Origin of the sequence: Niveispirillum sp. (assembly GCF_017996735.1) — a bacterium.
Lineage (GTDB): Bacteria > Pseudomonadota > Alphaproteobacteria > Azospirillales > Azospirillaceae > Niveispirillum.
Window position 1 is genome coordinate 1 of the sequence record NZ_JAGOGJ010000054.1, and the last position, 41713, is coordinate 41713.

General features: G+C 65.3%; 39 protein-coding genes. 22 read left to right on the forward strand and 17 right to left on the reverse strand.

The genetic code is table 11. The features are described from left to right. A partial coding sequence (locus KBA48_RS17175; RefSeq protein WP_292908553.1) for an SPOR domain-containing protein occupies nucleotides 1–421 on the forward strand: 421 nt, incomplete at its 5' end. On the opposite strand, the gene KBA48_RS17180 is transcribed toward KBA48_RS17175, so the two are convergent. Continuing rightward, on the reverse strand, nucleotides 405–1613 hold the full coding sequence (locus KBA48_RS17180; RefSeq protein ID WP_292908555.1) for an O-antigen ligase: 1209 nt from the start codon (nucleotides 1611–1613) through the stop codon (nucleotides 405–407). The genes KBA48_RS17175 and KBA48_RS17180 overlap by 17 nt on opposite strands. A 66-nt stretch (nucleotides 1614–1679) precedes the next feature. Between KBA48_RS17180 and KBA48_RS17185 the strand changes: the two genes are divergently transcribed. The 7 genes from KBA48_RS17185 (at nucleotide 1680) to KBA48_RS17215 (ending at nucleotide 8968) form a co-directional block, all read left to right on the forward strand. Then, a complete protein-coding gene (locus tag KBA48_RS17185) occupies nucleotides 1680–2636 on the forward strand; it encodes a folate-binding protein YgfZ (RefSeq protein ID WP_367273840.1) in 957 nt (318 codons plus the stop codon). A 68-nt stretch (nucleotides 2637–2704) separates the two neighbouring features. Further along, entirely contained in the window at nucleotides 2705–5389 is a 2685-nt protein-coding gene (locus KBA48_RS17190) for a HAMP domain-containing protein (RefSeq protein WP_292908557.1), read from the forward strand. Nucleotides 5390–5505: 116 nt separating this feature from the next. Next, a complete protein-coding gene (locus tag KBA48_RS17195; protein ID WP_292908559.1) occupies nucleotides 5506–6021 on the forward strand; it encodes a PRC-barrel domain-containing protein in 516 nt (171 codons plus the stop codon). Nucleotides 6022–6236: 215 nt separating this feature from the next. Then, a complete protein-coding gene (locus KBA48_RS17200; protein WP_292908561.1) occupies nucleotides 6237–6980 on the forward strand; it encodes a DUF4198 domain-containing protein in 744 nt (247 codons plus the stop codon). 235 nt (nucleotides 6981–7215) lie between these two features. Beyond that, nucleotides 7216–7596: a hypothetical protein gene (locus KBA48_RS17205; RefSeq protein ID WP_292908562.1), complete on the forward strand. Its 381-nt coding sequence runs from the start codon at nucleotides 7216–7218 to the stop codon at nucleotides 7594–7596. Nucleotides 7597–7721: 125 nt separating this feature from the next. Continuing rightward, nucleotides 7722–8351: a HupE/UreJ family protein gene (locus tag KBA48_RS17210; RefSeq protein WP_367273841.1), complete on the forward strand. Its 630-nt coding sequence runs from the start codon at nucleotides 7722–7724 to the stop codon at nucleotides 8349–8351. Nucleotides 8352–8362: 11 nt separating this feature from the next. Then, nucleotides 8363–8968 (forward strand): hypothetical protein, encoded by a 606-nt coding sequence (locus KBA48_RS17215; protein WP_292908565.1) that lies wholly within the window; start codon nucleotides 8363–8365, stop codon nucleotides 8966–8968. A 170-nt stretch (nucleotides 8969–9138) separates the two neighbouring features. Here the strand turns inward: KBA48_RS17215 and metF are convergent, their stop codons facing one another. Both metF and KBA48_RS17225 read right to left on the reverse strand, forming a co-directional pair. Then, nucleotides 9139–10056: a methylenetetrahydrofolate reductase gene (gene metF, locus KBA48_RS17220; protein ID WP_292908626.1), complete on the reverse strand. Its 918-nt coding sequence runs from the start codon at nucleotides 10054–10056 to the stop codon at nucleotides 9139–9141. Between the two features lie 31 nt (nucleotides 10057–10087). After that, entirely contained in the window at nucleotides 10088–11053 is a 966-nt protein-coding gene (locus KBA48_RS17225; RefSeq protein ID WP_292908567.1) for a metalloregulator ArsR/SmtB family transcription factor, read from the reverse strand. Between the two features lie 296 nt (nucleotides 11054–11349). Here KBA48_RS17225 and KBA48_RS17230 point away from each other — a divergent pair, with 296 nt between their 5' ends. Next, a complete protein-coding gene (locus KBA48_RS17230; protein ID WP_292908569.1) occupies nucleotides 11350–12018 on the forward strand; it encodes a phospholipid-binding protein MlaC in 669 nt (222 codons plus the stop codon). An 82-nt stretch (nucleotides 12019–12100) separates the two neighbouring features. Beyond that, a complete protein-coding gene (locus KBA48_RS17235) occupies nucleotides 12101–12889 on the forward strand; it encodes a hypothetical protein (protein ID WP_292908571.1) in 789 nt (262 codons plus the stop codon). 49 nt (nucleotides 12890–12938) lie between these two features. Here the strand turns inward: KBA48_RS17235 and KBA48_RS17240 are convergent, their stop codons facing one another. The 7 genes from KBA48_RS17240 to KBA48_RS17270 form a co-directional block, all read right to left on the reverse strand. Further along, on the reverse strand, nucleotides 12939–13688 hold the full coding sequence (locus KBA48_RS17240) for an ABC transporter substrate-binding protein (RefSeq protein ID WP_292908573.1): 750 nt from the start codon (nucleotides 13686–13688) through the stop codon (nucleotides 12939–12941). Nucleotides 13689–13831: 143 nt separating this feature from the next. Next, the gene (locus KBA48_RS17245; RefSeq protein WP_292908575.1) at nucleotides 13832–14644 is read right to left on the reverse strand and encodes a protein-glutamate O-methyltransferase CheR; all 813 of its coding nucleotides are present in this window, start codon (nucleotides 14642–14644) and stop codon (nucleotides 13832–13834) included. Continuing rightward, nucleotides 14641–15852: a chemotaxis response regulator protein-glutamate methylesterase gene (locus KBA48_RS17250; protein ID WP_292908577.1), complete on the reverse strand. Its 1212-nt coding sequence runs from the start codon at nucleotides 15850–15852 to the stop codon at nucleotides 14641–14643. The genes KBA48_RS17245 and KBA48_RS17250 overlap by 4 nt, the downstream gene beginning before the upstream one ends. Nucleotides 15853–15873: 21 nt before the next feature. Next, a complete protein-coding gene (locus tag KBA48_RS17255; protein ID WP_292908579.1) occupies nucleotides 15874–16239 on the reverse strand; it encodes a PleD family two-component system response regulator in 366 nt (121 codons plus the stop codon). A 27-nt stretch (nucleotides 16240–16266) separates the two neighbouring features. Then, nucleotides 16267–16764, reverse strand: coding sequence for a chemotaxis protein CheW (locus KBA48_RS17260; protein ID WP_292908581.1), 498 nt, complete (start codon nucleotides 16762–16764; stop codon nucleotides 16267–16269). Beyond that, a complete protein-coding gene (locus KBA48_RS17265; RefSeq protein WP_292908583.1) occupies nucleotides 16761–19472 on the reverse strand; it encodes a chemotaxis protein CheW in 2712 nt (903 codons plus the stop codon). Before KBA48_RS17265 ends, KBA48_RS17260 begins: the two co-directional genes overlap by 4 nt. A gap of 308 nt (nucleotides 19473–19780) precedes the next feature. Further along, on the reverse strand, nucleotides 19781–20395 hold the full coding sequence (locus KBA48_RS17270) for a histidine phosphotransferase family protein (RefSeq protein WP_292908585.1): 615 nt from the start codon (nucleotides 20393–20395) through the stop codon (nucleotides 19781–19783). 99 nt (nucleotides 20396–20494) lie between these two features. Between KBA48_RS17270 and KBA48_RS17275 the strand changes: the two genes are divergently transcribed. Further along, nucleotides 20495–20677, forward strand: coding sequence for a DUF3553 domain-containing protein (locus KBA48_RS17275; RefSeq protein WP_292908587.1), 183 nt, complete (start codon nucleotides 20495–20497; stop codon nucleotides 20675–20677). 101 nt (nucleotides 20678–20778) lie between these two features. On the opposite strand, the gene KBA48_RS17280 is transcribed toward KBA48_RS17275, so the two are convergent. Together KBA48_RS17280 and KBA48_RS17285 are read right to left on the reverse strand one after the other, a co-directional pair. Continuing rightward, nucleotides 20779–21285, reverse strand: a complete 507-nt coding sequence (locus KBA48_RS17280; protein ID WP_292908589.1) for a cupin domain-containing protein — start codon at nucleotides 21283–21285, stop codon at nucleotides 20779–20781. A gap of 110 nt (nucleotides 21286–21395) precedes the next feature. Continuing rightward, nucleotides 21396–21755 (reverse strand): hypothetical protein, encoded by a 360-nt coding sequence (locus KBA48_RS17285; RefSeq protein WP_292908591.1) that lies wholly within the window; start codon nucleotides 21753–21755, stop codon nucleotides 21396–21398. Nucleotides 21756–22109: 354 nt separating this feature from the next. Here KBA48_RS17285 and KBA48_RS17290 point away from each other — a divergent pair, with 354 nt between their 5' ends. Continuing rightward, entirely contained in the window at nucleotides 22110–23162 is a 1053-nt protein-coding gene (locus KBA48_RS17290; RefSeq protein ID WP_292908593.1) for an aspartate-semialdehyde dehydrogenase, read from the forward strand. A 100-nt stretch (nucleotides 23163–23262) separates the two neighbouring features. Here the strand turns inward: KBA48_RS17290 and KBA48_RS17295 are convergent, their stop codons facing one another. Then, on the reverse strand, nucleotides 23263–25179 hold the full coding sequence (locus KBA48_RS17295) for an AsmA family protein (protein WP_292908595.1): 1917 nt from the start codon (nucleotides 25177–25179) through the stop codon (nucleotides 23263–23265). A gap of 147 nt (nucleotides 25180–25326) precedes the next feature. On the opposite strand from KBA48_RS17295, the gene moaA reads away from it, so the two are divergent. After that, a complete protein-coding gene (gene moaA, locus KBA48_RS17300) occupies nucleotides 25327–26358 on the forward strand; it encodes a GTP 3',8-cyclase MoaA (protein WP_292908597.1) in 1032 nt (343 codons plus the stop codon). 57 nt (nucleotides 26359–26415) lie between these two features. Further along, complete coding sequence (locus tag KBA48_RS17305; protein WP_292908599.1) at nucleotides 26416–27189, forward strand: NAD kinase; 774 nt, start codon at nucleotides 26416–26418, stop codon at nucleotides 27187–27189. Nucleotides 27190–27195: 6 nt separating this feature from the next. Here the strand turns inward: KBA48_RS17305 and KBA48_RS17310 are convergent, their stop codons facing one another. After that, nucleotides 27196–27636: an NfeD family protein gene (locus tag KBA48_RS17310; RefSeq protein ID WP_292908601.1), complete on the reverse strand. Its 441-nt coding sequence runs from the start codon at nucleotides 27634–27636 to the stop codon at nucleotides 27196–27198. A 15-nt stretch (nucleotides 27637–27651) separates the two neighbouring features. Next, on the reverse strand, nucleotides 27652–28722 hold the full coding sequence (locus KBA48_RS17315; protein ID WP_292908603.1) for an SPFH domain-containing protein: 1071 nt from the start codon (nucleotides 28720–28722) through the stop codon (nucleotides 27652–27654). Nucleotides 28723–28908: 186 nt separating this feature from the next. Between KBA48_RS17315 and KBA48_RS17320 the strand changes: the two genes are divergently transcribed. Together KBA48_RS17320 and KBA48_RS17325 are read left to right on the forward strand one after the other, a co-directional pair. Continuing rightward, a complete protein-coding gene (locus KBA48_RS17320; protein WP_292908605.1) occupies nucleotides 28909–29394 on the forward strand; it encodes a CreA family protein in 486 nt (161 codons plus the stop codon). Between the two features lie 154 nt (nucleotides 29395–29548). Further along, nucleotides 29549–31291 (forward strand): hypothetical protein, encoded by a 1743-nt coding sequence (locus tag KBA48_RS17325; RefSeq protein ID WP_292908607.1) that lies wholly within the window; start codon nucleotides 29549–29551, stop codon nucleotides 31289–31291. Nucleotides 31292–31414: 123 nt separating this feature from the next. On the opposite strand, the gene KBA48_RS17330 is transcribed toward KBA48_RS17325, so the two are convergent. Together KBA48_RS17330 and KBA48_RS17335 are read right to left on the reverse strand one after the other, a co-directional pair. Beyond that, nucleotides 31415–32542 (reverse strand): AbrB family transcriptional regulator, encoded by a 1128-nt coding sequence (locus KBA48_RS17330; RefSeq protein WP_292908609.1) that lies wholly within the window; start codon nucleotides 32540–32542, stop codon nucleotides 31415–31417. Then, on the reverse strand, nucleotides 32539–33501 hold the full coding sequence (locus tag KBA48_RS17335; protein ID WP_292908611.1) for a succinylglutamate desuccinylase/aspartoacylase family protein: 963 nt from the start codon (nucleotides 33499–33501) through the stop codon (nucleotides 32539–32541). The genes KBA48_RS17330 and KBA48_RS17335 overlap by 4 nt, the downstream gene beginning before the upstream one ends. 186 nt (nucleotides 33502–33687) lie before the next feature. On the opposite strand from KBA48_RS17335, the gene KBA48_RS17340 reads away from it, so the two are divergent. From KBA48_RS17340 to KBA48_RS17365, 6 genes are all read left to right on the forward strand, one after another. Further along, the gene (locus KBA48_RS17340; protein ID WP_292908612.1) at nucleotides 33688–34548 is read left to right on the forward strand and encodes an N-formylglutamate amidohydrolase; all 861 of its coding nucleotides are present in this window, start codon (nucleotides 33688–33690) and stop codon (nucleotides 34546–34548) included. A gap of 315 nt (nucleotides 34549–34863) precedes the next feature. Continuing rightward, nucleotides 34864–36201 (forward strand): bifunctional diguanylate cyclase/phosphodiesterase, encoded by a 1338-nt coding sequence (locus tag KBA48_RS17345; protein WP_292908614.1) that lies wholly within the window; start codon nucleotides 34864–34866, stop codon nucleotides 36199–36201. Nucleotides 36202–36354: 153 nt separating this feature from the next. After that, nucleotides 36355–37689, forward strand: coding sequence for a bifunctional diguanylate cyclase/phosphodiesterase (locus KBA48_RS17350; RefSeq protein ID WP_292908616.1), 1335 nt, complete (start codon nucleotides 36355–36357; stop codon nucleotides 37687–37689). Nucleotides 37690–37969: 280 nt separating this feature from the next. Next, the gene (locus KBA48_RS17355) at nucleotides 37970–39964 is read left to right on the forward strand and encodes a serine/threonine protein kinase (RefSeq protein ID WP_292908618.1); all 1995 of its coding nucleotides are present in this window, start codon (nucleotides 37970–37972) and stop codon (nucleotides 39962–39964) included. Next, nucleotides 39961–40476 carry a hypothetical protein gene (locus tag KBA48_RS17360; protein WP_292908620.1) on the forward strand — a complete coding sequence of 172 codons (516 nt, stop codon included), beginning with the start codon at nucleotides 39961–39963 and terminating at the stop codon, nucleotides 40474–40476. Before KBA48_RS17355 ends, KBA48_RS17360 begins: the two co-directional genes overlap by 4 nt. 78 nt (nucleotides 40477–40554) lie before the next feature. After that, nucleotides 40555–41713 (forward strand): ABC transporter substrate-binding protein (locus KBA48_RS17365; RefSeq protein WP_292908622.1); only part of this gene is annotated, 1159 nt, incomplete at its 3' end.

Below are 41713 nucleotides of genomic sequence, written 5' to 3' on the forward strand. Positions count from 1 at the left end.
GGCCAAGCCCGCCCCGGCACCAAAGCCCGAACCGAAGCCCGAGCCGCCCGTGGCCCAGACGGCGCCCAACACCATCGCCATCGCCCGCCCCGCGACGCAGCCACCCGCCCCCGCCCCTGCACCGGCGGCGGCCCCCGCGCCATCTCCCGCGGCCACCGCCACGCCGGCCGGTGGCTGGGTCGTACAGGTGGGGTCCCTGCCCTCGCGGGAGGAGGCGGAGAAGCACTGGAAGGCCATGGCCGCCAAACAAGCCGCCTTGCTGGGCGGGCATCAGCCGACCCTGGTCCAGGCCGATCTGGGGGCCAAGGGCATCTATACCCGCGTCCTGCTGACCGGATTCGCCGATCAGGCGGGGGCCGCCGCCCTTTGCGCCAGGCTGAAGGCGGCAGGATCGGACTGTCTGGTCAAGAAGGGGCCTTGACCCGCCCGGCCAGGGCCACCAGAGCCCCGCCGAACAGCATCCCGCAGATCAGCCAGCCCTGCCAGGCGCCATAGGCGAAGCACTGCGTGAAGATGCAGGCCCCCAGCAGGGCGATGGCCATGGGCCGAATACCGGGATCAAGCCGCGTCAGCCGGCGCAGGATGGCAAGCAGCAGCAGCGCTGCCAGCACCGCCCCCACCCAGCCCAGTTCCAGCCGCACCTGCAGGAACAGGTTATGCGGGTGGACCGGCAGCACGGGCCAACCCAGGGGACCGGTATCGGGGAACACGCCCTGCCCGCCGGGGATGGCGCGCGACGATTCCAGACCCCAGCCGATCCAGGGATGATCACCCAGATGGTCGGCCACAAAATCCCAGGTCATGATCCGGTGGCGGAAACTGTCGGGCATCCATGCGGCCCGTGACAGGCCCGCCGCCATCATCCAGTGTGCAACGGGACCGCACAGAACTGTGCCGGCCACAACGCCCGCCGCCACCAGACCGGCCGCGACGCGCCAGGACAGGACGGCGACCGCCAGCAGGATGATCAGGCCCACCAGGGCCGCCACCGACGACTGGCTGGTACTGTCCACCGCCATCAGCAGCGGCAGGAACAGGGCCAGTCCCGCCACCACGCGCCGGCCCAGACGCCAGAGCAGCAGGGCGACCGGACCAGCCAGCAGCGCCTGCAGCAGCGCCGCGCGGTTCAGGTCGCGTTCGTAATCCAGCACTTCCTTGTCCGGCCCGGCGGCCCAATGCTGGATCGGCTGATCCGCCAGCAGTTCGACCGCGAACAAGGCAGCCCCCAGCGCTGCCGCCAGCAACAGCCAGCGCGCCACGCGGCGGGCCGTGTCCGCCGGCACCAGTGCCATCAGCGACAAGAAGACCAGGGCCGGCAGCCAGAGGTAAAGGAAGCTGAAAAAGCCCGTGCTTGCCTTGCCCCCGCCCACGCTCCAGAACAGGCTCAGCCCCGTCCAGGCCAGGAACAGGCCCAGCGCCAGCAGCAGCCCCCGATCGGGCAGCGGCAGGAAACGCCGATGCCACAGGAAGGCGGCGGCGCACAGCACCGACAGCACGGCCATGCCGGGCGCCAGGCCCAGCGGCACCAGCGGCACCAGCACCGCCAGGATGATGCAGCCGAAGATACCCAAGAAGGATGTAAAGATCCGGCCTGTGCCGTCCGACACCGACATTTGCGCCGTCCCTGCCCAAAGATATCAGCGCCCCTCACCCCCTGCATAAACCGGCGCCGCGTAATCATGAAGCGTAATCCGCACTACGAATTGCCGCAGTCCTGTCTATATGATGGGCACTGGACCCAACCGTTCCCGGAACAAACCACCATCATGGCCGACCTGCCGCTGATCCACCTTCCCGACCGCACCATCATTGCCGTGTCCGGCGACGACCGCGTGACGTTCCTGCAGGGGTTGGTGACCAACGACGTCACGCAGTTGGACGACCGGGCCGTGTGGTCGGCGCTGCTGACGGCGCAGGGCAAATATCTGCATGATTTTATCATCCTGGCTGATGGCGGCCGGCTGCTGCTGGATGTGGAGGCCGGGCGGAGGGACGATCTGTTGCGGCGGCTGCGCATGTTCCGGCTGCGGGCCAAGGTGGAACTGACCGACCTGACGGGACAGTTGGGTGTCTTCGCCCAATTGAACACGCAAGACACGGAACGGGGTGCTGTGATGGCGATTGACGGCGGCTGGTCCATCGTGGACCCGCGCCATGCCGGCCTGGGCCGAAGGCTGATCCTGCCCGCCGACACGCCGGCCGCCGGTGAAATCGCCGACTGGGACAGGCAGCGCATCAGCCTGGGCATTCCCGATGGCAGCCGCGATCTGCTGCCGGAAAAATCCATCCTGCTGGACAATGGATTCGACGAGTTGGGCGGCGTGGCCTGGAACAAGGGCTGTTATGTGGGACAGGAACTGACGGCACGCACCAAATATCGCGGGCTGGTGAAAAAGCGGCTGGTCCCGGTGCGGGTTGCCGGCCCCCTGCCCGACGCCGGCACCATCATCACCCGTGGCGGGGTCGATGCCGGTGAAATCCGGTCCGGCCGGGGCGATCTGGCCCTGGCCCTGATCCGCCTTGACGCCCTTTCGGCGGGCGCCAGCCTCGCCTGCGGGGACGCCGTCTTGACGCCGACCGTGCCCTCCTGGATCAATCTGCCCCGTTCGGAAGGGGATACGCCAACGAATGGGTGAAGTTGGCACAAGAATTGGTTAGTCTCTGCGCCGATTGACCCAATATGCAGGCAAGGGCGGGAGGCAACATGGAGCGGGGCACGGGGTCGCGGCTGTCATCGCTGCGCAATCTCAGCACCGCCGTCGCCTTGGGCGCCACCCTTGTCGTGGGCGGCCTGGCTGCCGGCGCCACCTTCCAGATGGCACAGTTCCAGGTGCAGTCCGGCAGCATGGAAGTACCGGGCGACCAGTTGGCCAAGACCCGGTTGCTGATCGATTTCCAGGACCGTATGGGACATGGCGGTTTCCTGTCGGCCCTGGCGCAGTTTGCCGAAACCGGCAATGGCGAGGCGCGGGCCGAAATGCGCACCAGCCTGGAAGCCGCCGATCAGGCCCTGCGCGGGCTGCAGGGCAAGCGCCTGACACCGCAGGAACTGGAACTGGCAACCGACCTGAAACGCTTGCTGGACGGGGCGCGGCGCGCCCTGGAATCGGCCAATAGCGGGCCGGCCGCCCTGGGCCAGACGACGCCGCTGATGCTGCTGACCCGTTATGCCGCCCTGTCGGACCGCATCGACGCACGGTCGCGCGGGCTGCATGCCGTGGAACTGGCCCGGCTGGAGGAGGTGGCGACGCGCGGTCTGTGGCTGGGCGGGGCGGCAGTGCTGGCACTGGTCGCCACCTTGTTCGCCTTCCTGGCGCTGATCGGTACACGTGTGCTGCGGCCGCTGCGCGAACTGACGGGCGCCGTCAACGGGGTCGCGCAGGGCGACTGGCGGGCGCCGGTGCGGGGGGCGGAGCGGGAGGACGAGTTCGGCGATCTGGCCCGCGCCATTGACGGCTTCCGCCGCCAGGCCGCCGAAATCCCCGACCTTTCGATCGCCACCGAGGATGGGCGCCTGCGCCTGAAATTCGAGGGTGAATATGCCGACCTGTTCGAGGCCCTGACCGCCCGGCTGCGGGGTGCCGGCGGGTCTTTGGCCATGCTGGGCAATGATGTCAGCCGCATCGTGGGCGACACCAAGCAGCAGTTGAACGAGACGCTGGGCCAGGTGAACCAGCTCTGTTCCGCCGCCGTGCGCACCGTGACCGAAAGCAACCGCGAAATCCGTCAGGCGACGGAGATGCTGGGCCATGCGGTGGCCCAGGTCCGCGCCTTTGATGGGGGCGAGGGCCATATCGGCCTGGATGACATCATCGCCGCGCTGCGCGCCAATGCCGACAATCTGGCCGATACCGCCGCCAAGACGGAGACCAGGGTCATCGAGACCTTGGGCAGCCTGTCGGAAAGCGACAGCGACATGCGTCTGGCCACCGTGGAGGCACGAGACGCCGCCAAGGCGCTGTCCAACACCATGACGGAAGCGCAGCAGGGCCTGCTGTCAGCCGTGAAGCTGTTGCGTGCGTCGGGCGACATGCTGGCCAACACCGTGGACCAGACGGGATCGCGCATCACGCGTGCCGCCGACGCCCTGGAAGAAGGTGAGAAGGCGCTGTTCGCCACGCTGGGCGGCGTCAGCAGCCGGTTCGACGAGGCGACGGAAAAGGCCACCGCCCGGCTGGAGGATGCGGGCCTGCAGGTGTCGCGCGCCGCCGACATCCTGGACGACCGCTCGTCGGAAATCACCTACAAGCTGGAAACCGCGCTGGACAGCATGAACCACGCCCGCGCCACCATGCAGCAATCGGCGGAAATCGCCGAGGACATGACGCGCAGCAAGCTGGAGCCGCTGGCCGAGCAGTTCCACGATATTCAGTCCCGCTTCTCCACCCTGATGGCCGATGTCTCCGACCGGGCCGACACCATGGCCGATGCCGTCGATGCGCTGCGGGCCACCAGCGATGGCCTGCGCCAGGAGTTCGAGCGGCGGCGGGTGGAGCCCGGCCAGCATGAGGCCATCGCCGACCTGCTCACCCGTATGCGCGGCAGCGCCACACAGATCGGCGACCGGGTGAAGGAGATCGGGGAAACGGCGGGACGTCTGGCACAGAGCCTGACCGGCGGCGTGGACGATGCCACGGCGCGGCTGCGTGACCTGACCTCCGACCTGCGTCAGGAGACCAAGTCCCTGTCGTCGGAGGCGCATATCGCCACCACCACCTTGTCACGCACCGTGGCACAGCAGGAACGGCTGCTGGCCGATATGAAGGATGTGGCGGCCGACCTGGATGCCCAGCGCGACCGCGACAACACCCCGCAGGCCCTGATCGACCTGACGGGTGGTCTGCGCGCCGCCATCGATGCCGTCCATGCCCTGGTGGCCAGCGCCGACAACCGGGAAAAGGTGGCCATCGATCAGGCCCTGGGGCTGGTCGACAAGATGCAGCAGCGTATCCAGAATATCGAGGGCATGGCCGGCGGGCTGGCCGCCGCGACCGATGCCCTGCACGCCCTGGCCGCTTCCGACAATGCCGGACGCGAGCGCGAGAATGCCGACCTTCTGGCCATCGCCAACGCGCTGAAGGCGCGCCTGGACGGTATCGACCGGCTGGGCGACCGGCTGGACGGCACGACCGACAGCGTGCGCGCCGTGCTGGAGGAAACGCGCAACCGCGAACGCACCGACCTGTCCATCGTCTCGGAGCTGACGCAGAATCTGCGCGAACGCGTACTGCGGCTGGACGGGCTGTCGGTGGATCTGTCGCGGGCCATCGACATGCTGCGCTCCTCCTCCCGCCAGAACGAGACCGCCAGTGCCAATGCCGCCCGCGACCTGGGATCGCGTCTGGCGCAGATCGCCGACCAGTTGCGCGGTGCCGCCGGCGGGATGTGACGCCTGCCGCCGGGCAAAGGTCACAGAACCTTTTGCCGTTCTCCCGCGTTGATCGGGTACGGGCTTGGGGATGATCCCCACCCCCCTGTCATCAACAGAAGGGAAGGAACAGCACCATGCGCACGCAATTGATGAGCGCCGCCGCGCTGACGGCCCTGCTGCTGGGTACCGGCGCCATTGCCCAGACCGTACCACCCGGCACCACCGAACCGGTTCCGCCCGTTCCGGGCACGGTACAGCCGGGACAGGCGGGTGAACCCCCCGCCGCCGTCATGCCCGAACGCGAAACCGCGCCGGAGATTCTGGCCGCCCCGCGCCCCGGCATCGACCGCACCTCGGCTGAAAAGCTTCTGGGCCGCACCGCCGTGGGCGCCGACGGCAAGAAGCTGGGCGAAGTCGAGGACGTGATCCTGAACGCCAGCAGCGGTGACGCCGAACAACTGGTGATCTCGTCGGGTGGCTTCCTGGGCCTGGGCGAGAAGAACATCGCCGTGAATATCGACGACGCCGACCTGCTGGCCGGCAATGACAGCGTGAAGGTCCGCAACCTGACCACTGCCCAGTTGGATCAGATGGCGGAGTTCGAATATGGCAAGGACACGCGGTCCCTGATCCGCACGGACCGGCCGTGACGCCAAGGCGTCGCACGCCGTAACGCCGACGTCCCTGCCACTGCCCCCGGCCCACCCCCTCCTGGGCCGGGGGCTTCTTTATGTGCGGTCCATTATGCCGTAGGGCACCGGAATACGGGGGATGCTTCTGTGAAGGGGCCCCCCAACAATGACGGAATCTTCATCCCTACTGTCAGGCTGTTTCCATAACCCCCAAAGAACAGGGATACGGGAACATGAAACGGATGAAGCATCTTCTGGCCGCCACCCTGGCCGTCGCGGCGCTGGGCGCCGGCATGGCGGCTCAGGCCCATGGCATCTGGTTCGCGCAACGTGCCAAGCAGACGGCCCTGATCTATGGCGTCGGTGCCGACGATCTGGACGTGGTCAAGCGCCTGGGCCTGGTCACCGGCACCTATGGCTATGATGCCGACTGGGCGCCCGTGGGCGCCACGCTGCGTGTCGCCGGCCCCATCGTGGTGGTGGATAGCGAAGCGCCGACCGTCGCCGTGGCCGCCATCATGGATAATGGTCTCTGGTCCCGCACGCCGGACGGCAAGTGGGTCAAGGGCGGGCGCGATACGGTGCCGGACGCTGTGCTTGCCGAACGCACCATGAAATTTGCGGTCCATCTGACCGGCACCCCCAACGCCCCCATCCCCACCCTGCCGGAGCAGGTGCTCCAGATCGTGCCCGTCGACAAGACGCTGCCGCTGGAAATGGGCAAGCCGCTGAAGATCCGCGTCCTCTACAAGGGCAAGCCGGTCAAGGACGCGGCCGTGAAGCACGACTTCGTCAACGATCCCGACCAGGAACCGGTGAAGACCGACAAGGACGGTGTCGCCACCATCAAGGTGCGCAACCAGGGCCTGAACGTGCTGGCCGCCATCTATGTCGGCCCGTCCGATAATCCCAAGCAGATCGACCATATCGAATATCTGGCCACCCTCTCCTTCGTTCTGCCGCACGCGCCCGAATAACACCATCGGTCAAAATCTTCACCGATGGTACGGCGGCGACTGCCGCCGCGCGGCCCATGCCGCGCAACCAAGGGCGCGGATGCGCCCGCCGGCGATTGAGGCGCACGAAAGTTTGACCATCGGTCATGATTTCGTGCCGCTGATATAAGCCCGACGGCATGACTGCATTCATACCGTGGAAGGCCGGTGACGGCCGGCCCGACATTTGATGGCGCATAGAATGAAGGAGACGATCATGAAGTATTCGATGATCCGGCTGGCGCTGGCCGCCACACTGACCGTGTCGCCGCTGTCCGCATGGGCGCATGGCGACACATCGCCCAAGCACGGCGGCATCGTCCAGATGACGGGCGAAACGCTGATCGAACTGGTGGCTGGCCCCGATGCCGCCAGCATCTATGTCAGCGAGGAGGATGAACCGGTTCCCAGCGCCGACCTGACCGCCACCATGACCATCATGGATGCGGCCGGAAAGCGTCAGGTGGACCTGACGCCTGCCGCCGGCAACCGCTTCGACGCGCCCGGCGTGAAGCTGACCAGCGGGGCCAAGGTGGCCGTGATGGTGGTGAACAAGGCCAGCCAGGCCCGCTCCATCCTCTCCTTCACCGTCAAGTGACGGGGTGGACGATGCGGCTGCCTCCCTTGTCTTTGACCAAAGGGGGCGGCCGCGCCGTCCCCTTGGCTATCGCCGCCCTGCCCTGGCTGGCCATCCTGGCCCTGCTGATCTGGGCACCCCATGCCATGGCGCATGGCGTGTCGGACGACGACCGCTCCTTTATCGAGGATGCGCAGGGCATTCATGTCATCCCCTATATCTATCTGGGCGCCAAGCACATGGTCACGGGATACGACCATCTGCTGTTCCTGGTGGGGGTGATCTTTTTCCTCTACCGGCTGCGTGACGTCGCTTCCTACGTCACCCTGTTCGCGGTGGGCCATTCCACAACCCTGCTGCTGGGCGTGCTGGCCGATATAAGGGCCGATGCCTATATCATCGACGCCATCATCGGCCTGTCGGTGGTCTACAAGGCGCTCGACAATCTGGGGGCCTTCAAGACCTGGCTGGGGTTTCAGCCCAACACGAAGGCCGCCGTCCTGATCTTCGGCTTTTTCCACGGGTTCGGTCTGGCCACCAAGCTGCAGGAACTGTCGCTCTCGCCCGACGGGCTCCTGGCCAATCTGGTCAGCTTCAATGTCGGCGTGGAGATCGGGCAGTTCATGGCCCTGTGCCTGATCCTGATCGCCATGAACCTCTGGCGCACGACCCGCAGCTTCAACCGGTCGGTGCTGCTGGCCAACGGTGCGCTGATGGCCGCCGGCCTGACGCTGGTGGGGTACCAGTTGGCCGGCTATGTCACCCAACCCGCGTGAGGGGACCCAAGATGACCGACATGAGCATGACACCCTATCAGGCCTCTCCCCGCGCCCTGGTGCGGGCCGGATTGGGCGCCGTGGCCGCCTCTGCGCTGGTGCTGACCCTGTTCGTGCTGCCGGCCGAATATGGCATCGACCCGACGGGGGCCGGTGCCGCGCTGGGCCTGACCAAACTGGCGGGCGGCGGTGGCGAGGCAGCGGAGCCGGCAGCCACAGCCCCTATGGCGGCCCCCGCCGCGCCGGGTACACCCACCCCGGCAGAGATCGCCAAGTCCACCCCGATGCGCAGCGATCGCCAGGAACTGATCCTGGCCCCGCATTCCGGCGCGGAGGTGAAGGCCCATATGGCACAGGGCGATCATTTCATTTTTCATTGGCAGGCCACGGGCGGTCAGGTGCGGTTCGACATGCATGGCGAACCGCCCAATGCCAAGGAAGGCGAATTCTCCAGCTACTGGAAAGCCAAGGACCTGGACAGCGCCCAGGGCGCCTTCACGGCCCCGTTCACGGGCACCCATGGCTGGTACTTCCGCAATCGCGGTGACACGCCGGTGACGGTCGTGGTGGAAACCACGGGTTTCTATCAGGACCTGTACCTGCCGCCGGCCGAGTGAAACCCAGGGGCCGGGACTTGCCCCTGCCCCTCACCCTCCCATTGACCGACGTCACAACGGGCCCCTCCCTCTCCCACTATCGTGGGAGAGCGGCGATAGAAGCGTGTATTCCTGCCCCTCGCCCGCGTGGCGGGAGAGGTGGGGTGAGGGCAGAAGGCAGCGCAGATCGCTCACCCCTTCGCGGCCCGTACACCCAGCATATGGCAGATGGCAACCGTCAGGTCGGCGCGGTTCATGGTGTAGAAGTGGAATTGCTTCACACCATGCTTTTCCAAATACCGGCACTGCTGGATGGCGACCGTTGCCGCCACCAGATGGCGGGTCTCCGGCGCCTCATCCAGCCCGTCGAACAGGTCACGCATCCAGGCGGGGACGGCGGTATTGCACTTCTCCCCCATCTCCGCCGCCTTGGTGAAGTTCAGGATCGGCAGGATGCCCGGCACCATGGGCACATCGATGCCGGCGGCGGCGGCCTTGTCGCGGAAGCGCAGGAAGGCGTCCACGTCGAAGAAGAACTGGCTGATGGCGCGGTTGGCCCCGGCATCGACCTTGCGCTTCAGATTGTCCAGATCAATCTGGGCACTGGGCGCCTCCGGATGCACTTCCGGAAAACAGGCGACAGAAATGTCGAAATCCCCGATACGCTTCAGGCCGGCGACCAGATCGGCGGCATAGGCATAGCCGCCGGGATGCGGGTCATAGCCGCGCCCTCCCAGGCCGCCGGTGCCATCGGCGCGCGGCGGCGGATCACCGCGCAGGGCCACGATATGGCGGATGCCGGCATCCCAGTAACTGCGCGCGATCTCGTCGATCTCTTCCCGGGTGGCGGCCACGCAGGTCAGGTGGGCGGCAGCCGGAATACCGGTTTCTGCCTGGATCGCCGTCACGGTGGCGTGGGTGCGCTCCCGCGTGGACCCGCCGGCCCCATAGGTGACCGACATGAAGGACGGATTCAGCGGCGCCAGCCGGCGGATGGCCGTCCACAGATTCTCATGCATCTTCTCCGTCTTGGGCGGGAAGAATTCGAAACTGACGGTCAGATCGCCGGGGGCCGTGATCAGGGTGGCCGGGTCAGCAGCGGCGTCCATCAGGTCGCTCAGGCTCATCGAAACTGTTCCTTCAGGCGGCAGCCAGCGGACGGGTCCGCGTGGCGGGGGCATCGGTGCGGGTGGCCCGCCAGATGCAAACGGTCAAGGGATCACCCGGCAAGGTGATGGCGGGTTCCGGGCGCATCCCGGCACGGCGCAGCCAGCCGGTCACCTCGTCATCGGTGAAGCCCAGGCGACGATGCGCATGCTGTTCGCGCAGATATTCAAGATCATGGCGGGCGAAATCGGCCACCAGCATGGTGCCACCGGGGCGGAGCACGCGCGCTGCCTCGGCGATCACATCGGCCGGTTCCTCTGCATAATGCAGAACCTGATGCACGATCACGGCATCCTGGCTCTGACCGGCCAAGGCCAACTGGTACATGTCGCCCAGCCGCACCTGACAATGGCGCAGCCCCGCCTGTTCCAGCTTCACCCGCGCGACGGCCAGCATCTCCCGCGAGGCATCGATACCCAGGCCATGGGCAATACGATCACCGAAAAGCTCCAGGATGCGCCCCGTGCCCGTGCCGACATCCAGCAGGTCATTGACCCCCTTTTCCGGCAACAGTGACAGAAGCGCCGTCTCCACATCGCGCTCCGGCACATGCAGGCCACGGATTTCGTGCCAGCGGTCGGCATTCTCGCTGAAATATTTGGCCGCCGCCTGCCGCCGCCCCTGCTTGATCAGATCAAGCCGTTCCAGATCCAGCGCCAGACCGTCATCATCGCCGGGAATGGCATCCACCAGCGTACGGGCCAGTTCCGCCACCGGTCCGCGTTCGGCAAGCCGGTAATAGGCCCAGATCCCCTCCCGGAACCGTTCCAGCAGGCCCGCCTCACAAAGCAGCTTCAGATGTCGCGATACGCGCGGCTGGCTTTGACCCAGGATCTGGGTCAACTCCGTCACCGTCAGTTCCCCATGCGCGCAAAGCGACAGAAGCCGCAACCGCGTCGGCTCCGCTGCCGCTTTCAGCGCATTCAACAGGAATTCCATGCGACCCAACCCATCGATCCATTCGGATCAATATATAAAGATATCTTTATGTCTTAGCAAGTGCCGTATGCGCTTCTGTTGGGAACAGGTGCAATAGCGCGGCGGCCCCGCGCCGAACGCGGTTCACAATGATAATGCCATCGCGATATGGCTTTCCCGCCGCAGATAGGACGCATTTGCCCCCTAAATAAGAAGCTGGCAAATGGTTAATCCCAATCCGACCGAACGTGATGTGCATCACTGTCGGCGGCCCGGCCGCCGGGAATGATGATGCCAATGAACAGAGGATCGAAGACGTGAACAAGCAGACCCCCCACCGTCGTTCGCCGTTGGCCGGCGCCGCCCTGCTGATGCTGGCAGGGGTGGCCGCCGTCGCGGTGCCGGTGCTGGCGCCCGCCACCGCCATCGCACAGAATGCCAAGAACCCGCAGGCTGCGGCCGATTTCGTGCAGAGTCTCGGGGACAGGGCCATTGCCACGTTGGCCGATCCGAAGGTCAGCAAGGATCAGGCGAAAAGCGTGTTCCGTGAGTTGTTGAACCAGAATTTCGACATCAACACCATCAGCCGCTTTGTGCTGGGCCGCTACTGGAACGCCGCCAACGATACCCAGAAAAAGGAATACCAGTCCCTGTTCGAGCAGATGATCGTCGAGGTCTATGCCGAGCGGTTCAGCCAGTATGCGGGTGAGAAGTTCAAGGTCGGCGCGGCCCAGGCGTCGGGTGAGAACGACGCTGTCGTCACCTCCCAGGTGCTGCGCCCCGGCGGCCAGCCGCCGGTGAATGTTTCCTGGCGCGTGCGCTCCAAGGATGGCGGTCACAAGATTATTGACGTGATCGTGGAGAATGTGTCGATGAGCGTGACCCAGCGGTCGGAGTTCGCCAGCGTCATCGAAAGCAATGGCGGGCGGTTCGACGCGCTTCTGGAAGCCTTGCGTCAGCGCATCCAGACAGCCGACGCCAAGTAACGATACTCGCCGGCCTGCCGGCTGTGCTATGTGACGGGTCCGTTCTGGAACGCCAGGACGGGCCCGTTTCATTGTGCCCTGGTTGGCAATGCTCCGTGAGTTCCTGATCAGTCTGCGTACGCGGTGCGCGCCGGCCTTTGTGCATCTCGGGTACCGCTATGCCGCCGTGGCCTGCGTGGGCCGTGCCGCCCGTTGCGCCGCCGCATGGTCCCCCCATCAGGAAGCAACGCGGCGCCGGATCCTGACCGCCATGGCCGAAGCGCCGGCAGGGCGGGGCACCGCCATCATCATGGGGTCTGGCCCCTGCCTTGATCTGCCCATGGCGGAGCTCCTGTCGCGTTTCCGCCGGCTTGTGCTGGTGGATGTGGCCCATCCGCCGGCCGCCCTTCGCCTTGCCCGGCGTCATGGCGCCGTGCAATTGCTGGACAGGGACCTGACGGGTGTGGCCATCGCCCTCGGCGACCCCAGCCGGGATGATCTGCCGGAGCCCGGTTGCGCCGATTTCCTGGATGATGATGATGTCGGCCTCGTCGTTTCGACCAACCTTGTTTCACAATTGCCGCTCGTGCCGGTGCGACAGGCCGGGCGGCGCTGGCCAGATGCCGACCTTCCGGCCTATGCCCGGCGCATCGTGAATGCGCATCTGGATCATTTGCGCGGCTTCGACTGTCCCGCCCTTCTGATCGGCGATGTGCAGCGCCGGGTCATCGACCCGGATGGTCGCGTAACGGAGATGGAAGATCCGCTGTTCGGCGCCGAACTGCCCATGGGCGAGATGGAATGGGATTGGACCGTGGCACCCGTGGGCGAATTATCCAATGGCTGGTCCATCGTCAACCGGGTCCGGGCGGTGCGCCTGGACCGGTCCTGATCACACTAACGGTGAAATAGCTGCCGGCTGGCGCGCACCTATACGCCGCCTATTGCGTGGCGTCGTAACGGCTCACAATCGCGTGGTAGACGCCATCGGCCAACACGCGCTGCAAACCCGCATTGAACCGGGCGGCCAGCGCGGGGTCGCGGAATGCCGCGCGATAATGGGTTGACGGGAACAGCCTGTGTTCCACCACGGAAAGATTGTTCCCCCCCTCTCCGGCGGCAGCCAGAACCTGGGCGATATGATGCGACAGGACACGGCTGTCGCCGATCAGCACATCATAACGGCCATAGAGCAGGCCCTTGGCCTGCAGGGCCTGCACCGGTTCCTCCCGGTAATCGGGCGCCACGGCGACGGCGGCGGCGAATTCCGAACCCAGCACCTTGCCCGCACGCTGGAACGCCAGCACCCGCCAACTGCTCAGATCGGCTGGCGTTTCCAGCACGATGCCGCGGGCCGCCAGGGTGACCGCCACGTTATTATAAGTGATATAGCTGTCCGTCAGGTGCAGCCCCGTGGGCGCCGCCCCCACGACAGGGGCGAATCCCTCAACGGCCCCTTCCCCGGCCGCCAGCGCCAGACGGGCATTCGAGCCGATATAGGGATCAATCTGCATGTCGGCGGCCGTAAAGATCGCCTTCAGCAACTCATATTCAAGGCCACTCAACTGACCGTCCGGCGCCGTCTGCACCAGGGGTGCCGCCTCCCTTAGCCCAAAACGCACCGTCTCTGCCATCGACCGGGTCGGCAGCAGCGGAAGGGCAATCAGAAGCAGCAGGTAAAGGCAGCGCATCAGGTCCAGACCGGAGAAGATTGGGTAAATACTGTTGAAGAACAGCTTACCAAATCATTTCACCGGACAAACGGGTGCATGGGGATAGACCTGCCTCCCCCGTTTGATGACCCGTCCCTTGGTGAAGGGGTGGCCGGTTAATGTCACCTGGACAGGATGTACAGACCGCGCTGGCCTTCCATCGGCTTGAACTTTTCCGTGATGCCCAGAACCGTTTCGGCACCGCCAAGGTAGAGAATTCCATCCGGCGGCAACAGCTTGGCCATCGCGTCCAGCACCTTGCCCTTGGTCGGCTGATCAAAATAAATCAGCACGTTGCGGCAGAAGATGACATCAAACTGGCCCAGCGGCGTCAGGTCCGTCAGAAGGTTGTATTCCTTGTACTGGACCCTCTGGCGGATATCGTCGTTGAGCTGCCACTTGTCGCCCACCTGCTTGAAATACTTCACCAGCATGGTGATGGGCAGACCGCGCTGGACCTCGAATTGGGTATACAGGCCGGCACGGGCCTTGTTCACCATTTCACCCGACAGGTCGGTGCCGACGATCTCGATCCGCCAGCCGGCCAGCTTGGACCCTTCCTCGTTCAGCAGCATGGCCAGCGAATAGGCTTCCTGCCCCGATGAACAGGCGGCCGACCAGATGCGGAAGGATCTCTTGGCGGCACGGTTGGCCAGCAGGTGCGGCAGCACCACCTGCTTGAACTGGTCGAACGGCTTCTGATCACGAAAGAACGAGCTTTCGTTGGTGGTCATCGCCTCCGTAATGTCACGGAGTAACGCCTCGTCACGCTTGGCGCGCACGGTCGCGGCCAGTTCGTCCAGACCCTTCAGGCTCCATTTGCGGGCGACCGGCATCAACCGGCTTTCCAGCAGATAGGCCTTGTCGGGGGTCAATACCAGACCCGACCGCTGCCTCAGCAGGGTGCAGAACATATCGAAATCTTCGACCTTCATGCTGCCTGCCTCGATGCGATCTTGCGAATGTAAGGCCCGATTTCCTTCAATGGCAAGACGGCGCTGCACAGCCCCGCATTCGCCACCGCCCCCGGCATGCCCCACACCACCGAGGAAGGTTCGTCCTGGCCCAGAACCGCGCCGCCGGCGGCCACCACCGCCTCCGACCCGCGCTGGCCGTCATGCCCCATGCCGGTCAGGATCGTGACCAGCACCCGCTTGCCATAGGCCCGCACGATGCTGCGCAGCATCGGGTCCACGGCCGGGCGGCAGAAATTCTCCGGCGGGTCCTTGGTCAGGGACAGACAATTCTGCCCGTTGCGCTGAACCACCAGCATATGAAAATCACCCGGCGCCACATAGGCGCGGCCACCAACGATCACCTCCCCCTCCTTGGCCTCGGCACATTGCACCCCGCATTGGCGGGTGATGTGTTCGGCCAGGATCGTGGTGAAGGTGGCGGGCATGTGCTGGGTGATCAGGATCGGCTGCTTCACATCCTTCAGATGGCTCAGCACCTCGAACAGGGCCTGCGGCCCGCCGGTCGAACTGCCGATGGCCAGGATGTCGGGCCGGAATTCCGGCAGCGGGCGCAAGGTGATCGGCCCCGGTTCCGGCTTCGGCCGGATGGGGGTCGCGAGCGTGAAGCTGGTGGTCGGTGCCACGGTGCCCACGGGCGCCTGACGCGGCGGCATGGTGGTGCCGGGCACCGGCGTCACCACCGGCGCGCCCTTACGCGGATCGGCCCGACGGGCGGCCATGGCCAGCGCCTTGACCTTTTCCGTCAATTCCCGCTTGAAGTCGTCGGCGGAGGTCAGTTCCCGCGTGGAAGAGGGCTTGGGGATGTAATCCGCGGCCCCGGCCTTCAACGCCCGGAGACTGATGTCGGCATTCTTGGCCGTCAGGGTGGATGCCATGACGATCTTGACATGCGGATCGACATTCAACAGATGCGGCAGGGCCGACAGCCCGTCCAGCACCGGCATCTCGATATCCAGCACAATCACGTCGATGGACTGCCGCTGCAGCGTATTGATCGCCATCTGCCCGTTGGCGACGGAGGCGACAACCTTCACCTCCGGATCGCCTTCCAGCGAACGGGTCAACAGGCCGCGGATGACGGCACTGTCATCCACCACCATTACCCGGTAGGGCTCTGTTCCGGTCGGCGCTGCTGACGGCGCCGTCTTTCCGGGAAGCTCGTTCATTGCCTGCAATCCCGGACAGCCTCAGAGGAGGCCGACCTGCTGGAACTTGGTTTGGATGATGTCACTGTCGAACGGCTTCATGATGTACTCATTGGCGCCGGCCGACAGGGCTTCCTGGATATGGGCCAGGTCGTTCTCGGTCGTGCAGAACACGACACGGGGACTTTCCCCACCCGTCATTTTGCGCAGCCGGCGCAGGAACTCGATCCCCGTCATGACGGGCATGTTCCAGTCCAGCAGGATGGCATCAGGCATCCGCTTGGCGCAAAGCTCCATGGCCTGCTTGCCATCCTCAGCCTCCTCGCAGGAAAAGCTGAGTTCTTCCAGGATCTTGCGCGCCACCTTGCGGACAACGCGGCTGTCATCGACGACCAGACAGGACTTCATCAACGGACCTCGATTGCCGGATGCGGATTAGGCCGCTTCGATGTTAGCAAAGTTCAGCAGCTTTGAGACATCCAGAACGACAAGCAGCGTTTCTTTTAGGCGATAAATGCCTGTCGAGATTTCACGCCACCGTGGATCCAGGGTCGCCGGATGCCGTTCGAAGTCGTCAGACGACAGCGACAGCACCTCGCCGACATTGTCGACCATCAGCGAATAAAGCTCGCCCTTGTGGTCGACCACAATGCTCATCACCGGCTTGCCATCCGCCGGCCGGGGCGGAAGGCCCAAGCGCAGGCGGACATCGATGGCGGTTACGATACGGCCGCGCAGGTTCAGCGAACCCGCAACTTCCGGCGGTGCCAGGGGGATGCGGGTGATCTTCTGCGGCCCCAGCACGTCCTGCACCTGCAGTACAGGGATGCCGAACAGTTGGTTTGCGATGGTCGCCGTGACGAAATCCTCGTTCTTGACGATGGAAATGTCCTGGGAACCGGCCTTCTTTACGGCGGGGAGACGGGCACTCATGCGGCACCTTTCTCGGTGATGGTCTGCTGCAGGGTGAAGAGGAGGGCTTCACGGTCGAATTTCGCGACATAGTCGTTGAAGCCGGCCTGACGGCCACGCTCCAGATCACGCGGCGCGGCATGGCTTGACAGGGCGACCAGCGGTGTACCGGACCAGCGGCTGCTGGCGCGGACGGCCTGGGCAAAATCCAGACCGCTCATGCCCGGCATTTCGATGTCGGAGACGATGACATCGAAATCCTCACCCGACTCGCACAGGGCCAAAGCCTCGTCGGCGCTCTCCACAGCCGTCACATCGTAGCCGGAAACGGTCAGCAACGGCGTCAGCAGGTTGCGGAAGAACGGGCTGTCATCGACCAGCAGCACACGATGCTGACGGTCATCCTCAAAGCTCTCATGGTTGTTACCGAACCAGTCCTTGAAGGCCCGGGTCAGGTAGAAACCGGCATCGATGACGTCCGTCGCCTTGTTGGCGATGATGGCGGACCCCAGGAAGCCCTGGCGTTCCGTACCCAGCTCGACCTGCAGGCGATCCTCGACGATATCGACGATCTCGTCCACGACCAGACCCATGGAACGGTCGCCGTCGGCGAACACCACCACGGGCTGACGCTTGTCGCGCACGATCTTCCAGTTCGGGTCGATCGGCACCAGAGGCATCAGCTTGCCACGATACTGGACCACCGGTTCGCCGTTGGACAGTTCGACCAGATTGAGATCGACATCCTCCAGGCGGGCGACCAGCGAGAGCGGGACGGCCTTCGGCCCGCCTTCCCCGGCGCTGAACAGCAGCAGGGCCATCTTGTCGTCCTCGCGGCGGGCGGACTTCGCCACTTCCTGCGCGGATGTCTGGGCATTGTCGGCAGTGCCGCCCATGGAACCGGACGCAGTGGCGATGCCGTTGGGGTCCAGGATCATGATGACGGAACCGTCACCCAGGATCGTGTTGCCCGAGAACAGCTCGATATGGCGCAGGATCGGGGCCACCGGCTTGACCACGATTTCCTCGGTGTCGAAGACGCGGTCGACGATGATGCCGAACGTGTAATTGCCGACCTGGCTGACAACGATGAAGGTCTCGCGCTTGTCGTCATCCTCGGCCTTGCCCAGCTTCAGCAGGTTCTGCAGGCTGACCAGGGGCAGCAGGCGGTTGCGCAGGCGCAGAACCGGGGCGCCGTTGATGCGCTCGATCTTGTGCTCGCTGTCACTGGCGGCACGCACCAGCTCGATCACGCTGATCTGCGGCACGGCGAAGCGCTCGGATGCGCATTCAACGATCAGGGCGGAGACGATGGCCAGCGTCAGCGGGATCTTGATGGTGAAGGTCGTGCCACGACCTTCCACCGACCGCATCTCGATGGTGCCACCGATCTTCTCGATATTGGTCTTCACCACGTCCATGCCGACGCCACGACCGGACACGGAGGTCACTTTGGCGGCGGTGGAGAAGCCGGGCTTGAAGATGAACTGCTGGATCTGCTGATCCGACATCTGGGCCAGTTCGGACTCGGTGGCCAGACCGTTCTGGATGATCTTGGCCTTGATCTTGGCAAGCGCCAGACCCTTACCGTCGTCGCTGATCTCGATGATGATGTGACCGCCCTCATGGAAGGCGTTCAGCGTGATACGGCCCGTTTCCGACTTGCCGGCGGCGAGACGCTCGGCCGGAATTTCCAACCCATGGTCGCCGGAATTGCGAACCATGTGGGTCAGCGGGTCCTTGATCAGCTCCAGCACCTGACGGTCCAGTTCCGTCTCGGCGCCGAGCATCTGCAACTCGATCTTCTTGTGAAGTTCGTGGCTGAGGTCGCGGACCAGACGCGGCAGCTTGGCCCAGGCATTGCCGATGGGCTGCATGCGCGTCTTCATGACGCCTTCCTGCAGCTCCGACGTCACATGGTTCAGCCGCTGCAAGGGGGCCGCGAACTCGCTGTCCTTCTGCGAGCGCAGGATCTGCAGGAGCTGGTTGCGGGTCAGCACCAGCTCGGAAACCATGGTCATCAGGTTTTCCAGCAGGTCCACATGCACGCGGATGGTCTGCTGGGCGAGCGCGCTTTCCTTGGATTCACCACGCACATCGTCCTGCGCCTCGGCCCGCGGCGGGGGGGGAGGCGGCGGCGGCGGGGAGGCTGCCTCCACAACCGGGGCGGGCGGCTCGGCCTTCACGACCGGTGCCGGGGTGGGCGGGGGCGGCGGGGGCGGAGAAACCGGCGCCAGGGTATGGGTCAGATGGGCCGGAACCGGCGTGAACAGCTCGTCCGGATCGTTTGCCGGCGGCGGCTCGGCCGCAACGGGCGCCGGGGCCGCCGCACCACCAGCCTTGGGCAGTTCCCTGCCTTCCGCCATGGCATTCAGCCGGTCGATCAGGTCCTGGTCACCGCCCGGCGGCTCAGCCTCGGTCTGTTCCAGGACCGAGAGGATACCCTTGATCGTGTCCAGCGATTCGAGGATCAGCGACACGGCATAGGGGGAAACATGCAGTTCCCCGTCCCGGAACTTGCCCAGCACGTTCTCGGCGGCATGGGCCACCGATTCCAGCCGGGGCAGACCCAGGAAGCCACAGGTGCCCTTGATCGTGTGAACCAGACGGAAGATGTTCGACAACAGCCCCGGATCGTTGGGGTTCTGCTCCAGCTTCACCAGCTCGACGTCGAGGACGGCGAGGTTCTCATTGGTCTCAGTGAGGAATTCACTCAGCAGATCATCCATGGTCCACGCCCCGTTCGGGAAATCACAGTTTCCGCGTCATACGCCGGTCTTCAGTCCGGTGAAGCACCCTTGTACGCGCCGGCCGCCCGTCGGCCAAATGAAGAGTCTCGGAATTCGGTTAAAATCGTCCCGCTACAAGGGAATTGATGGCCTGTCGGACAGGGCTTTGGCAAGGGGAACATTACCTCTTTTCGGTTAGGTTCGGCCATCTTGATCTGTCGCAACGCCAAAGAACGCGCATGTTGGGGCCGCGACGCCCGGTTGAACAGTTGGCCCACCACATCATCCCGGTAAAAACGAAAGAGGTATCACCCTTCGGCAGGGTGGATTCGGAAACGCACCTCGCCGGGAACGGCCGCATCCACAACCACCGACAGGCCATAGGCGGCGGCCAGAAGGGGGGTGACATGGGCCAGGACCGCCCGTGGCCCCAATGCCGCCTCCGTCGTCTCTCCCGCCAGCGCCGGCGCCATTTCCGGGCGAAGTCCACAGCCGGTACCGACCGCCAGCACCGACAGGCCGGCATCGCCCCCCGCCACCGTGAGCGTGCCGCCACGCGGCAGGCTCTCCTCCCCCAGCAGGGCCGCGAGCAGGGCCAGCTTCAGCAGGCCGGGCCGGGGCGACTGCGTGGCCGCAACCCATTCCAGCCGCACCTTGCTGCCCCGGAACCAGCCTTCCAGAGCCGCCCGTGCATCACCGGCCGACAGCGACTGCCCGCCGGCGGCCCCAAGCGCAACACGATAAAGGCGCAGCCGCGCCGCAGCGGTTTGCGCGCTGTCGGCGATGAGATCCAGCGCCTCATCGCCGCTATCCCCCCCCTCCTCCAGCAATTCCACGCCGTTATTGACGGCTCCGACGGGGCCCACCAGATCATGGCACAAGCGGGAGCAGAGAAGCTCCACCGCTCGAATTCCCAGATTCATCCGCATCCTCAGCGCTGGGGCGCCACCACCCACAGGGGTGGCGCGCCGTGTCACCGGGCATTAGGATAGGCCGTCCCCCCCCTTCTGGGAACCGTGTCGATGTCTGATTTCCTGGCTCCCGGCGTTTTTGTCCGTCACCCGTCGCAACCCGACTGGGGCCTGGGACAGGTGCAGTCCGTGGTGGGAACACGGGTGACCGTGAATTTCGAACATGCCGGTAAGCTGCTGATCAATAGCGCCGCCATATCGCTGGCCATCGTCGATCCCGATGAAGAGGTCTGATACCAGCGCCTACGTCCGTGGGCTCGGGCGGGCCGCACAAGCGGCGCGGCGCCGGCCGGCGCCGTACCGACGGTCAAACATGTCAACCGTGGGTATGAGCGTCATTCATCGGCCCAATAATCGACCGTAGCGCCGGGGCGGGTGATCATACGCATCCCGCTGCCGACATGGGAAAAGCCGATCTTGCCGCTGTCCGGGTAATCCACGATGTCGGGCGACATCATGGTGCTGAAACTCAGGTAACGCAGATCCACTTCTCCATCATTGATGATCTGATGGGCCGTGGACACATCGCCCGGCGGACAGGAAACGATATCGCCCGGTCGCAAGGGATGGTTGTCCGCACCCAGGCGAAGCCGGCCCGTGCCTTCCAGGATGAGAAACATCTCCTCGTTCACCCGATGATTGTGAAACGGAAAGGCCGCCTTTCCGGATGGCAATACCGTCAGCAAGCAACCCAGATGGCGGGCACCGATCATCGGGCCGATCCGCGCAATAAGGGGACCAAACCGTTCTGCGGTCGCCCCCTTCGGACCATGGCCTTCCGGAAAGGGCGTGGGCGCAAGACTGTCCAGATTGATGATGGGAAAACTGTTCGTTTCGACCATTGCGACATCTCCCCACCGCAGTTTGTACCTGATTTGTTCCAAACATGCCGCAAAAAAAGCGCCCGTTCAAGGGCGCTTTTGGATGGCATGAAGACGGGCCGGCGGCCCCGTCACCATTTGCGTTCCGTCTTCAACTGCCCACCATTCAGCGCGTCCAGGAAGCTGCCGCTGGCCTTGGGCCGCTGGGCACGCACCATGCGGGGGTTGGGCTTCTTCTTGGCCTGCTCCACCACCTTGATGGCGGTGGTCGTGGCCTCGTTCTCCACCCGGCGGCGGATACCCTCATCCAGGGACTCGAAAGCCTGCTGGGCAAACTGCAGCGCATTCTCCGAACGCGATTCCACGACCTGACGCAGGGCATTGGCCGCCATCAGGCATTCCAGCCGTTCAGGACCGGTGACGTCATCAAGGGCGCCCGCCAAAATCCCGATCGCTTCCAAGGTCTTGGGGTCGTTCAGTTCCACCGACATCTTAAACACGCACCTTCAGGCACCGCCGCTCACACTCATATAGTCCCACCGTCCAGTAAAAACCGCAACAGATAGTCTGGACACAACCGGCCATGCGGCGAACGCAGAGACACCCCGCAGCGATGACGGGTTTACACATGGCCTGGGCCTCGGCATCGTCCTCCCATGTCCAAGCGCATCCAGACCACCACTATCATGACTAAAAAGACCACCCTGCGGGGCGGGCTTTTTGTCATGCGCGCGGTCTGACGCGGTTCGACAGAAAGCCAGAAGCCCCGCCGGGAACGGACGGGGCGGCCAAAGGTGGACCAGACCCTGTCTCCGGCAAGAGATGACAGAGGAACAGGGTCCATCATGAATATCCGCGTTGCCCCCGACAGCCTGAACCAGGCCGCCTCCCGTCCGATTTCCGTCGCCGTGGTCGGCGCCACGGGTGCTGTCGGCGTCGAAATCCGCGAATGCCTGGAAAAGTCGGGTCTGAACCTTGCCACCGTTCGGCTGCTGGCGTCCCGCCGCTCGGCCGGTCATGCCGTGCCCTTCGCCGGCGGCACCCTGGTGATCGAGGAACTGACGGATGACAGCTTCCAGGGCATCGACTATGCCCTGTTCTCCGCCGGCAGCGGCGTGTCGAAGGAATTCGCGCCGAAGGCCGTGGCCGCCGGTGCCGTGGTCATCGATAATTCGTCGGCCTTCCGCATGGACCCCGCCATTCCGCTGGTCGTGCCGGAGGTGAACGCGGACGTAATCCCGGCCGATGCCGGAATCATCGCCAATCCCAACTGCGTGGCCATCATCGCCACGGTTCCGCTGGCCCCGCTGAATGCCCGCCACACGATCCGCCGTCTGAACATCGCCACCTATCAGGCTGCCAGTGGCGCCGGGGCGGCCGCCATGGAGGAACTGCGCGCCTCCACCGCCGCCTATCTGGCCGGCGAACCTTATGCGCCGCGCGTTCTGCCGCACCCCTACGCCTTCAACGTGTTCTCCCACAACGCCGCCATCAATCCGGAGACGGGTTACAATGGCGAGGAGGAGAAGGTGATCGAGGAGACGCGCAAGATCATGCGCCGCCCCGATCTGAATATCAGCATCACCTGCGTCCGCGTGCCCGTGCTGCGAGCCCATTCCATGGCCGTGACGGTGGAGTTCGACGAGGTGGTCAGCCCCGACGAGGTGCGCGCCATCCTGCGTGACGCCCCCGGCGTGCGCATCGTGGAGAATATCGAGGGCAACCATTTCCCCATGCCCAACGAAGCGTCGGGCCAGGGCGACGTGCTGGTCGGCCGCATCCGCCGCGATGTGGGCGACCCGTCCGGCCGCTCCATCGCCCTGTTCCTGGCCGGTGACCAGTTGCTGAAGGGCGCCGCCCTGAACGCCGTGCAGATCCTGCAGGGCCTGACCCAATAAGGAGGCGGGCAAGGGGCGGCGGTGGGCATGGTCTCAATTCCGCCCCTCGCCCACGACGGTGGGAGGGTGAGGGCAACACCCCCACCACGCCGCCCCAGCCTTACGGCTTCTTGCCCAGCAACCCCTTCAACACGCCCTTCGCCCCCTCCTTCGTCTTCAGCTTCTCCAACTGTTCCTGCGCCTTTTTCGGGTCTTTCAGCGCGGCCTTGACGGAGGAGGAGAGGTCGGGGGTCCAGGACAGGTTGTCGAACGTCCCGCGCACCCGCACGGGCACCGTGATGCCATCCACATCGATACGCGTCGTGCCCTGCCCTTCCAGGCTGCCGACCAGCTTGGGCGTCAGCCGCATGTCGACACGCTTGGACGGCAGATTGACATTGCCCTTGCCGGTCACGCGCAACAGCGGAGCCAGCAGGTGGAAATCCTCGGTCGCGGCGATGCCGTCGGTCAGCGTGAAGGCGCCGCTCATTTCCGCGAAGTCGGTCTGCGGCGGTTCCGCACTGCCATGGCCGATGGCGGTGCGCACGATCTGGGCCAGGTTCACGCCCTTCACCGCACCGTTGCGGAACATGACACTCCCCGTGCCGTTCAGCCCACCCACCAGTTCCTGCTGGTTGCTGCCGGAGGTGCGAATATCGATGCTGCCGTCGGTGGCGCCCGACAGCCGGTCGAACCCGGCAAAGCGGGTCAGCAGCGGTTCGGCCTGCACACCCCTGGCAGTGGCCACCACGGCCAGGGACAGGGAGGGGCGCGCGGCATCCAGGGTCAGCTTGCCGCCCAGGGTGCCGCCGAACAGGGCCGTGTCGGCCAACCCGGCAGTCAGCCGCCCATCCGTCAGTTTCAAGGTCAGCGTCGTCGCCCCCGCTTCCACGCCCTTCAGCACCAGTCCCGCCAGTTGCAGGGTCAGGTCCAGATCGGCGGTCTTCAGGGCGGACAGGTCGATACGTTCCTTGCTCCACCCGGCCGGCCCCACTTCCGGTGCCGGTGCCGCCGGATCGGGGGCGGCGGGCGCCGGCAGGTAGCGGTCCAGTTCCAGCCGGGGCAGCGACAGGCTGCCGCCCAGCGCGGGCCGGGCGCCGTCCAGCTTCACCGACAGGTTGCCATTGGCCGTCAGGTCACCGGCCTTGGCCGACAGGCCGGCCAGGGCCAGCCGGGCCGGCGTGCCCGACAGCTTGCCCGTCAGGTTCAGGTCATTGACCGGCAGGTCCGACGGTTCCACTCCCGTTGCCGCCTTGATCAGGTCTGCCATCGATGTGACGGTCAGCGCCAGATCGCCCGACAGGGACAGGGGCGCGTCACCCTGGCGCTGCACCTGCCCCTTCACATCCAGACCGGCACCCGCACCGGCCAGACGCAGGGCCATGCCGGCCGCACCGCCGGACAGAAGCGGACGGACCGGATCGATCCCCAGATCCAGCGACAGCGGCGTGCCGTTCAGAAGCGCCGACGCCTCCATGATCATGGCGCCGTCCAGGTCGGGCAGCGACAGGGTGATGTTGACGTCAGTCGCCTCCCGCACCATGCCGGTGCGCACGTCGTTGTAGCGCAGGCGACCGCCCGTCACCTCCACCTCGGCCAGCGACAGGTCGCCGATGAAACCGGGGCTGGCATGGTCCGCCGGGCTGGGTGTACCGGTCAGCGAGACGTCCCAGTTGGGCTTGCCCTGTTTGTCCACCGTCAGATCGATGAGCGGTTCGGTCAGCACGAACTTCTCCACCTCCGCCTTGCCGCGCAGCAGCGGCATCAGGCGCAGGCGCACGGCCAGCCGCTTGACGGACAGCAGGTCCTCCCCCTGGCGGACGCCGGCGAAATGCACCTGATCGGCCGTGACGGCGATGGAGGGGAAATAGGACAGGTCCACGCGGCCCTTGATGGTCAGGGCCCGGCCCGTCGTCGCCTCAATCTGCCGTTCCACCTCCGCCACGATGGCGCCCACGGGTACCAGGAATGGCAGCGCGACAGCCGCCGCGATGGGGATCAGCAGCAGCAGGCACAGGATGAAGGCGAATTTCCGCATGACCTCTGGTCCGTTTCGTCGGGAACGGTTCGATTTCGTTACGGTCCAGTGTTCCAGCCGAACTTGCTCAAAACAAGGCCGAAAGCAGTATCTTTCGTGCGGGTCGGGCTTGGAGCCCGATGCCATAGGCGCTATATCCTGCGGACGATGAGCATGTTTCCCGCCAGCCCCGCCCCCCTGATCGACCCGTTCGGCCGCGCCATCACCTATGTGCGCGTGTCGGTGACGGACCGGTGCGACTTCCGCTGCGTCTATTGCATGTCGGAGGATATGGCCTTCCTGCCCAAGGCGGACATTCTGTCGCTGGAGGAACTGGACCGGCTTTGTTCCGCCTTCGTGGCGCTGGGCACGCGCAAGCTGCGCCTGACCGGTGGCGAACCGCTGGTCCGCCGCAACATCATGGAACTGATCCGGTCGCTGGGCCGACATGTGTCGTCGGGTGCGCTGGATGAACTGACGCTGACCACGAATGGCAGCCAGCTTGCCAAGTATGCCGACGGGCTGCGCGCCGCCGGGGTCCGCCGCATCAATGTGTCGGTGGACACGCTGGATGCCGACCGGTTCGCCACCATTACCCGCTGGGGCCGGCTGCCACAGGTGCTGGACGGGCTGGAGGCAGCGCGCACGGCCGGGCTGGAGGTCAAGATCAATGCCGTGGCGCTGAAGGGCGTCAACGACCTGGAACTGGACGACATGCTGGCCTGGTGCGGGGAAAAGGGCTTCGACCTGACCCTGATCGAGGTGATGCCGCTGGGCGACATGGACGGCAATGGCGGCGGTGCGGTGCGCGAGGAACAGTTCCTGTCGCTGCGCGATGTCCGGGCCGACCTGGAAAAGCGCTGGACCCTGATGGACAGCACACACCGCACCGGCGGCCCCGCCCGCTATGTGACCGTCCGGGAAACGGGCCGGCGGCTGGGCTTCATCACGCCGATGTCCCATAATTTCTGCGAATCCTGCAATCGTGTCCGCGTCACCTGCACCGGCACCATGTATATGTGCCTGGGTCAGGAGGATGCGGCCGATCTGCGCACGCCCTTGCGGGCCAGCGCCGACGATGCCCTTCTGCATGACGCCATCCGCGACGCCATCACACGTAAGCCCAAGGGCCATGATTTCATCATCGGCCGTGACCGTGGCCCCGCCGTGGGCCGGCACATGAGCGTCACCGGCGGTTGAGAAGCCGCCCCGGCATGGGGTACTGTGCCAGCCTGCCCTGATACCGGGAACAATGCCTTGTCACAGACACCCGTGCCGCTCGCCTTCGTCGCCGCCGATACGCCGGATGCGCGCGCCGCCAGGGACAGGCTTGCCGTCCGTTATGCCGGGGTCCCGCCGGAGGAGGCGGGCATCGTCGTGGCCCTGGGCGGTGACGGCTTCCTGCTGGAAACGCTGCACCGCTATCTGTTCCGGGGCGTGCCCGTCTATGGCATGAACCGCGGCTCGGTCGGTTTCCTGCTGAACGACTATAGCGAGGATGGGCTGACCCGCCGCCTGATGCGGGCACAGCGTGTCGTGCTGCACCCGCTGCGCATGAAGGCCACGAAACGCGATGGCGGCGAGTTCGAGGGGCTGGCCTTCAACGAGGTGTCGCTGCTGCGCGAGACGCGGCAGGCGGCCAAGCTGCGCATCACGGTGGATGGCAAGGAGCGCATGTCGGAACTGAGTTGCGACGGCGCCCTGGTTTCCACGCCGGCCGGCAGCACGGCCTACAACCTGTCGGCCCATGGTCCCATCCTGCCGCTGGGTGCCGACATTCTGGCCCTGACGCCGATCAGCGCCTTCCGCCCCCGCCGCTGGCGCGGGGCGCTGCTGCCGCATACGGCCCGCATCCAGTTCGACGTGCTGGAACCGGCCAAGCGCCCGGTCAGCGCCGTGGCCGATTTCACCGAAGTACGCGACGTGGCACGGGTGGAGATCAGCGAGGACCGGAAGGTCGCCTGCACCCTGCTGTTCGATCCGGAAATGGCGCTGGAGGAACGTATCCTGAAGGAACAGTTCGCCCCCTGACGGGCGTCAGGCCGCCTCCACCCGCAACAGGGCACCATCCGTGCCGGTGACCCGCACACGCGCGCCCTGCGGCAGGTCGGCCGGCCCCGCCACGCGCCAGACCGTATCGCCGACCCGCGCCCGGCCGAACCCGTTTTCTATGGCCGCTTCCAGGGTCAGGACCTGCCCCACATATTGTTCCCCGCGCCGGTTCAGCGTGCCGGCATGGACATCACCCGGATCGCGCCGCGCGACCAGGCGCGACAGGAACCAGGCCAGAACCGCCAGAACCCCGAACAGCACCAACTGCACGGCGAAGCCGATATCGACCAGCAGCGTCAGCAGCCCGACAATCGCCGCCGCCCCGCCGACCCACAGGAAGGCGGCGCCGGGCAGGAACATTTCCAGGGCGGCCAGGATCAGGGCCAGACCCCACCAATGCCAGTAAAGAACGCGTACCCCCTCCATGCTCCCCCCCGTTTGTCAGGTGTCGCTGCCACCGCCCCAGGGCGACGGCTGGGCGGCGGCGGCCTTGATGGCGGCCACCTGTTCGGCGTTGCTGGCCCCGGCGGCCGGGATGCTGCTGGTGGACGGTTTGCGCGGCCCCGGCTTGGGGGCAGGCGGCGGAACGGCCGGGCCGCCATCCCCCTTGAACGCATCCTTGGCCAGTTCGGCCAGCCCGCCCAGCGACCCGATGATGCCCGTGGCTTCCATTGGCATGAACAGCACCTTCTGGTTCGGGCTGTAGGCGAATTCCTTGAAGGTGGCCAGATATTGCTGGGCGACGAAGTAATTGATGGCCTGCACATTGCCCCCGGCGATGGCGTCGGACACCATGCGGGTGGCGGCCGCCTCGGCTTCTGCCTCGCGCTCACGGGCCTCGGCATCACGGAACGCCGCTTCGCGCCGGCCTTCCGCCTCCAGAATGGCCGCCTGCTTCTGGCCCTCAGCCTTCAGGATGGCCGATTGCCGAGCGCCCTCGGCTTCCAGGATCAGGGCGCGACGATCGCGCTCGGCCTTCATCTGGCGGGCCATGCTGTCCACCAGATCGCGCGGCGGCTGGATATCGCGGATTTCGATGCGGGTGACCTTGATGCCCCAGGGCTGCGTCGCCTCGTCCACAACATGCAGAAGCTGAGCATTGATGCGGTCGCGCTGTGACAAAAGCTCGTCCAGGTCCATGGAGCCCATAACGGTGCGGATATTGGTCATGGTCAGGTTCAGGATGGCGACCTGAAGCTGGCTGACCTCATAGGCGGCCTTGGCGGCGTCCAACACCTGATAGAAGACGACGCCGTCGACCTTCACCATGGCATTGTCCTTGGTGATGACCTCCTGGCTGGGCACGTCCAGCACGATTTCCATCATGTTCATCTTGGCGCCGATACTGTCGATGAAGGGAATGATGAAATGCAGGCCGGGACGCAGCGTGTGGGTATAGCGACCGAAACGTTCGATCGTATATTCCATGCCCTGCGGCACCGTCTTGATGCCGGCAAAGGCCAGCGTCATGCCGAACACGGCGACGAGTGCGGCAAAGATCATCAGTTCCATAGTGTCGTGCCCCCTTGAACCCTTGGCCCCAGCATCGCATGTGGGAAGGACAAAAGGCGAGCGCAAGTAAGCGGCCACAACCATTAACCGATTTGTCCACGGTGCCGTTCCCAGCCCGTCCTTGCCCCCGCCGCCCGGTCGGCATAGCCTGCCGGCGGATCATCATCCATAACCCGGAGTAACGCCATGCGCCGCCCCCTTGCCGCCCTGCTTCTGTCCCTGGCGCTGGCCCTGCCGTCGGCCGCGCAGGAGGTGGTGGGAGAGTTCAGCAATGACTGGACCGGCAACGAACTGGACATCACGGCCTTTCCCGATCCGGGGGTGAAGGGCATCACCTGCCATATCGTGGATTTCGACCGTTCCGTCTGGGACCGGTTGTCAAAAGGAAACTGGTTCGAGGACCCGTCCAACGCCTCCCTCGCCTGCCGCCAGACCGGCCCCGTGTCGATCGGCAATATCGACCTGTCCAAGCGCGGGGAGGAGGTGTTCTCCGAACGCAAGAGCCTCGTGTTCAAGTCGATCGCGGTGCGCCGCATCTATGACAAGGCCAACGACACGCTGATCTATGTCGTCTACAGCCGCCAGGTGAAGGACGCGTCGGCCAAGATGTCGATTTCCACGGTGCCGCTGTTCGCGGCCAATCCGGTCTGGGAGAAGGGAAAGCCCCGGTAATTGCCACGGCACGACCGCGTCTGCCCTTGCTTTCCTTTGGCAAACCCCCACAAATGGGTTAATACAGGATTTATTTACCAAGCCGTTCGGTGATATGTATCTCCCATCCCAAAGGGATGATGCATACTCCAAAATGGGGGCAAGGGTTATGTGGGTGTCCAGCCTGCTGGGCGGCGGCAATGGCGGTGCCATCGGTCGGCGCCTGAATTTTGAGGTCCAGACCTTCAAGGTGGACCATTGGGTGATCGAAGACAGCCTGGCCACTGAAGAAGAGGCCAGGACGCTGGCCAACAAGCTGCTGCCCAATCGAGAGGGCGTGCGCATCATCCGCGACTTTGCCGGTGTCCCGGGGAAACCGGCCACGGAAACCATCATCTTCTCCGAAATGCGGGAGAAGAAGGGCAAGACCATCACGGTGCAGCCCGTGGAGGACAGCCCCGTCTGTGCCGACACGCGCGACTACCTGCAGGCCGACAGCCGGCAGACCATTTCCAAGCTGCTGCGGCAATATCTGGAGGACAAGGCGCTGACCGCGTCGGAGCTGCTGTACAACGCGGCCGAGATGAAGCGTGCCATCAATTTCGAAAATCTGGTGCCGACCGCCGTCGGCCGCGTGGCCAGCATCCAGGGCAAGGTGACGGGCCAGGATGCGCGCGAACGCCGCGACATGATCTATTCCAGCCTGACCGACCTGCGCAGCAAGGCCGAGGATGCGCAGAAGCGCGCCGGGTTCAGTGTGAAGCAGGAAGGTTTTCGCGGCGCGCTGGAAAAGGTGGAGGCGCTGTGCAAGGGCGACGACGCGGAGGCGGATTACCTGTCCAAGGTCATCCTCTGCCGCGATCTGGTGCAGATCCGCAATCTGCTGGGCAAGGTCGAATGGCTGCTTGAATGCGCCGGCGACGCCGCACAGCACAAGGCGGCCCATATCCACATCATCGACACGCTGGTGGCCGATGCCAGCAGTTTCCCGACAGTGATCCAGGACCTGCTGGGCCGTCAGCCCGATCTGGCGACGGCCTTGCACCGTATGCTGGACCTGCTGGAAGGCAAGTTCGAGCCGACGGAAAGGGAAATGGCCCCGCCCATCGCCAAGGTGCTGAGCAATTGGCTGGGTTCCGGCCATGCCCCGCAGACCTGGCAGGTGGTGCTGGAAGGGTTCCTGCGGTCACTGCGCGGCACGGCACCGCTGGCGCGTGACCCGGAGCGCAACCGCGCCAGCTTCGCGGCCCTGGCAACACGCGTGCTCACGCCGGCCGGCCTTTTCGGCGGGGCGCGTATGGCGGATGCCCTGACGCTGGGCTATCTGCGCTTTCTCGAACAGGGTGGCGGCGAGGGACGGCGCCTGTCGATCGAAGCGGTGATGGGTGTCCTGCCGACCCCGCGCGACCGGGCCATCTATCTGGCGGAACTGGCCGGCGGCGATGTCGGGCAGCGGGAGATGGAAACCGTCATGGCCCGGCTGCGGCCGCTTCTGTCGACCGACCGCGACGTGAACCAGCTTGTGGGGCTGCAGGTCCCGCTGAAGCCCAAGATGCAGGCCATGGCGTCGCTGTATGTCAGCATCGTGCATTCCGGCCTGCCGGACGAGGTCCGCACCATGCTGGCCGACCGGGTGGACGAAATGGTGGCCAGCTATATCGCAAGTTCCAAAGTCATCGAACGGCTGGACGACCCGTCGGCCTCGCTGCGTATCCGCGCCACCCGTCTCATGCAATTCGCGGCCAATGACGTGCTGTCCAGCCCCAAGGCCCGCAAGATGGTGCGCGACCAGATCATCGGCCATCTGCGTCAGCCCAATTTCGACGGCAAGTTCGTGGAAGGACTGAACACTCCCCAGGAACAGGCCGGCGCCCTGCGCCAGTTCTATGGCCTGCTGCGTCAGGCACAGTTCATGTGACGCCGGTCTTCCTTGCTCGTAGCCTATCAAGGAAGACTTCAGGCGCCCTCATGCGCCGGGCCGGCGGTCGCCGGCCTGCAATTCGCCTTGCTCGTGACCGATCAACGGCGACTTCAGGCGCCCTCATGCGCCGGGCGCCTCTTTCCGCCCCACCCATCGCCGCCACAGGTGATAGGCGGCGGGGGCGAACAGGATGATCAGGACAATACGCACGATATGGTGCGTGGCGACAAAGGCCGCGTCCACGTGCAGGGCCAGGGCAACCAGGCTCATCTCCGCCAAGCCGCCCGGCGCGAATGCCAGGATCAGGCCCGCCAGGCTGAGCCCCGTCAGCAGATGCACGGCCAGCGACAGCACCAGCGTCACCACCAGCAGCAGCAGGGTCAGCCCCGCCGCCACCCCAGCCGTGCGGGCAATGCGCATCAGGGGGACACGCTGGAACCGGCCGCCGATGGAGGCACCGATCACCACCTGCGCCGCCGCCACCAGCAGACCCGGCGGCTTTACCGCGGTGACGCCGGTGAGATGCAAAGCCGCCGACAGCAGCATCGGTCCCACCAGGATGCCCGCCGGTATGCCCAGCCTTTGCGCCACCGGGGCGCCCACAAAACAGGCGGCGATCACCACGTAATCGATCAGGTCCAGTTCCCAGGGATAGGGGCCCAGCCCATGCAGGCTCCAGTCCCGGCCCGCCGGATCATATCCGGGCAGCGCCTGAAACGCGAAGGGCACGGTCATGACCACCAGCATGATACGCAGGCTGTGGCCCAGGGCGATGGAGCGGTCATCCCCGCCCATCGCGCCGCCCATCATCACCATTTCCGTGAAGCCGCCCGGCATGGCCGTGAAATAGGCGGTGGGCGGCTCGTATCGGGCGAAGCGGCGGAGATACAGCGTGCCCAGACCGGCCGCGACGGCGATATAGACGGCCATGAAGATCAGGCTGACCGACCATTCACCCAGATGGCCCAGCAGGGCCGGCGTGAAGGAACTGCCCAGCATGATGCCCAGCACGATGACCAGCCCGTCGCGCAGCCGCTGCGGCACCATGGTGCGCACACCGCCCAGCGCCGCGACCGTCGTCGCCACCATGGCGCCGATCATGAAGGCCAGCGGCACATGCAGTCTGAAACAGACAAATCCGCCCGCCGTTCCCAAAACCATGGCGGTGGCAAAGGCCGGCCAGTCGAAACGGCGGCGGCGGGGGTTGGGTGCCGGCTCGGGTTGCAGACCGGTCGGCGGCACCATCATGCCACGAACCGCCCCAGCCGCACGGCCGTGTGCCCGCGTTCGGCCTGGCTGCGCGACGGCATGATCAGAACGCAATCATCATGGGGCGTGTGAACCGGGACCTCGCCATCCATGGCGAAGACCGTGCCGGCGGTGGGGATGACATCCATGCCCTGGTATTCCTTCAGGAACCGGAAACGCTCGGTCCCCACCGTAACGGTTTCCGTGACCTCCACAAGCCGTGGCGGCGGCGGATCGTCGGATGGCAGCCATGGGCTGAGCGCAGCCGCATCGACGATGCCGGCGGCCAGCAGGAACCGCGCTGTGACGGAAAGGGCGGTGACGGCGCTGGCCGGGTCCCAATGCTGTCCGCATTCGGCCAGCAGGGCGACCGGACCTTCGGCCCCCTCCGTAAAGCGGGGATGGTCGATCAGCCGGCTGCCACCCGCATGCCCCCCATCGGCAACGATGATGCCGGGCAGACCGACGCGCCGCGCAAAGTCCCGCCCGCGTCCGGACCGGCCGCACAGCATCAGCGGGATACGGTCATGCTGCATCGAATGCAGGTCCAGAACCCTGTCGGCCGTGGCGAACAGGGGCCAGAGTTCCCGCGCCCGCTGCCGCTCCACGCTCGCCACGCCGGCCGCCAGGGACTGGGGCGACCAGACCCTGTTCATATCCTCGTCCACATAGCGTGACATGACGGGAAAGCCGGGATCGAACTGGCCGAACGCCTCGATATTGGCGAAGGAGAAGGACAGGATACCGCGCCAGGGACGGATGCCGGCGGCCAGCATGGTGGCGGCCGCGATGGCACCGGAATATTCATTGCCATGCATCAGGGCATTGACCACCACATGCGGCCCCGGCACGCTGCTGTCGAACCGGTGGACAAAGGATGGACCGCCATTGCCCGATGCCCAGGCCGACAGGTCGGGCGGCCACAGATCAACGTTGGTCAACGGCTCGATACGTGCCACGCCCCCCTCCTCCGTCCCACCGTCCTCGGGATGGGCTGCACCGGCCCCCGCAAAGGCAGGCATGCCTTCTGAACTCTCGACGCCGGCCCCGGTGCCAAGGTATAGGTTCCAAGTCACTTCGATGAAAGAGCGGTTTCATTGCCGCAGCATGTTCATCACGACATTCCGGAGCCGGGGACGGGTTGAATGAGTTTGGTGATCGATGATGTGGTCGTCCGGCATGATCCGGTCGGACCCGCGGTCCCTTTGCTGTTCGATAGCCCGCACAGCGGCACCCGTTACCCTGCCGATTTCGATTTCACCTGTCCCTTCCCCCTGCTGCGCCAGGCGGAGGACACGCATGTCGACGAGTTGTTCGGCATGGTCCCGGACCTGGGCGCCACCCTGCTCTGCGCCCTGTTCCCGCGATCCTATATCGATGTCAACCGGGCGCCCGACGATATCGATCCGGCCATGCTGGACGGTGTCTGGCCGACGCCGGTCAACCCGTCACCGAAAAGCGTGGCCGGCATGGGTCTGGTGCGCCATCTCTGCCGTCCAGGCATCCCCATGTATGATGGCCGATTGCCGGTGTTGGTGGTGCAGGACCGGATCGAGAATTACTGGCGCCCTTATCATGAATTGCTGGCCGAAACCATCGACGGGCTGCATGCCCGTTTCGGGGCCGTCTATCACATCAATTGCCATTCGATGCCGTCCTTCGTGATCGGACCCGACCGGCAATCGCCCGATTTTGTCGTCGGCGACCGCGATGGTTCCACGGCGGAACGCGGCTTCACCCGGCTGGTGGTCGAGACGTTGCGCGCCATGGGCTACAATGTCCGGCTGAACGACCCGTACAAGGGCGTGGAACTGGTCCGGCGCTATTCCAACCCGGCCCGTGGCCGCCATTCCCTGCAGCTCGAAATCGACCGCCGCCTCTACATGAACGAGGAGACGCTGGAACCCCATGCCGGCTTCCAGGAACTGCGCGAGGATCTGACGCGGTTGATCTGCGTGCTGCGCGACTATGCGCAGGACAGGGCCGGGCGGCTGGCGGCGGAATAGTTCAGCGCCCCCTCAATGACCTCCCCACCCACCGGCGCGGCTTCCGCCTGAACCCGCCCCGTCGGGACGGGACCGTTTCCGGTTCCGGGTATTTTATTCATGCCACACCATCCATGGGGATGAAGCTGCTGAATCCATAAGGATTTCCTGGTTTCTTTTTGCAATGCGGCGCCGGAAACATTAATAATTAGCTCCAATACATTGTTAATAATTAACCTTTTCAAGAATTACGCAGCATATCCGTCTGGACATCTGACAAGGTCCTCAAGCGTGCCTATGATGCATGCAAAGGATTGCAAGTCGAAATGCAGGTGGATGATGCATGCGCTGGTGATGAATGACGGTTGGGTTCCGACCCCGCCCTCCCCCGCTTCGATGGACCATCTGCCGGCCCAGCGCGACCCGCTGACCGGACTTCTGAACAAGCATGGCTTCATCCGTGAGGGCAACCGCCTGCTGCCACTGATGGCGGCGGCCGGCGAGCATCCCCATGTCATCTTCATCGAACTGAACAATTACGAAGGCATCGTCTCCCGCATGTCCTATGAGGAGGCGCTGGAACTGCTGCAGGCCATGCGCTGGCGCCTGCAACTGGCCTTCGGGGAGGACGCGCTGCTGGCCCGGTTCGACAGCGAGCGGTTCGCCGTTCTGCTGCCCGAAGCCTTGGACGAGTTCACCGCCCTGCAAAGGGTGCTGGAGACGCCGGTGGTCATCGGCGGCAATGCCTATCACCTGTCGATAACCTGTGGCGTGGCAACCTATCCGGAGGCGGCGGACAATATGCACATGCTGGTCATCGCGGCCCGCATCGCCCGCCGCGACGCCATCAATGCCGGCCGCCCCGTCAGCACCTTTTCCGGCGAACAGCGGCGTCGGCTGTCCCGCAGCCGCGCCATCGAGGATGGGCTCTGGGAAAGCCGGGCGGGGGAAGGCCTCTCCCTGGTCTATCAGCCGAAGGTGGAGATCCATTCCGGCCGCGTGATCGGGGTGGAAACGCTGATGCGCTGGTACCATCCGGAACTCGGCCATGTATCGCCGACGGAATTCGTGCCGGTGGCGGAGCGCACGCGCACCATCGTCCCCCTGGGCGAATGGATGATCCGCGAATCCCTGCACCAGCAGTCGCAATGGCGCCGGCAGGGGCTGGACCTGTCCGTCGCCATCAACATCTCGCCCGCCCAATTGGCGCCGGAAGCCAGTGGCACCCCGGTTCTGGACATCCTCGCGGACGAGTGCGACCGGCTGGACCTGGACCGGTCGAAGATCGAACTGGAGATCACCGAGGGATTGCTGACCGACGAAAGCGCCATGGCGCAGGTTCGCCGGCTGGCGAATGCGGGTTTCGGCATCGCCATCGATGATTTCGGCCGCGACCATTCGGCCCTGTCCCTGCTGGTCGACAGCCCGGCCCGCACCTTGAAGATCGACAAGGGCTTCGTCGACAACATCCTGCGCAATCCGCGCCAGGCGGCCATCATCCGCTTCATCACCGAACTGGCGCACGACCTGGGCATGCGCACCGTCGTTGAAGGGGTCGAGCATATCCGGCAGTTGGTGGCGGTGGCCAGTGCCGGCTGTGATTATGGCCAGGGCTATTTCTATTACCGCCCCATGTGCGCGGACCGTATCCACGGCTTGCGGACACCGCACTGACCGCGGCGGCGGGGCTGAGGCAGCATACAAACGTGTGTTTAGGACGCCAAACAAGAATATTGGAAACCTGAACCTTCGGACAAATGGATTAATACGAAAGACATACTAATATCTATGTTCTCATCGATATGGTGCTGCCCCATGGAATACCCGGTGTCCCTTCCCGTCCAGCCCACAGCCGCAGCAGCAGCAGCCGAATGCGGCTGCGCCTACAGCCCCCCGCAGTTGATGCATGATCCGTTGACGGGTCTGTACAACAAGCACGGCTTTGTGACACGGGGAAACCAGATCCTGCGGCTGATGGCGGCGCGCGACCGGCAGGCAATCCTGATCTATCTGGAACTTTCTGAATATGACGGCCTGATCTCTCGCCTGGGATATGACGCATCGCTGGTGCTCCTGTCCGCGATGCGCCGCCGGATGGAGATTGTGTTCGGCCGGGAGGCTTTGCTGGCCCGGTTCGACAGCGAACGTTTCGCGGCACTGCTGCCCGACGGACAGGCCGGGATTGAGGATACGATCCGCGCCCTTGAGGCTCCCTTGCATATCGACGGGACCACCTGCCACCTGTCCCTGTCCTGCGGGGTGGCGACCTTCAACGACGCCGGCTACAACATGGACATGTTGATCATCGCGGCCCGGTCGGCACGGCAGGACGCCCAGCGGGCGCAGCGTCAGATCGGCTGGTACGCAGACGGCATGCGCCAGCGCCTGGCCCGGCAGCGATCCATCGAGGACGGGTTGTGGTTCGCGCGCAACGGAGCCGGCCTGTCGCTGGTGTATCAGCCCAAGATCGATATCCGGGCCGGAAAGGTCATCGGGGTGGAGGCGCTGCTGCGCTGGCACCATCCGGAACTGGGGGCCGTTTCACCGGCGGAATTCATCCCCCTGGCCGAACGGACACGCGCCATCCTGCCCATCGGCGAATGGCTGCTGCGGGAAGCGCTGCACCAGAAATGCGCCTGGCGCCAGGGGGGACAGGATATCCGGATGTCCATCAATGTCTCCCCCCTGCAACTGGGAGCGCAGATGCAGGGCCCCACCGTACTGGACATCATGACAGAGGAATGCCGGCGCCTGGGGCTTCGCCATGACAAGCTGGAAATAGAGATCACCGAGGGCCTGCTGAGCAATGCCGAGGTCATGGCGCAGGTGCGCGAGATCGCCGGCGCCGGCTTTGGAATCGCCGTCGATGATTTCGGGCGGGAACATTCCGCCCTGTCCCTGCTGGTCAATTGCCCGGCAACGACGCTGAAGATCGACAAGAGCTTCGTCGACGATGTCGTGGAGAATGACCGTCAGTTGGCGGTGGTGCATTTCATCGTGGCGCTGGCGCGCCGGCTGGGCATGGAAACGGTGGTGGAGGGGATCGAGCATCTCCAGCAACTGGTGGCGCTGGCCGATGCGGGTTGCGACTATGGTCAGGGCTATTTCTATTACCGCCCGCTGAGCGCCAGCCAGATCATGGAACTGCGCCACAGTCACTGACGCCGCGCTGGTCGGCGCGAAGACCATCGGTCAAGAATATTGACCGATGATATGACACTGGTGGGTATATCCATCTCTGCAAAAAGGCTGGGCGACAACCGCCTCTTTTGGCTGGCATTGTGCAATCGCACATGGTTTGCGATGATCGCGCGCGCCAACCGTTTCCCAGCCATCCCGACCGCAGAGCGAGGCCGCCCCCGTCATGGCCAGCAGCGCCGATCCCGACGAGAACCCAGTCGTTGCACCACCGCGCCGGCTCCCCGCTGCCGCGGTGCCGGCAATGCCCGTCGATCTGGGCGGCCGGTGCGAGATCATGCCCGGCACGCCCATGCCGGCCCTGGATTCGGCCGGCGGACCGGCCTTCGCCGCGCGGCTGACGCGTGATCGCAAGACCGAAGCCTTCGCCATCGTCACCGACCGGCCCGTGCCCGCCCGGATCGAGATGATGGCCCCCTATCGCGCCATCGAGAATCCGGCCGTGCTGCGCCTGCTGGATTGGGGCACCGTGGACTGGTCGCCGGAAGGCAAGAAGCGTTTCGTCCTGATCTATGAACGGCCCGGCGGCCGTCGGGTGATGCAGGACCTGACGGAAACACGCGACCCGCTGCCCGATGACCAGATCAGTCGTTCCGTCATCCCCACCCTGCTGTTTGCGCTCCGGGAGATGAATGCGCGGGGCATGACCTGTGGCGCCATGCGCCCCACCAACCTGTTCCACAAGGACCCGGCCTCTCCCGTCCTGTGTGTCGGGGACTGCCTGTCCACCCCCGCCGGCTATGGCCAGCCCTTGCTGCTGGAAACGATCGAGCGGGGCATGGCACAGCCGGCGGGGCGCGGACCGGGCACCATCGGCGACGATCTTTATGCGCTGGGCATCACCTTGCTGATGCTGCATCTGGGACGCAACCCGCTGGCCGACCTGGATGACGAGAGCATCCTGAAACTGAAGATGGACAAGGGCACCTATCCCGCCCTGACCAGCCAGTTCCGGCTGCCGCAGAGTCTGGTGGAGCCGCTGCGCGGCCTGATGATCGACGACCCCCGGCAGCGCTGGTCGGTATCGGACCTGGATCTGTGGCTGCAGGGCCGCCGCATGTCGCCCAAGCAGCCACAGGTGCCCCGGCGCGGTGCCCGCCCGTTCGAGTTCCAGGGGGAGGACCTGATGCATTGCCGGGCGCTTGCCCGGTCGCTGACCAAGCATAGCGCCGCCGCCGCCGCCCTTATCGAACGGGGGGACGTGGAAAAATGGGTGCGCCGCTCGGTGGGCGACGAGGCACGGGCCGAAGCCATGCAGGCCGCCATCTCCTCGGCCGGGGCCGGCGGGCGCGGGGCCAGCCAGGAGGACAAGCTGGTCACCCGGGTCTCCATCGCCCTGGACCCGCCCGCCCCCATCCGGTATCGCGGCATCTCCATCCTGCCGGACGGGCTGGGCCCGGCACTGGCCGAAGCGGTGTGGCAGAATAGCGGGGTCCAGCCCTTCGCCGAATTCGTGCTGGCCCAGTTCCCGCATTTCTGGGTGAATTGTCAGATCGAATTCCGGCCCGAATATGTGCCCATGGTCCAGGCCTATGACGGCTATCGGGCGCTGCTGGAACATGTCGGCATGGGGTTCGGGCTGGAACGCATCGTCTATGAACTGTGCCCGGCCTGCCCCTGCCTGTCGCCGCAACTGCGCGATCATTACGTCCTGTCGCCGGCCGAGCTGCTGACGGCGCTGGACCAGATCGCAACCAAACCGAACCGGGGCCGCGACCCGGTGGACAGGCATGTGCTGGGCTATATCACCACCCACCATAAGAAGCTGAACGACCGGCTGCTGGTGCCGCTGTCCAACCCGCACGACCCCGCGCGCCGGATGATTGCCATGATCACCGTGCTGGCCGACGTGCAGAACCGGTTCGGCCCGGCCCGCGTGCCCAATCTGTGCAACTGGCTGGTGGCCCTGATGGACCCGGTGTTCAAGCGGTTTAAGAACCGGGAGACGCGGGACCGCATGAAGGCAGAAGTGGCGCAGGTGGCCCGCGACGGGGTGCTGGATGCCATTGTCCGCATCGTCGACAATGTCGATGCCATCCGGGCCGATGACAAGGGGTTCCTGGCCGCCATGCGCCAATATGAAAGCCTGACGCGGCAGATCGAGAAATTGCGCGTCGCGGCAGAGGACAAGAACGGCATGGCCGAGGGCGCGGGGCGACAGGTGGCCGCCGTCGTCACCTCCATCGTGGCGGGCATGACCATGATCGGCACCGTCCTCTATATGCTGAGGCTGGCATGAGCGCGTCGCTGGGCAAACGGCCGCCACGGCGGCGCGGGGGCGGCGGCAGCGCCCTGCTGCTTTTGTTGCTGCTGGCACCGGCCGGGCTGATGATGATGCCGACCAGCGTGCTGGTCCTGGCCGGCCTTGCCCCCACCTTTGTCGCCTATCTCATCGACCGTGATCCGGAAAAGTCCGCGGCGCTGACGGTGGGGGCCATGAATCTGTGCGGCGTGGCGCCCTTCATCGTCCGTCTCTGGCAGAACGGGCACGAAATGTCGGTGACGCTGCGCATGCTGGCGGACCCCGGCACCTGGCTGATCATGTTTGGCGCGGCGGCCATCGGATGGCTGATGTATTTCCTGATCCCGCAGATCGTGGCGGCCGTGATGAGCCTGCGCAGCCAGTCCAAGATCAAGGATCTGGAGGAACGGCGCGGCATGCTGGTCGCCGACTGGGGAACGGATGTGATGGGCCTTCCCGACCCGGAGAAGGCGGAGCCGGCCGGGCTGCTGGACCCGGAAACCGAATGATGTTCTGCAACAAGTTTGACTGCGGCAACTGCACCTTGCTGGTGTAGGATCGGGCGATCATTTTCGTCACGGTTGGCAATGTCCATACGTCAGCGTGCCTTTTTCGTAACGCAAGCCCTGCGCGCCGTGACGCTGTTCTTCTGCGTCCTGTTCTGCACGCTGCCCGGAAAGGGGCAGGCGGCCGGTGACGGGTTGCTGACACCGGTCCGCCTGCAGCTTAAATGGACGCACCAGTTCCAGGGGGCCGGCTTCTATCTGGCGCTGGAGCGCGGGTATTATCGCGAGGCCGGGCTGGATGTCAGCATCATCGAGGGCGGGCCGACCATCGATGCCGCCGACCGGGTGACCGGGGGCGAGGCGGAGTTCGGCGTCGGCTCCGCCGGGCTGCTGGTGGAGCGGGTGAAGGGACGCCCGGTAGTAGCCATGGCCGTTCTGATGCAGCATTCGCCCTTCGTGTTGCTGACCCGCACCGATACCGGACCGCCGCATGTCCACGCCCTGCCGGGCCACCGTCTGATGCTTGAAACCCATGCGGAGGAGCTGCTGGCCTATCTGGCGGTGGAACGGGTGCCGGTCGGGATGCTGACCGTGCTGCCGCATAGCGGTTCGGTCGAGGCGCTGGTCAAGGGCGATGTTGACGCCATCACGGCCTATACAACCAGCGAGCCCTATGACCTGCGGGTCGCCGGCATCCCTTACCAGGTCTTTTCACCGCGCGCCGCCGGCATCGATTTCTATGGCGACACCATCTTCACATCGGAGCGCATGGTGCGGGAGGCGCCGTCGGTGGTGGAGGCGTTCCGCAAGGCCAGCCTGCGCGGCTGGCGCGACGCCCTGATCGATCCAGCCGCGGCCATCGATCTGATCCGCCGTGATTACGCGCCCGGCCTGGAGCGTACCCGCCTGACCTTCGAGGCGGAGGAGATGGCACGGCTGATGATGGCCGACATGGTGGAGGTGGGCTATATGCATGCCGGCCGCTGGCGCCATATCGCGGAAGGATTCGCGGCGGCCGGCCTGATGCCCCGCGATGTCGACCTGTCGGGCTTCCTCTATACCCCTGATCAGAAGCCGGACCTGAGCTGGTTCTATATCGCGCTGGCGGTTCTGGCCGTCCTGACACTGGCCATCGGGCTGGTGACGGCCCGTTTCCGCCTGCTGAACCGCCGCCTGCGGGACGAAGTGGCCGAGCGCACGCGGCTGGAAGCGCATTACCGGCAACTGGCCAGCCAGGATG

Excerpts from the sequence above, each read along its gene's own strand:
- moaA (WP_292908597.1), top strand. The coding sequence starts at position 25,327 with ATGAGCATGTTTCCCGCCAGCCCCGCCCCCCTGATCGACCCGTTCGGC.
- KBA48_RS17195 (WP_292908559.1), top strand. The coding sequence starts at position 5,506 with ATGCGCACGCAATTGATGAGCGCCGCCGCGCTGACGGCCCTGCTGCTG.
- KBA48_RS17265 (WP_292908583.1), bottom strand. The coding sequence starts at position 19,472 with ATGGATGATCTGCTGAGTGAATTCCTCACTGAGACCAATGAGAACCTC.
- KBA48_RS17310 (WP_292908601.1), bottom strand. The coding sequence starts at position 27,636 with ATGGAGGGGGTACGCGTTCTTTACTGGCATTGGTGGGGTCTGGCCCTG.
- KBA48_RS17260 (WP_292908581.1), bottom strand. The coding sequence starts at position 16,764 with ATGAGTGCCCGTCTCCCCGCCGTAAAGAAGGCCGGTTCCCAGGACATT.
- KBA48_RS17280 (WP_292908589.1), bottom strand. The coding sequence starts at position 21,285 with ATGGTCGAAACGAACAGTTTTCCCATCATCAATCTGGACAGTCTTGCG.
- KBA48_RS17320 (WP_292908605.1), top strand. The coding sequence starts at position 28,909 with ATGCGCCGCCCCCTTGCCGCCCTGCTTCTGTCCCTGGCGCTGGCCCTG.
- KBA48_RS17205 (WP_292908562.1), top strand. The coding sequence starts at position 7,216 with ATGAAGTATTCGATGATCCGGCTGGCGCTGGCCGCCACACTGACCGTG.
- KBA48_RS17295 (WP_292908595.1), bottom strand. The coding sequence starts at position 25,179 with ATGCGGAAATTCGCCTTCATCCTGTGCCTGCTGCTGCTGATCCCCATC.
- KBA48_RS17285 (WP_292908591.1), bottom strand. The coding sequence starts at position 21,755 with ATGTCGGTGGAACTGAACGACCCCAAGACCTTGGAAGCGATCGGGATT.
- KBA48_RS17185 (WP_367273840.1), top strand. The coding sequence starts at position 1,680 with ATGAAGCGTAATCCGCACTACGAATTGCCGCAGTCCTGTCTATATGAT.
- metF (WP_292908626.1), bottom strand. The coding sequence starts at position 10,056 with ATGGACGCCGCTGCTGACCCGGCCACCCTGATCACGGCCCCCGGCGAT.
- KBA48_RS17345 (WP_292908614.1), top strand. The coding sequence starts at position 34,864 with ATGATGCATGCGCTGGTGATGAATGACGGTTGGGTTCCGACCCCGCCC.
- KBA48_RS17200 (WP_292908561.1), top strand. The coding sequence starts at position 6,237 with ATGAAACGGATGAAGCATCTTCTGGCCGCCACCCTGGCCGTCGCGGCG.
- KBA48_RS17355 (WP_292908618.1), top strand. The coding sequence starts at position 37,970 with ATGCCCGTCGATCTGGGCGGCCGGTGCGAGATCATGCCCGGCACGCCC.
- KBA48_RS17250 (WP_292908577.1), bottom strand. The coding sequence starts at position 15,852 with ATGAACGAGCTTCCCGGAAAGACGGCGCCGTCAGCAGCGCCGACCGGA.
- KBA48_RS17270 (WP_292908585.1), bottom strand. The coding sequence starts at position 20,395 with ATGAATCTGGGAATTCGAGCGGTGGAGCTTCTCTGCTCCCGCTTGTGC.
- KBA48_RS17315 (WP_292908603.1), bottom strand. The coding sequence starts at position 28,722 with ATGGAACTGATGATCTTTGCCGCACTCGTCGCCGTGTTCGGCATGACG.
- KBA48_RS17340 (WP_292908612.1), top strand. The coding sequence starts at position 33,688 with ATGAGTTTGGTGATCGATGATGTGGTCGTCCGGCATGATCCGGTCGGA.
- KBA48_RS17275 (WP_292908587.1), top strand. The coding sequence starts at position 20,495 with ATGTCTGATTTCCTGGCTCCCGGCGTTTTTGTCCGTCACCCGTCGCAA.
- KBA48_RS17360 (WP_292908620.1), top strand. The coding sequence starts at position 39,961 with ATGAGCGCGTCGCTGGGCAAACGGCCGCCACGGCGGCGCGGGGGCGGC.
- KBA48_RS17180 (WP_292908555.1), bottom strand. The coding sequence starts at position 1,613 with ATGTCGGTGTCGGACGGCACAGGCCGGATCTTTACATCCTTCTTGGGT.
- KBA48_RS17255 (WP_292908579.1), bottom strand. The coding sequence starts at position 16,239 with ATGAAGTCCTGTCTGGTCGTCGATGACAGCCGCGTTGTCCGCAAGGTG.
- KBA48_RS17290 (WP_292908593.1), top strand. The coding sequence starts at position 22,110 with ATGAATATCCGCGTTGCCCCCGACAGCCTGAACCAGGCCGCCTCCCGT.
- KBA48_RS17215 (WP_292908565.1), top strand. The coding sequence starts at position 8,363 with ATGACCGACATGAGCATGACACCCTATCAGGCCTCTCCCCGCGCCCTG.
- KBA48_RS17210 (WP_367273841.1), top strand. The coding sequence starts at position 7,722 with ATGGCGCATGGCGTGTCGGACGACGACCGCTCCTTTATCGAGGATGCG.
- KBA48_RS17240 (WP_292908573.1), bottom strand. The coding sequence starts at position 13,688 with ATGCGCTGCCTTTACCTGCTGCTTCTGATTGCCCTTCCGCTGCTGCCG.
- KBA48_RS17190 (WP_292908557.1), top strand. The coding sequence starts at position 2,705 with ATGGAGCGGGGCACGGGGTCGCGGCTGTCATCGCTGCGCAATCTCAGC.
- KBA48_RS17330 (WP_292908609.1), bottom strand. The coding sequence starts at position 32,542 with ATGATGGTGCCGCCGACCGGTCTGCAACCCGAGCCGGCACCCAACCCC.
- KBA48_RS17225 (WP_292908567.1), bottom strand. The coding sequence starts at position 11,053 with ATGGAATTCCTGTTGAATGCGCTGAAAGCGGCAGCGGAGCCGACGCGG.
- KBA48_RS17245 (WP_292908575.1), bottom strand. The coding sequence starts at position 14,644 with ATGAAGGTCGAAGATTTCGATATGTTCTGCACCCTGCTGAGGCAGCGG.